Origin of the sequence: Mediterraneibacter sp. ICN-202921 (genome assembly GCF_037890075.1) — a bacterium.
Taxonomy (GTDB): domain Bacteria; phylum Bacillota; class Clostridia; order Lachnospirales; family Lachnospiraceae; genus Mediterraneibacter; species Mediterraneibacter massiliensis.
Genome location: NZ_JBBKBE010000001.1, coordinates 57,672 through 115,342, shown reverse-complemented (window position 1 = coordinate 115,342; position 57,671 = coordinate 57,672). Strand labels below are relative to the sequence as shown.

Annotated in this window: 54 protein-coding genes (2 of these 54 cut by a window edge); 5 read left to right on the top strand and 49 right to left on the bottom strand. The window is 42.3% G+C overall.

Going from position 1 to position 57,671, the window contains the following annotated elements; translation table 11 throughout:
• From mutL to WKT01_RS00395, 32 genes are all read right to left on the bottom strand, one after another.
• A protein-coding gene (gene mutL / locus WKT01_RS00550; RefSeq protein ID WP_117974236.1) for a DNA mismatch repair endonuclease MutL crosses the window boundary here: on the bottom strand, positions 1-642 show its start. The gene continues 1,356 nt to the left of window position 1, outside the view; 642 of the gene's 1,998 nt are visible here — the first part of the coding sequence; the start codon lies at positions 640-642; its stop codon lies off the left edge, out of view.
• 30 nt (positions 643-672) lie between these two features.
• Positions 673-3,324: a DNA mismatch repair protein MutS gene (mutS, locus tag WKT01_RS00545; protein ID WP_445299680.1), complete on the bottom strand. Its 2,652-nt coding sequence runs from the start codon at positions 3,322-3,324 to the stop codon at positions 673-675.
• A 148-nt stretch (positions 3,325-3,472) separates the two neighbouring features.
• Positions 3,473-3,889, bottom strand: coding sequence for a putative ABC transporter permease (locus WKT01_RS00540; RefSeq protein WP_059069462.1), 417 nt, complete (start codon positions 3,887-3,889; stop codon positions 3,473-3,475).
• Positions 3,890-3,966: 77 nt separating this feature from the next.
• Positions 3,967-5,412: a tRNA (N6-isopentenyl adenosine(37)-C2)-methylthiotransferase MiaB gene (miaB, locus tag WKT01_RS00535; RefSeq protein ID WP_340311299.1), complete on the bottom strand. Its 1,446-nt coding sequence runs from the start codon at positions 5,410-5,412 to the stop codon at positions 3,967-3,969.
• 18 nt (positions 5,413-5,430) lie between these two features.
• The gene (locus WKT01_RS00530) at positions 5,431-5,613 is read right to left on the bottom strand and encodes a DUF4250 domain-containing protein (protein WP_270394683.1); all 183 of its coding nucleotides are present in this window, start codon (positions 5,611-5,613) and stop codon (positions 5,431-5,433) included.
• Complete coding sequence (locus tag WKT01_RS00525) at positions 5,583-6,173, bottom strand: 5-formyltetrahydrofolate cyclo-ligase (protein ID WP_270394682.1); 591 nt, start codon at positions 6,171-6,173, stop codon at positions 5,583-5,585. The genes WKT01_RS00530 and WKT01_RS00525 overlap by 31 nt, the downstream gene beginning before the upstream one ends.
• A complete protein-coding gene (locus WKT01_RS00520) occupies positions 6,142-6,363 on the bottom strand; it encodes a DUF896 domain-containing protein (protein WP_059069454.1) in 222 nt (73 codons plus the stop codon). Before WKT01_RS00520 ends, WKT01_RS00525 begins: the two co-directional genes overlap by 32 nt.
• Before the next feature lie 74 nt (positions 6,364-6,437).
• Positions 6,438-6,797 carry a hypothetical protein gene (locus WKT01_RS00515; RefSeq protein ID WP_059069451.1) on the bottom strand — a complete coding sequence of 120 codons (360 nt, stop codon included), beginning with the start codon at positions 6,795-6,797 and terminating at the stop codon, positions 6,438-6,440.
• A 48-nt stretch (positions 6,798-6,845) separates the two neighbouring features.
• A complete protein-coding gene (locus WKT01_RS00510; protein ID WP_270394680.1) occupies positions 6,846-8,519 on the bottom strand; it encodes a putative polysaccharide biosynthesis protein in 1,674 nt (557 codons plus the stop codon).
• A gap of 16 nt (positions 8,520-8,535) precedes the next feature.
• The gene (gene ybeY / locus WKT01_RS00505; protein ID WP_059069448.1) at positions 8,536-9,033 is read right to left on the bottom strand and encodes an rRNA maturation RNase YbeY; all 498 of its coding nucleotides are present in this window, start codon (positions 9,031-9,033) and stop codon (positions 8,536-8,538) included.
• Positions 9,030-10,022: a PhoH family protein gene (locus WKT01_RS00500; protein WP_270394677.1), complete on the bottom strand. Its 993-nt coding sequence runs from the start codon at positions 10,020-10,022 to the stop codon at positions 9,030-9,032. Before WKT01_RS00500 ends, ybeY begins: the two co-directional genes overlap by 4 nt.
• A complete protein-coding gene (locus WKT01_RS00495) occupies positions 9,985-11,250 on the bottom strand; it encodes a sporulation protein YqfD (RefSeq protein ID WP_270394675.1) in 1,266 nt (421 codons plus the stop codon). The genes WKT01_RS00500 and WKT01_RS00495 overlap by 38 nt, the downstream gene beginning before the upstream one ends.
• Entirely contained in the window at positions 11,247-11,561 is a 315-nt protein-coding gene (locus WKT01_RS00490; RefSeq protein WP_059069444.1) for a YabP/YqfC family sporulation protein, read from the bottom strand. Before WKT01_RS00490 ends, WKT01_RS00495 begins: the two co-directional genes overlap by 4 nt.
• A 72-nt stretch (positions 11,562-11,633) precedes the next feature.
• Positions 11,634-12,110 (bottom strand): NADH-quinone oxidoreductase subunit NuoE family protein, encoded by a 477-nt coding sequence (locus tag WKT01_RS00485; protein ID WP_162858244.1) that lies wholly within the window; start codon positions 12,108-12,110, stop codon positions 11,634-11,636.
• A gap of 34 nt (positions 12,111-12,144) precedes the next feature.
• Positions 12,145-12,849 (bottom strand): 3'-5' exonuclease, encoded by a 705-nt coding sequence (locus tag WKT01_RS00480; protein WP_340311298.1) that lies wholly within the window; start codon positions 12,847-12,849, stop codon positions 12,145-12,147.
• A 117-nt stretch (positions 12,850-12,966) separates the two neighbouring features.
• On the bottom strand, positions 12,967-13,446 hold the full coding sequence (rlmH, locus tag WKT01_RS00475; protein ID WP_117974244.1) for a 23S rRNA (pseudouridine(1915)-N(3))-methyltransferase RlmH: 480 nt from the start codon (positions 13,444-13,446) through the stop codon (positions 12,967-12,969).
• Positions 13,447-13,481: 35 nt separating this feature from the next.
• Complete coding sequence (locus WKT01_RS00470) at positions 13,482-14,066, bottom strand: pyridoxamine 5'-phosphate oxidase family protein (RefSeq protein WP_242866633.1); 585 nt, start codon at positions 14,064-14,066, stop codon at positions 13,482-13,484.
• Between the two features lie 14 nt (positions 14,067-14,080).
• A complete protein-coding gene (gene gltA / locus WKT01_RS00465; protein WP_059069436.1) occupies positions 14,081-15,475 on the bottom strand; it encodes an NADPH-dependent glutamate synthase in 1,395 nt (464 codons plus the stop codon).
• Complete coding sequence (locus tag WKT01_RS00460; RefSeq protein WP_059069434.1) at positions 15,475-16,362, bottom strand: sulfide/dihydroorotate dehydrogenase-like FAD/NAD-binding protein; 888 nt, start codon at positions 16,360-16,362, stop codon at positions 15,475-15,477. Before WKT01_RS00460 ends, gltA begins: the two co-directional genes overlap by 1 nt.
• 141 nt (positions 16,363-16,503) lie before the next feature.
• Entirely contained in the window at positions 16,504-17,685 is a 1,182-nt protein-coding gene (locus WKT01_RS00455) for an iron-containing alcohol dehydrogenase (protein ID WP_059069432.1), read from the bottom strand.
• Between the two features lie 113 nt (positions 17,686-17,798).
• Positions 17,799-19,172: a chitobiase/beta-hexosaminidase C-terminal domain-containing protein gene (locus tag WKT01_RS00450; protein ID WP_117974246.1), complete on the bottom strand. Its 1,374-nt coding sequence runs from the start codon at positions 19,170-19,172 to the stop codon at positions 17,799-17,801.
• Positions 19,173-19,183: 11 nt separating this feature from the next.
• A complete protein-coding gene (gene folD / locus WKT01_RS00445; protein WP_117974247.1) occupies positions 19,184-20,023 on the bottom strand; it encodes a bifunctional methylenetetrahydrofolate dehydrogenase/methenyltetrahydrofolate cyclohydrolase FolD in 840 nt (279 codons plus the stop codon).
• Between the two features lie 12 nt (positions 20,024-20,035).
• Positions 20,036-21,706 carry a formate--tetrahydrofolate ligase gene (locus WKT01_RS00440; protein WP_059069426.1) on the bottom strand — a complete coding sequence of 557 codons (1,671 nt, stop codon included), beginning with the start codon at positions 21,704-21,706 and terminating at the stop codon, positions 20,036-20,038.
• A gap of 34 nt (positions 21,707-21,740) precedes the next feature.
• Positions 21,741-24,272 carry an FtsK/SpoIIIE family DNA translocase gene (locus WKT01_RS00435; RefSeq protein WP_117974248.1) on the bottom strand — a complete coding sequence of 844 codons (2,532 nt, stop codon included), beginning with the start codon at positions 24,270-24,272 and terminating at the stop codon, positions 21,741-21,743.
• A 68-nt stretch (positions 24,273-24,340) separates the two neighbouring features.
• Positions 24,341-25,063, bottom strand: coding sequence for a ClpP family protease (locus tag WKT01_RS00430; protein ID WP_059070443.1), 723 nt, complete (start codon positions 25,061-25,063; stop codon positions 24,341-24,343).
• A 154-nt stretch (positions 25,064-25,217) separates the two neighbouring features.
• Complete coding sequence (locus tag WKT01_RS00425) at positions 25,218-26,492, bottom strand: O-acetylhomoserine aminocarboxypropyltransferase/cysteine synthase family protein (protein ID WP_059069422.1); 1,275 nt, start codon at positions 26,490-26,492, stop codon at positions 25,218-25,220.
• 28 nt (positions 26,493-26,520) lie between these two features.
• Positions 26,521-27,273, bottom strand: a complete 753-nt coding sequence (locus WKT01_RS00420) for a CFI-box-CTERM domain-containing protein (RefSeq protein WP_117974250.1) — start codon at positions 27,271-27,273, stop codon at positions 26,521-26,523.
• Between the two features lie 11 nt (positions 27,274-27,284).
• Positions 27,285-28,016: a YebC/PmpR family DNA-binding transcriptional regulator gene (locus WKT01_RS00415; RefSeq protein WP_117974253.1), complete on the bottom strand. Its 732-nt coding sequence runs from the start codon at positions 28,014-28,016 to the stop codon at positions 27,285-27,287.
• A 145-nt stretch (positions 28,017-28,161) separates the two neighbouring features.
• The gene (locus WKT01_RS00410) at positions 28,162-28,509 is read right to left on the bottom strand and encodes a type II toxin-antitoxin system PemK/MazF family toxin (protein WP_059070441.1); all 348 of its coding nucleotides are present in this window, start codon (positions 28,507-28,509) and stop codon (positions 28,162-28,164) included.
• An 81-nt stretch (positions 28,510-28,590) separates the two neighbouring features.
• A complete protein-coding gene (alr, locus tag WKT01_RS00405; protein WP_117974256.1) occupies positions 28,591-29,754 on the bottom strand; it encodes an alanine racemase in 1,164 nt (387 codons plus the stop codon).
• Positions 29,751-31,256 carry an NAD(P)H-hydrate dehydratase gene (locus WKT01_RS00400; protein ID WP_117974259.1) on the bottom strand — a complete coding sequence of 502 codons (1,506 nt, stop codon included), beginning with the start codon at positions 31,254-31,256 and terminating at the stop codon, positions 29,751-29,753. Before WKT01_RS00400 ends, alr begins: the two co-directional genes overlap by 4 nt.
• Before the next feature lie 161 nt (positions 31,257-31,417).
• Positions 31,418-32,062: a redox-sensing transcriptional repressor Rex gene (locus WKT01_RS00395; protein ID WP_059070439.1), complete on the bottom strand. Its 645-nt coding sequence runs from the start codon at positions 32,060-32,062 to the stop codon at positions 31,418-31,420.
• Positions 32,063-32,230: 168 nt separating this feature from the next.
• Between WKT01_RS00395 and WKT01_RS00390 the strand changes: the two genes are divergently transcribed.
• Positions 32,231-34,165: an ABC-F family ATP-binding cassette domain-containing protein gene (locus WKT01_RS00390; RefSeq protein ID WP_340311297.1), complete on the top strand. Its 1,935-nt coding sequence runs from the start codon at positions 32,231-32,233 to the stop codon at positions 34,163-34,165.
• A 176-nt stretch (positions 34,166-34,341) separates the two neighbouring features.
• Here the strand turns inward: WKT01_RS00390 and WKT01_RS00385 are convergent, their stop codons facing one another.
• The 11 genes from WKT01_RS00385 to WKT01_RS00335 all read right to left on the bottom strand — a co-directional run bounded on the left by WKT01_RS00385 (position 34,342) and on the right by WKT01_RS00335 (position 48,146).
• Positions 34,342-35,538, bottom strand: coding sequence for an NADP-dependent isocitrate dehydrogenase (locus tag WKT01_RS00385; RefSeq protein ID WP_059069408.1), 1,197 nt, complete (start codon positions 35,536-35,538; stop codon positions 34,342-34,344).
• A gap of 11 nt (positions 35,539-35,549) precedes the next feature.
• Positions 35,550-36,215, bottom strand: coding sequence for a GntR family transcriptional regulator (locus tag WKT01_RS00380; RefSeq protein WP_059069406.1), 666 nt, complete (start codon positions 36,213-36,215; stop codon positions 35,550-35,552).
• 16 nt (positions 36,216-36,231) lie between these two features.
• Complete coding sequence (locus WKT01_RS00375; RefSeq protein ID WP_340311296.1) at positions 36,232-37,620, bottom strand: 2-isopropylmalate synthase; 1,389 nt, start codon at positions 37,618-37,620, stop codon at positions 36,232-36,234.
• Positions 37,621-37,832: 212 nt separating this feature from the next.
• Positions 37,833-38,996: a phosphoglycerate dehydrogenase gene (locus WKT01_RS00370; RefSeq protein WP_117974265.1), complete on the bottom strand. Its 1,164-nt coding sequence runs from the start codon at positions 38,994-38,996 to the stop codon at positions 37,833-37,835.
• A gap of 1 nt (position 38,997) precedes the next feature.
• Positions 38,998-40,080, bottom strand: coding sequence for a 3-phosphoserine/phosphohydroxythreonine transaminase (serC, locus tag WKT01_RS00365; protein ID WP_059069399.1), 1,083 nt, complete (start codon positions 40,078-40,080; stop codon positions 38,998-39,000).
• Between the two features lie 44 nt (positions 40,081-40,124).
• The gene (gene ilvB / locus WKT01_RS00360; RefSeq protein ID WP_117974268.1) at positions 40,125-41,801 is read right to left on the bottom strand and encodes a biosynthetic-type acetolactate synthase large subunit; all 1,677 of its coding nucleotides are present in this window, start codon (positions 41,799-41,801) and stop codon (positions 40,125-40,127) included.
• 12 nt (positions 41,802-41,813) lie between these two features.
• A complete protein-coding gene (gene ilvD, locus WKT01_RS00355; protein WP_117974271.1) occupies positions 41,814-43,487 on the bottom strand; it encodes a dihydroxy-acid dehydratase in 1,674 nt (557 codons plus the stop codon).
• 42 nt (positions 43,488-43,529) lie between these two features.
• Entirely contained in the window at positions 43,530-44,615 is a 1,086-nt protein-coding gene (gene leuB / locus WKT01_RS00350) for a 3-isopropylmalate dehydrogenase (RefSeq protein WP_117974274.1), read from the bottom strand.
• Positions 44,616-44,957: 342 nt separating this feature from the next.
• Positions 44,958-45,233 carry a preprotein translocase subunit YajC gene (gene yajC, locus WKT01_RS00345; RefSeq protein WP_330382204.1) on the bottom strand — a complete coding sequence of 92 codons (276 nt, stop codon included), beginning with the start codon at positions 45,231-45,233 and terminating at the stop codon, positions 44,958-44,960.
• A 128-nt stretch (positions 45,234-45,361) separates the two neighbouring features.
• Positions 45,362-46,492, bottom strand: coding sequence for a tRNA guanosine(34) transglycosylase Tgt (gene tgt / locus WKT01_RS00340; RefSeq protein ID WP_117974277.1), 1,131 nt, complete (start codon positions 46,490-46,492; stop codon positions 45,362-45,364).
• A gap of 16 nt (positions 46,493-46,508) precedes the next feature.
• The gene (locus tag WKT01_RS00335; RefSeq protein ID WP_340311295.1) at positions 46,509-48,146 is read right to left on the bottom strand and encodes a L,D-transpeptidase family protein; all 1,638 of its coding nucleotides are present in this window, start codon (positions 48,144-48,146) and stop codon (positions 46,509-46,511) included.
• Positions 48,147-48,416: 270 nt separating this feature from the next.
• Between WKT01_RS00335 and aroC the strand changes: the two genes are divergently transcribed.
• Genes aroC through WKT01_RS00315 form a run of 4 tightly spaced genes read left to right on the top strand, consistent with a single transcriptional unit; the run spans position 48,417 to position 53,289 of the window.
• Positions 48,417-49,532, top strand: coding sequence for a chorismate synthase (aroC, locus tag WKT01_RS00330; RefSeq protein WP_340311294.1), 1,116 nt, complete (start codon positions 48,417-48,419; stop codon positions 49,530-49,532).
• The gene (locus tag WKT01_RS00325; protein WP_059069389.1) at positions 49,522-50,595 is read left to right on the top strand and encodes an ABC transporter ATP-binding protein; all 1,074 of its coding nucleotides are present in this window, start codon (positions 49,522-49,524) and stop codon (positions 50,593-50,595) included. The genes aroC and WKT01_RS00325 overlap by 11 nt, the downstream gene beginning before the upstream one ends.
• Positions 50,585-51,400 carry an ABC transporter permease gene (locus WKT01_RS00320; RefSeq protein WP_059069386.1) on the top strand — a complete coding sequence of 272 codons (816 nt, stop codon included), beginning with the start codon at positions 50,585-50,587 and terminating at the stop codon, positions 51,398-51,400. The genes WKT01_RS00325 and WKT01_RS00320 overlap by 11 nt, the downstream gene beginning before the upstream one ends.
• Positions 51,400-53,289 (top strand): extracellular solute-binding protein, encoded by a 1,890-nt coding sequence (locus WKT01_RS00315; RefSeq protein ID WP_445299681.1) that lies wholly within the window; start codon positions 51,400-51,402, stop codon positions 53,287-53,289. The genes WKT01_RS00320 and WKT01_RS00315 overlap by 1 nt, the downstream gene beginning before the upstream one ends.
• A gap of 177 nt (positions 53,290-53,466) precedes the next feature.
• On the opposite strand, the gene WKT01_RS00310 is transcribed toward WKT01_RS00315, so the two are convergent.
• The 6 genes in view from WKT01_RS00310 to WKT01_RS00285 are tightly spaced (at most 47 nt apart) and all read right to left on the bottom strand, a layout consistent with a single transcriptional unit that may run on beyond the window.
• The gene (locus WKT01_RS00310; protein WP_340311292.1) at positions 53,467-53,793 is read right to left on the bottom strand and encodes a cupin domain-containing protein; all 327 of its coding nucleotides are present in this window, start codon (positions 53,791-53,793) and stop codon (positions 53,467-53,469) included.
• Between the two features lie 20 nt (positions 53,794-53,813).
• Positions 53,814-54,458, bottom strand: coding sequence for an ABC transporter ATP-binding protein (locus WKT01_RS00305; protein WP_340311291.1), 645 nt, complete (start codon positions 54,456-54,458; stop codon positions 53,814-53,816).
• Positions 54,455-55,411, bottom strand: coding sequence for an ABC transporter ATP-binding protein (locus WKT01_RS00300; RefSeq protein ID WP_340311290.1), 957 nt, complete (start codon positions 55,409-55,411; stop codon positions 54,455-54,457). The genes WKT01_RS00305 and WKT01_RS00300 overlap by 4 nt, the downstream gene beginning before the upstream one ends.
• 1 nt (position 55,412) lies before the next feature.
• Positions 55,413-56,228: an ABC transporter permease gene (locus WKT01_RS00295; protein ID WP_340311289.1), complete on the bottom strand. Its 816-nt coding sequence runs from the start codon at positions 56,226-56,228 to the stop codon at positions 55,413-55,415.
• Entirely contained in the window at positions 56,225-57,175 is a 951-nt protein-coding gene (locus WKT01_RS00290) for an ABC transporter permease (protein WP_340311364.1), read from the bottom strand. The genes WKT01_RS00295 and WKT01_RS00290 overlap by 4 nt, the downstream gene beginning before the upstream one ends.
• 47 nt (positions 57,176-57,222) lie before the next feature.
• Positions 57,223-57,671, bottom strand: the 3' end of a protein-coding gene (locus WKT01_RS00285) for an ABC transporter substrate-binding protein (RefSeq protein WP_445299679.1). It continues 1,183 nt past the right edge of the window; 449 of the gene's 1,632 nt are visible here — the last part of the coding sequence; its start codon lies off the right edge, out of view; its stop codon occupies positions 57,223-57,225.

The following is a 57,671-nucleotide window of genomic DNA, read 5'->3' as shown; positions in this document are numbered from 1 at the left end:
GCCATAGATCTGATAGATGACATCTTTTAATTTCCCATTTCCCGAGGTCCTTAATTTTTCCTGTCCGTTATTTAAAAATTGAAATCCGATCTCCGGATGAGAAAGTGAAAGATGCATAAGAAGATCCTGGATGTGTCCCGCTTCTGTCATAGGCGTCTTTAAAAACTTTCTTCTTGCCGGCACATTATAAAAGAGCTGACGGACAAGAAATGTGGTACCGTCAGGTGCGCCTGTATCTTCCAGCGTTTTTTCCTGTCCCCCTTCTATGACATAACGGGTTCCCATACTCTCCTGTTTCGTCTTCGTGATCAATTCTGTCTGCGTTACTGCGGCAATACTTGAAAGCGCCTCTCCTCGAAAGCCGAGAGAAGAAATATGTGCCAGATCCTCCACGCTTCGAATTTTACTTGTAGAATGACGCAGAAACGCATTCCTGACATCTTCCCTCTCAATGCCGCTTCCATTGTCTGTTATACGGATAAAAGAGATTCCTCCGTCTTTAATCTCAACTGTGATCAAAGACGCACCGGCATCGATCGCGTTTTCGACCAGTTCTTTTACGATAGAAGCAGGTCTTTCTATAACTTCCCCTGCAGCGATCTTATCGATCGTCAGCTGATTTAATACCTCTATATGCGGCATAGCATTCCTCCTGATCTTTATTTATGAGCATTACCAACGATTCTTCAGTTTATTCTGAAGTCGGTAGATCGTATTCAAAGCGTCAATCGGCGTTAGATTTGTAACATCAATACTCTTTAATTCCTCTATAACATCATCGTCTTTTACTGTATCAAAAAGAGACATCTGTGCAATATCCACTTCGTCGTATTTTTTTGTTTTTACTTTTTTCTTAGAAGTCTGTTCCTTGGAAGCGATCTCACTTACTCTTATCGTTATATCTTCATCGCTTAATTCCTCTACGATCTCTTTTGCCCGCTCTATCACCAGATCCGGAACTCCTGCTAATTTTGCCACTTGTATGCCATAGCTTTTGTCTGCGCCGCCTTTGACGATCTTGCGCAAAAATACAATGTCGTCCCCTTTTTCTTTGACAGCAATGCAGTAGTTATGTACGTTTTCAATCTTTCCTTCCAATTCTGTCAGTTCATGATAATGCGTGGCAAACAGAGTTTTTGCCCCCAACAGCTTCGTATCACTGATATATTCGATCACTGCCCAGGCAATAGAAAGCCCGTCAAAAGTACTCGTCCCTCTGCCAATCTCATCTAGGATCAATAGACTTTTGTTTGTTGCGTTGCGCAAGATATTTGCTACTTCCGTCATCTCTACCATAAAAGTACTCTGTCCGCTTGCCAGATCGTCAGAAGCCCCTACACGAGTAAAGATCCTATCCACTAAACCGATATCGGCTTTTGCAGCAGGGACGAAAGAGCCAATCTGCGCCATCAGAACAATCAGGGCGGTCTGTCTCATATAAGTAGATTTTCCTGCCATATTTGGCCCGGTAATGATGGAGATACGCTGTTTTTTATCATCCAGATAAGTATCATTGGAGATAAACATATCATTGGGGATCATCCTTTCTACGACCGGATGTCTGCCTTCCTGAATATCGATGATCCCTTTCTCATTGACAGAAGGACGTACATATTGATTTCTCTCGGCTACCAGAGCAAGCGAGGAAAATACATCTAATGCGGCGACTGCTTTTGCTGTTCTCTGTATGCGCTCCACTTCCGCTGCGATCGTATCTCTTACTGTACAGTATAATTCATACTCCAGCGCATATAGTTTATCCTCTGCACCCAGTATCGTATCCTCAAGTTCTTTTAATTCCGGAGTAATATAGCGCTCTGCATTGGCGAGTGTCTGTTTGCGTGTATAGTAATCCGGTACAAGTTCTTTATACGAATTGGTCACTTCCAGATAATATCCAAATACTTTATTGTAGCGTATACGTAAGTTTTTGATTCCTGTCTTTTCGCGTTCGCTGTTCTCCATTTTTGCCAGCCAGTCCTTGCCTTCCGACTTTGCTCGCCTCAGACTATCTACCTCATCGCTGTATCCGTCTCTGATGATGCCTCCTTCTTTCATAGCAAGAGGAGGTTCTTCTGCAATAGCAGATCTGATAAGTATACAGAGATCTTCCAACGTATCCATATCCTCACGGATACTTAAAAGAAGGGGCGATTCCATCTCCTCCAAGATATATTTTATGGAGGGCAGCATTTCCAAAGAACTCCGAAAAGCTGTCAAATCCCTTGGATTGGCAGTGCCATATGTAATTTTTGTGATCAACCGTTCCAGATCGTACACTGCGGACAGATATTCCCGTATTTCCTCTCTGGAAATAGTATGTTCTTTTAATTCTTCTACCGCATCTAGCCGTTTGACGATCTCTTTTTTGTCGATGAGGGGCTGTTCCACATATTTGCGCAGCATGCGTGCCCCCATTGCGGTTTTTGTTTTATCGAGCACCCACAAAAGAGAGCCCCTTTTTTGTTTCTCTCTAAGTGTCTCACAAAGTTCTAAGTTTCTTCTTGTAGAACTGTCCAGCATCATATATTTTCCTGTTGCATATGGGGTAATATGTGTCAGATGAGACAGAGAATTTTTCTGTGTTTCCAATAAATACAAGAGCAATGCTCCTGCACTGATGATGCCGCAGTCGTAATCCATAAGTCCCAGCCCGGCAAAGGAAGAAACTTTAAAATGTTCTAACAGCTTCTTTCTGCATATAGCATCATCAAAATACCAGGCATCCAACGCATAGATAGTGATTCCAAACCGTTCTCTTAAATCCTCCAGATCCATACCGCTCATATAAAATGACTCATTGCAAATGATCTCGGAAGGCATGAACTTGCAGATCTCATCAAACAGTTTACCGCTGTCCGACAATTCTGTCACAACATAGTCGCCTGTCGTGATATCCGCGATAGACAGGCCATAACGGTCCGCTATATATACGATACACATGATATAATTGTTCTTCGTCTCATCCAGTGCCTGTGTATCTAGATTTGTGCCGGGCGTAACGATGCGTACAACTTCACGCTTTACAATACCTTTAGCCTGTTTGGGATCCTCTACTTGCTCACAGATCGCCACTTTATAGCCTTTGGATACCAGCTTATTTAAATAACCTTCCACAGCATGATAAGGGACACCGCACATGGGTGCCCTTTCTTCTTGTCCACAGTTTTTGCCTGTCAAAGTGATCTCCAGTTCTTTCGATGCAGTCAGAGCATCTTCATAAAACATCTCATAAAAATCACCTAATCTATAAAATAAAATACAGTCTTTATAGTGAGATTTGGTCTCCATATACTGTTTCATCATTGGTGTAAGTTCAGCCACTTCTATTCTCCTTTTTGCAAAACTTTCCGGTATTTCATTAAAAAATAACAATCTTTCATGCTGTATAAAGTATCAGCAGTAGATTTCATTATAGCATTTTTATAAAATCAGTTCAATGAAGGGATTGAAAATTTCTATCATTTGCGCCTCACAGTACATGAAAACAAGGCTTTTTCTCTCCATAGAGCCAGTGCAGTAAGTAGCCGCTCAATAAAATCCCAAAAACGCATAGCGCCGAAAAAATAATCAGAAAAGGAAGGCAGATTTGTCCCATGATCTGAAAAGGCTGGTCTGTATAATCCCAAACCTGCCATCTCAGCCATTTATTCACGACAATCCCTGTGATAAATTCACATGCGCCTACAAACACAGCACACCAAAATACCTGCTGCACAAGAGGCGGCTCCCATCCAGTCCACATTCCCTGCTGTGCACAGAATACAAGGCAGACACCGCCAAGGACAAACATAGACCAGTGTGAAAATCCGCGAAACAACATTTCAAATGTATAATAAAGTGTCCCTCCAAGAGCCCACAAAAACAAATATTCGCTTACTTTTTTCACAAAAAACGTCCTCTCTATGTGTATAGTCTATACATAGTTTGGACGTTTTTCTTTAAAATTATAGTTGGAAGTTCTTGTTATACCAGTTCTCCAATATAATAAAATCCTTTGCATTCTGTAAGTTTTACTTCTTTTAATTGTCCGATGACAGAAGATGACGCCGGAAAATGTACAAGCAGATTATTACTTAAACGACCGGTCATCAGAGAAGGATCCTGTTCATTAACAGACTCTACCAGCACCGTCTGTACAGTTCCTTTATGTATAGAACACACTTCCTTTGCGATCTCCTGCACTTCTGTCAGAAGCCGATCAAAACGTTTTTTGACCGTATCTTCCGGAACCTGTTCCTTCATCACGGCAGCGGGTGTCCCGGTACGCTTTGAATAGATAAATGTAAAGGCACTGTCAAAACGAACCTTTCTGACAATATCTAATGTATCTGCAAAATCCTCTTCTGTTTCCCCCGGAAAACCTACAATGATATCTGTCGTAAGTGAAATATCCGGAATCGCAATCTTTAGTTTTTCTACAAGCGCAAGATACTGCTCCTTTGTATACCGTCGGTTCATCTTTTGCAGTATACGGCTGCTTCCCGACTGCACTGGGAGATGCAGATGACGGCAGATTTTTTTTGAATGTGCCATCACTTCGATCAATTCGTCAGATAGGTCTTTTGGATGAGAAGTCATAAAGCGGATCCTCTGCAAACCTTCGATCTGCTCAATCCTTTTTAATAATTGGGCGAAAGTGATAGGTGTGTCTAAAGTCTTCCCATATGAATTGACATTTTGTCCTAAAAGCATGACTTCTACTACTCCATCCGCCACCAGCTTTTCTATTTCCGCTATGATCGCTTCCGGGGTTCTGCTTCTTTCTCTCCCTCTTACATAAGGGACAATACAATAACTACAGAAATTATTACATCCGAACATAATATTTACGCCTGATTTAAATGGAAATTTCCGTTCACTTGGAAGATTCTCCACGATTTTGTCTGTATCTTTCCAAATATCGATCACCATACGTCCGGATTCTAAGCATACAACAGTAAGTTCGGCAAACTTAAAAATATTATGGGTTCCGAAAATCAGATCTACAAACCGGTAGCTTTGTTTTAATTTCTCTACGACTTCGGGTTCCTGCATCATACAGCCGCATAAGGCGATCAGCATATGGGGATTCTTTTTCTTGATCCTCTTAAGTTGACCGAGCCGTCCATAGACTCTCTGATTTGCATTTTCACGCACAGTGCATGTGTTAAAGACAACGAAATCTGCTTTTTCCTCATTCTCTTCCTCCACATATCCTATCTGTTCAAGTATGCCTGTCAGCTTTTCAGAATCTCTTGCATTCATCTGACAGCCAAAAGTAGTCACGCAGAACGTAAACTTGCGTCCTGCTTCTCGTTCTTTCTCGTGCAGAAGTTCTCTTGCTTTTGCGATAAAATAAAATTGTCTTTCCGGTTCACATTCCGGTGCTTCTTTTGACAGGTCAATCCCTGTTAAATCTAAAATATCCATATATGTAACACCCTATCATTAAATAAACTGGTTTCTTGTATCATCGTATTCATATGCAATTTCTTTTAATTTTTCTGAAAGTGCTTCTTTTGAGATCTGCATATCTTCACATAAGTCATCCAGACTTTTATAGAAATCCCGCAGTTTTGTATTTATCACACTCAAAAGAATCACAGGGTCATTTGGCAATTCTGACAACATGGCAGACATCCTTTCTCTGTAATGATCATTTGAAGTTGCTTATCCTGTGCCTCTACGGGGAGTTTTTCAGCCTGCTGTATAGAATAAAACAGCCCACAGCAGACCAGTTTAGGATGTGTACTTATATAGGCGTCATAAAAGCCCCCGCCATATCCCAATCGGTTTCCCTGCGGATCAAAGGCAAGCCCCGGAACAAAAAGCAGTCCTTTTTCTCCGTTTGCCAAAGGTGCCTTTTCTTCCGGCTCTAAGATTCCTTTGAATCCCGGCTTTAACATGTCCAAACTGCGAATATAATAAAACTCCATCTTATGGGGTCCGCTTACTTTGGGAACAGCGACCTTTTTTCCGTTTTCTAACGCATGTTGTATAATTCTGTGGGTACACACTTCTGTGCCAAAAGAGACATAGCAGTAAAGTTCTTCAGCCTTTAAAAAGTCTGGACAGGAATATACATATGACTCTATAGCTTTCTCCGCCTTTTTTCTTGAAACGGATGGATAAGAATTTCTACTCTCGGAAAAAGTATTCCTAATTTGCTTCTTTATTTCCAAATTTTTCACCTAGATTGATCACTTTCCCATCTTTTTCTTCTACATCTATGTGATCGAGCTGTGCTTTTAAATTTCTACGTATGGCGGCAATATATTCCATACGAAGAAGTTTCTGTTCTTCAGCCTCAGCAGGGCTTAGTCCTTCTGCTTTTGCTTTTTTGTATAAATCGTTGATCCTTTTTATCTTTTGTTCGTCCATATTTTTCCTTTCTGCTGTAGAGCAGCTTCAAAAATCCTTTCCTATCTTACACTATTTTAAGCTATTGGTCTACCTTAACTGGAATAATTTTCGAGAAATGCGTATAATTCTTTTTCTGTGTCTATGTGTTTTCCGGCACATATTTCCTGCTGCACTTCCTCAGGCAGATCTGTCAGCCGAATCTCCGTAAACTCATAGATCGTAGAACAGTCGCTTAAATATACAACAACAAATCCCTGCAGTTCACACAGATAATATCCTTCATTTTTCACCGCATCTCCTTTTGTGGATATACTTTTTGTTTCTTTTGTTTCTTCTAACTTTACCTCTCTTTTATCCAGCGTATACCGATAACTCAACTGATACCCAATCCCAAGCAGTGCAGCCAGAACCAGAAATGCCGACAAAAAGCCAATACAGAACTTTGTTTTCATAAGGAAAAGACTCCTTTTTTACATACAGTATTGGCTTTTTTCTTTAATTTATTCAGATGGAAACAAATGAAACTTTCTGCACAGCCTTACTATCTTTCTTCCTTGCGGAAAACTGATGATTTCTTTTGCTGTAAGCACACCTAATTTTAAAATCGCTGCCGCATATACAATCACAGCTATAAAAACGGAGATACAAGTCGGAATAAACCGTCCGCCGATCAAAAGATCCAGACACAGATACACAGCATATGTAACAACGCCCATTATGACCGCTGCAAGCAGCGGCCTGACAAATGTAAACAAAATCTCCTGATGATATCCACAAGCTTTATGGATCGCTCTTTCATTCAGCATGCACATGCAAACGCCAAATACAATGTTGCTGCCTACAAGGGCATAAATCCCCATTTTAAATACGACCAGCATGATCAGCAACGCTACAATGTGAAATAGTAGAGAGATTGCCGCGTTTTTGGCTGGTACAGACATTTTATCCAATCCTTGCAAAATAGAATTGCTTACAGTGGACCAAGAATACAAAATTACGGTAACCGCACCGGACGCAAGCAGTATAGCAGGTGTTTTACTGGAATCATTATAAAGCAAAACCATCAATGGGGAAGCTAACACGATAAAACCGACAAAGCAGGGAATTGCGATCAACATAGTAAAACGCATCGTCTGGCTGATCTTTTCATGTATCAAAGTTCTTTTTCTGCTTGCCAAAGCAACTGTAAGACTGGGAATCACTGAGGCCGCCAGTCCATTTGCCATAGCTAGAGGAACATTGATCAAAGTATTATATTTTCCTGTATAAATTCCCTGCAGTGCCATATATTCCTTCTCTACAAATCCTTGGGCGTCCATAATAAAATTAAAAATCGTCAGATCTAATATCTGGTTGATATTGTAAATCGCTGTACTGAAAACAACCGGCGCGATCGTAATAAGAAGAATTGTCAAAATATGTCCATATGACTCCTGCCTTTTTGCGCGATCAGAGCGAATCTGACGCCGGATGACGTGCCGGTATATCCAAAAGACAAACACAAGAAACAGCAAAGCGATCAGCGCACCGGCAACCGTTCCTATCGTGCCTCCTGCTGCTCCGTACGCAGGTCCGAGCAGTTCAATGCCTTTTTCTTTTCCGGCTTTTATACCTATCTTAAATAAAACAGCTGCACCGGCTATGCTGACAACTGCATTAATGATCTGCTCAAATACTTGAGAGAGCGCTGTAGGAACCATTGTCCCTAATCCCTGAAAATATCCTCTTAAAACACCCAAAACAGACACGATCAACAGTCCGGGAGCAAGGACTTTCAATGCATACGCACTTAAAGGCGATTTCATCATATTTGTAGAAATGGCATCGGCTCCTAAAAAAATAGCCAGGGCGGAAATAAAACCTACAATAAGTGAAAAAACAAGCGCACACAAAAAGACACGGAACGCATTTCTCCGCTGTCTCCTAGCCATCCTTGCAGATACCAACTTAGATACTGCGATCGGAAGACTAAAAGATGACAGCATTAGCACCATAGCATAGATCTCATAAGCATATCCGTAAAATCCATTTCCTTCATTTCCCAGTATATTCGTAAGGGGGATTCTGTATACGACCCCTATGATCTTTGTAATGACGGCGGCAATAGCTAAAATTGCGCCTTGAACCAAAAAGTCATCTTTTTTAGGGGGTCTGTTCTTTTGCATATCCGGCATAATGTTCCTCCATCATCTATCGTAAGATCGCGATTTTATCCATAATTTCATGCTGCTTGTGTTCCATAACAAAACGATCTTCTTCCTCTATATGATCATATCCGCATAAGTGCAGCATACTGTGCGCGATCAAAAAAGCATATTCTCTCTTGATGGAATGTCCATATGCTTCTGCCTGCAAGAGTACTTTTTCTTTTGATATAACAATATCCCCTAGGATAAGTTCGCCAGAATCCGGATCGAACAGCTCCGGTTGTTCTTCTGAAATATCAGAAAAATCTCCCGGACAGGAAAATTCCAGCATAGGAAAAGAAAGTACATCCGTCGGTTTGTCGATCTGCCGAAAGTCATGATTTAAATTTCGTATTTCCTCGTCTGTTGTAAGCAACAGATTGACCTCTGCCTCATATGGGCAGTTTACATCCTCCAGCACGGCACAGACAACACACCGCGCAATTTCTTCCGTGTCGACGGGCAATATGATTTCTCCTTCTTCTTCCAAATACAAACTCATGGTCTTCTCCTTTTCGCAGATTTTGGCTTACTATTTTTATTCTCGTATTCTTCATATGCTTTTACGATTTTCTGTACGAGAGGATGACGCACTACGTCCTTGCTCGTCAGAGTGCATACTGTAATGTCCTCAATATTTTTTACTACTTTGACTGCTACATCCAGTCCAGACACAGTTCCGGCTGGAAGGTCTTTCTGCGTGGAATCTCCCGTAATGACCACTTTGGAACCGAACCCTATCCGTGTCAGGAACATTTTCATCTGTGCAGGAGTAGTATTCTGTGCCTCATCCAATATGATAAATGCGTTATCCAGCGTCCGTCCTCTCATATAAGCCAGTGGCGCTACTTCGATCAATCCTTTTTCAGAATTTTTTATAAAGCTCTCTGCTCCCATGATCTGATACAGCGCATCATACAGAGGTCTTAAATATGGATCAATCTTACTCTGCAGATCTCCTGGAAGAAAGCCGAGCTTTTCTCCTGCTTCGATTGCCGGCCGTGTCAGGATAATCCTGCTCACTTCATTGCTTTTGAACGCTGTGATCGCCATTGCCATTGCCAAATATGTCTTTCCAGTTCCGGCCGGTCCTAAACCGAATGTGATCATCCCCTCTCGGATCGCATCTACATACCGTTTCTGTCCCAGTGTTTTAGGTTTGATCGGCTTTCCCTGCAATGTGTGACAAATCAATTCCTTATCAATTTCTACAATACCTTCCTCCTGATTTTCATATACAAGAGAGATTGCATAATCAACATTTTGTTCTGTAATCGTATTGCCCCGCCTGGAAAGTTCATAAAGCTGGTCAAGAATGCGTTTTACCTTTTCCGCCTGCGTATGTTCCCCTATAATCTTTGTTTTTCCGTCACGCACGATCAAAGTAGTATGGAAGGCTCTCTCTAATTTTTTTGCATATACATCAAACTGACCAAACACATTCTTTTCATGTTCAGCCGGTATCTCCATTATCAACTCTGCCAGACTCATCTTGTTCAACCCTTTCAATTGTTAATATCTCGGTATCTGCTTCTTCCGTAATACGCTGATTTAAATAAACCGTTCCGGAGGCTGCAGCAGTATTTTTGTCTATGTGTATTTTAACACTATTTTCCTTTATTTGAATACCTTTTTCCTCTAATTCCATACAAAACAAGCGAAAATTTTCACTAAGTTCTGCCTGCAGCTCTTTTTCTGTATAGTTTTTTTGTTGATAAGCATATGATTTTGCCTCTTTTCTTCCAAAAATGACAGGCAGATAAAAATTTTCACCCACTTTAATTTGATGTTCCTCCGTAGAAATTTCTGCATTTTCATATGCATTTTGAATCGTTCCTACAGATAAACGCCAACTACCAAATTGGAGATAATACTGTGATCTGTGTTTTTTATCATACTTTTTCTCCAAATATATAAGCGGCAGACTATCTGTATATTCCAAAGTAGTATCTGCATATATGTCTGCATCTGCTACCTGGTACTGATAGTCAGTCACCTCTCCATTATCGTTTAGGACATCAACCCTCCCAGATACAAGAATATCGCCCTTTGACACCGTATCTCCTATATGCACTTGTGGTACGCCAGAACGTGTCACTATTTTTGTTATGACGCCATCCTCTGTCGCGATCAGATCTTTCGGCGTCTTCTGTTCAGTTTTCATCTCTGCTTCCGGCAGATGATCTTCATTTTCTTTTATCTGAATATGCAGGCGCGTACCGTCTATAGAGGCAGATACCCATACAATATCCTTATATTCTCTGCGTATTTCTTTCGCAATCTGCGCGCAGTCGGTTTCACTTTTTCGCATAAATGGATATACATTTCTTGCAGCAAGAAATTCTATCAGTGTTTCATCCGTCCATCTTTCATTGCCTTCAAAATGAATATCCCAGATAAAGCCAGAGTATGCATACAGAAGGACCACACAAACAAAAAAACCTATAAAAAATACTTTACGCCTTCTGTATCTATGCATAAAAAAAGGAAAGCCATATCTTCCCGACACATTAACTTTTGTATGCGTCTTTTTTAGAACCGGCTTTAAATGTCGAAAGTCTTGCAGACTGATATACATTTCATACGCATCACCTGAAGGAGTAAGTCCCCATATATAAATTTGATGATGTCTGCACATATTCAGAAATCTTTCTGGAGAATATCCTTTCACACGTATTTTTACATACCCTTTGAAATATCGCAGCAATGTTCGGATCACAACGTTTCCCTCCTGTCTCCAAATTCGATCGTCTGGATCCGCCCTGTGATCTTCATCTCGTCATTTGTATAATATGCTATCTGCAGATGCTTGCCTGACAGTTTTATCCGTCTTTCTTTTGTCTGTACCCGTATCAGATTTTCTGTATATTCAAGGATACCCCGATAGTTTTCAATACATACCTCACTCGTTCCCAAAACCGTGATCACTGAAGCGCCCAGTACAACATCTTTGGGCATGCCTGCAGCAGATATCAGTTTTTCTCGAATGTGTTCATGTTCTTGTTCTCTTCCCATAAAAATGCCACACATACGCCTTTTATAGATAGTATATGTGCGGCGGCCGTACCATTAGTACTTTCTCATATACGCTTTTTAAGTTTCTTATTTTTTGCCGTACTGACTGAATATAGAATGTATATCCTCTGGCCTGACATTTTTATATATCTTTTTGTCTATCATAAAATTCGGAGAAGTTCTACATTGCTTTAAACAATTCTGTACCTTTAGATAATATTTCCCATCACAAGAAATATTATTTTTTCCGATCTGCAGTTCTTTACGTATCTGCGCGATCAGCTCCGCACCCTTTTTTCTGCCGCAGCGCTCACCTGAACAGACCGTGATCTCATGGGCACATGCGGACTTTTTCAGGCTCGGATACGTACGTATCAGCAGATCGATGAAGGACAAAGAAACGCCTGTTGCCTGTGCTGCTCTGCTTTTCAATTCTTCTGTCAAAACAGCGTTTACCTCCTTCAACTCCTGCAGCATCTGGACAATGACAGATTGTTCTGCTCTATCTTTTTGTGTACTGTAATAGGATAAAATTTCTTCTGTCTGTCTTTCCTGCTCACTCAACTCCATACCCTCCTATATCTTTTTATTTTCTTTTTTATTTTATACTTCCCGACAATATTTTTTCAATCAACTTTGAGGCTTCTGACTTTGTTATTTTTTCTACATCAAATTCTACTGGCAATCCTTTTTGCTTTATGAGACGTTTTAAAAAAGAGACTTGCTTTGCTGTAGCCGGCAAGCTGATCGCGGCAGGACTCTTTAGTGGTTCAGGGATGAATACAGACGGCATACTTTCTTCATAATAATGTGCCAGTGTCTGATAGAGTTTTGCGGTTGCAAGAGCATCATAATAAGCACGATGTGCCGCCGGATTCTGTATCTGATAATGTTCACATAAGGCACCTAATTTTTTCGAAGGTAAGGATGGATGAGCGGCTTTGGCAATTTTTAAAGTATCTATCCCTTTGTGTTCAAAAGCATAGCCATTTTTTTGTGCGTGATTCCAGACAAAACTGAAATCAAACTGTACATTATGACCGATCAGAATGTCCTCCTGACAGAAGTCTACAAAGTCAGCAAGCACTTCCCGACAGCTTCTGGCAGCCTCCACCATCTTATCACTGATTCCCGTAAGTTCGGTAATCTGAGCCGGAATAGCGCATTCTGGTTTGATAAATTCCATGAATCGCTGCGTCACTTTTCCTTGACGTACTTTTAGGGCTCCTATCTCAATGATCTCATGTTCCTGCGGATTTAATCCGGTTGTTTCTATATCAAAGGCAATGTATGATTTCTGCATGTGTACCTCTTTTGTTCCCCTTTTCTTATAACATTGGTTTACCCCGATTATAGCTTACTTTTTTCTTGTTGTATATCAAAATTTCCGTCAAAAAGAAAAGCAACTGTCCACAATTTTTTACTTATGATAGGGTTCTCTGTTTATGATCCGAAAGCTCCTGTAGATTTGTTCCAACAGAACTACCCGCATAAGTTGATGAGGAAAGGTCATTTTAGAAAAACTAAGCGCAAAATCCGCTCGTTTTAGTACTTCTTTGCTAAGTCCGATAGAGCCACCTATCACAAAGGCAATATTGCTTTTCCCCTGTATGCATAAATGCTCGATTTTTTCTGCCAGTTCCTCCGAGGTCAGCATGTTCCCCTTGATTTCTAATGTGATCACATACATATCGTCCTTGATATATTTTAATATGCGTTGTCCTTCTTTTCCACGTATGCCTTCTTCTGCGGCTGTACTGGCTGTATCCGGCGTTTTTTCATCTGCTACTTCGATGATCGTCAGTTTACAGTACTTGGATAATCGTTTCGTATATTCCGCAATCGCATCTTTTAAATATTTTTCTTTTATCTTTCCTACTGAAAGAAGGGTTATCTGCATGTTTTTCTCCTATCTGATACATAGTAAAGATCTGCTTATTTCGACTCTTTTTTCTTTCCAGTATACTGTGTTGCATCTATACGATATACTGTTGTCCTTTTCAACATATCCGACTGGAAAGGAGTTTCTAAATTTACTTGCAAATGCTCCAACAACAGCTTTAATCCCAGTATCTTTTCCTGTTCTTCCTCAACTTTGTGTATAACTCCAGTGCCCATAATACTACGATAGGCATAGGAATATTTGCACGCACACTCTCCTCGGATCAGCTCATGCGCACAGTCCATCTCGAAGGCAATCTCTTTGTTTTTTTTGAACGCCTCTGCTTTTCTGCCTTCACATGCGCTGTGCACATACAGTTTTAGACTTCCGTCCTGCATAGAAAGTACATAGCCAAAATTCATCGGTACGATAAAAAGTCCTTTTTCATCCATGGATCCAATACGTACCACCTTGCATTGTTCTATTACTTTCTTCTTTTCTTCTATCTCTTTAATTTCTCTTTTATACAGACGCATGATCTTCACTTTCTTTTTTTGTATTTTGTAATAGAAAATACTCCGCCTTCCTCCGCATCCGGTATATCCGGATACAGATTCATGCGGAGTTACATTTCTCATACTTCAGAATATTTTTATTTATCTTTATTTTTTAAATATTCATCAATCCCTTTTGCGCCGGCCTTTCCCGCTCCCATTGCCAAGATAACGGTCGCAGCTCCTGTCACAGCATCGCCGCCTGCAAAAACACCTTCTTTTGATGTCTGTCCGTTTTCTTCGTCTGCAACGATACATTTTCTACGATTTATATCCAATCCTTTTGTAGTGGACGAGATCAATGGATTAGGAGATGTTCCAAGAGACATGATCACAGTATCTACTTCAATATCGTACTCGGAGCCTGGAATCTCAACTGGACGTCTTCTTCCTGAAGCATCAGGCTCGCCTAATTCCATTTTAACAACTGTCATGCTTGTAATGTTTCCGTTGTCGTCTACATTGATCTTTTTCGGATTAGTAAGAAGATCAAAGATAACGCCTTCCTCTTTAGCATGATGAACTTCTTCTACTCGTGCCGGCAGTTCTGCCTCACTTCTTCTATAGACAACATGTACTTCCGCGCCAAGTCTTAATGCAGTTCTTGCGGCATCCATTGCCACATTGCCGCCTCCGACAACAGCGACCTTTTTGCCTGCTGCGATCGGTGTATCATAAGAATCATCGAATGCTTTCATCAAGTTGCTTCTTGTTAAATACTCATTTGCAGAAAATACTTCATTTGCATTTTCTCCAGGAATTCCCATAAACATTGGAAGACCTGCGCCAGAACCAATAAATACGGCTTCAAAACCTTCTTCCTCCATCAACTGATCGACCGTAGTGGATTTTCCTATGACTACATTCGTTTCAAATTTGACGCCTAGTTCTTTTACTTTCTCTATTTCTTTTGCTACGACTTTTTGTTTAGGAAGACGGAATTCCGGAATGCCATATACAAGAACTCCTCCTAACTCATGAAGAGCTTCAAATACTGTCACATCATACCCCAGTTTTGCCAAATCGCCTGCGCATGTCAGTCCGGAAGGACCTGAACCGATAACGGCTACTTTATGCCCATTCTTCTTGTCTGCTCCTACAGGTTTTATATCATGTTCCAAAGCATAGTCAGCGACAAATCTCTCCAGTTTACCGATCGAGACAGGTTCGCCCTTAATGCCGCGGATACATTTCCCTTCACACTGTGATTCTTGAGGACATACTCGTCCGCAGATTGCCGGCAGTGCTGAAGATTTCCCGATGACTTTGTAGGCTTCTTCAATGTTTCCCTCTTTGACTTCATGGATAAACCCGGGAATATCAATTGAAACCGGACATCCTTGTACACACTTTGCATTCTTACAATTTAAACATCTGGCAGCTTCTTCCATAGCCTCTTCCTGATTATAACCAAGGCATACTTCCTCGAAATTAGCTGCTCGTTTTTTCGGATCCTGCTCTCTTACAGGTACCTTCTTCATTACATTTCCCATTAGTCGTCACCTCCACAATGTCCGCATCCGCCGTGATGGGTATCACCTTCCTGAAGTTTCAGCATTGCGCGTCCTTCTTTTGTTTTATACATCTGACTTCTCTTCATCGCTTGATCAAAGTCTACCAAGTGTCCGTCAAATTCAGGACCGTCTACACAGGCAAATTTAATTTCATCGCCTACCTGAAGACGACAAGCGCCGCACATGCCCGTTCCATCGACCATGATCGGATTCATACTGACAATAGTAGGGATTTCTAATTTCTTCGTCAATAAACATACGAATTTCATCATGATCATCGGACCGATAGCAACACAGACATCGTATTGTTTTCCTTCGTTTACCAATTCTTCTACCATAGTCGTGACCATGCCTGCATGTCCATAGGAGCCGTCATCTGTACATGGATAATACTCCCCTGCAACGTCTTTCATCTCATCTTCTAAGATCAGCATATCTTTTGTCTTGGCTCCGACGATCACATCTGCATCAATCCCATGTTCATGGAGCCATTTTACCTGCGGATATACAGGAGCTGCTCCTACACCGCCTGCGACAAACAACATTTTCTTCTTTTTCAATGTCTCCATATCTTCATGAACAAATTCTGAAGCGCATCCCAATGGACCTGTAAAATCGCGGAAACTATCCCCTGCTTTTAATTCACCCATCTTCGTTGTAGACGCTCCAACCTCCTGCACAACAATCGTAATTGTGCCGGCTTCTCTGTCATAATCACAAATCGTAAGCGGAATACGTTCTCCTTTTTCATCCATCTTTACAATCACAAACTGGCCAGGCTGACAGTGACTAGCAACACGCGGTGCATGTACATCCATCAGAAAGATCTTATCAGCCAGTTTTTCAGCTTTTAATATCTTATACATGTTTTTCCTCCTTGTAAAAATCACCCTTTCCCTATAATACGCTATTTACAGCGGAAAGGCAAGTATTCTTTCCTGTCCGTATACACAATAGGGACAGGCACAATTTCTTTGCGCCTGTCCCTGCATGTATTCTTCCTCTTATTAGAAGTCAACTTCTGTTCCGTAATATGTACATGTAAACAGTTTTTCCATTGTTGCAGGATCGATTGCACGTGGATTAGAACCTGTACAGGCATCTCCTACTGCCAGCTCTGCAATGTTAGCAATTTTTTCTTTAAATTCTTCTTCATTGATTCCAAAATCTTTCAGAGTTTTTGGAATATTCAATTTTACATTGAAATCATCAATTTTCTCTACAAGACTGTTTATCAGAGCTTTTTCTGATGTTCCAGCAAGACCCATTCTGCGTGCGATCTCAGCATAACGTTTTGCAGCCACTGGATCTTTTGCATTATATTTAATAACATAAGGAAGGTAAATTGCATTTGCGCATCCATGTGGAATATGTCCTGTTGAGAATGCAGCTCCTGTCTTATGTGCCATAGAATGTACGATACCTAAAAGTGCATTAGAGAATGCCATTCCTGCCAAACACTGTGCATAATGCATCTGCTCTCTTGCAACCATATCACAATTGTAAGAAGCAGGAAGATAATCCAGAACCATCTCGATTGCCTGCAGTGCAAGAGGATCTGTAAATGGTCCATTCAATGTAGAAACATAAGCCTCAATTGCATGTGTAAGTGCATCCATGCCTGTATACGCAACCTGTTTTACAGGAAGTCCTGATACAAGATCTGGATCAACGATCGCTACATCTGGTGTAATATTGAAGTCTGCCAGAGGATATTTCACTCCTGTCTGGTAGTTTGTAATAACAGAAAATGCTGTTACTTCTGTTGCTGTTCCTGATGTAGAAGGAATCGCCGCAAATTTTGCTTTCTGTCTTAATTCTGGGAAACCAAATGGTACGCAAAGCTGTTCAAATGTTACATCCGGATATTCATAGAATGCCCACATTGCTTTTGCTGCATCGATCGGTGATCCGCCTCCCATAGAAACAATCCAGTCTGGTTCAAAAGCACGCATTGCTTCAGCGCCTTTCATAACTGTCTCCACAGATGGATCTGGCTCAACACCTTCAAATACCTGGACTTCCATTCCGGCTTCTTTCAAGTAATTTACAGCTCTGTCGAGAAATCCCTGGCGTTTCATAGATCCGCCGCCTACTACTAAGATCGCTTTTTTTCCTTTTAAATTTTTGAGTTCTTCCAGACATCCTTTTCCGTGGTAGATGTCTCTTGGTAAACAAAATCTGCTCATGATCTGCATCTCCTTTTGCTTATGTTATTTTTTTAACAAAACTATTATAACACTGCTGTTCTGGTTATGCAAGCCTTTTCCTATAATTTGTTCTAGAGAATTTTTGTTATTCTCTATTCTAAATTGAGACTATACCTTTTTGTCGTGACCTGGGTCATTTTTCCATTATTATTATTTACCAAAACCGCCTTAAACGTGGTCCATTCTCCTACTGCAACCGCAGGCATATCGACGGGTCCTGCATACTGCAAAGATGCTGTGGTAGGTTCGCTGCCGTCCAGCGTGTAATAGGCAGTATAGCCTTCCGGTACATGGACTGTTATTTGTGCAGCTTCACTATACGTTCCTGTAGACGGATTGACAGAGGGGGCGTTTGCAATCGGAATCTGTACCGTGTATGTCTTAGAGACAACAACACTTGGAATCCCCTTTTTATTCACCGCCAGTGCCTGTATCTGTGTTTCCCCTTCTTCCAATAGAATCGGCTCTGCATACTGTGTACTGGAAGTGGTCGGCTCGCTGCCGTCTGTCGTATAATAAATGGTACTGCCTTCCGCTTTAATAGTTACTTGCTGCACTTCGTCATAATTTCCTTCTTCTGGAGTAAACTCCGGCGCAGGTGAAACATATGCCTTTACTTTGGACAACACCTTTTGGTCTTCACATCCTTCCAGCAATTCGGATATTTTCCCCAGCTGATCGGTATCCTTATAAAACTGGATGGCTGCTTTATAGATTTCTGCGTTAGAAGGCTGGGTTTCCAACGCAGACAAAAATACTTCCTCCGCTGTGTCTAAATCTTCCTGCTGTATATATACCTTGGACAATCCGATATATGCTTCTGCTTTTCCAGAGCTTCTGCCGATCGCACGGCGGAACAGCTGTTCTGCAGAACTATATTCACTGGTCTGAAGTGCCTTATATCCTTGTTTTACAATGCCTACATAGGAATTGCGATAAAGTACAAAACCAGCTATGCCTAACAGAAGCAAAATCCCCAAAAGTACGATAAGCAATCTTTGCCGCCTCTTTTTTGCCGCCTGTTTTTTTCGAGTCATCTGCTGTCTTCGCCTCGCCTCGGGACTTTTAGACAATTTCCCTGTATTCGACGCATTCGTACGGATATTGGATGTCCCTTGTACTCTTCCGGTATTTTTGCTTCCTCGCATGTTTCCAGTCGTTTTTCTTTGTACGCCTTGTTCTTGTCGAGTCTGATACTGTGTCCTTCTGCTCCCCCTGATTCTGTCTAATTCTCCCTGACTTAGGACACGCGTAGAATTTCCATATTCTGTTGTATCTTCTCTTTGTATTCTGCGCAGATCACTTGTTCCTATCGGACGTGTTGCGTCTTCCACAGAGCCTTTCACTTGCTGTGTAAGAACGTCTTCCAAGGGATTATAATCTGGCACGATCTGGACTTGCATACCGCATTTAGGACAAATCAGTTCCTCATCCGAAAATACGGCCCCACAATGCCTGCATCTCATAGTATTTCCCCCTACCTGCGCACTGTCTCTACACAGTTATTCATCAACATTGCGATCGTCATCGGTCCTACTCCCCCCGGAACCGGTGTGATCGCGGATACGTTTGGTTCTACATCGGCAAAATCTACATCTCCACAGAGATGACCTTCCTCATCTCTGTGCATGCCGACATCGATCACGACTGCACCGTCTTTCACATATTCGGATGTGATAAACTGTCTTTTCCCTATCGCCACGATCAAAATATCCGCTCTTTTTGTGATCTCTTTCAGATTTTTGGTACGGGAATGGGCTACTGTCACTGTGCCATTTTCTCTTAAAAGCAATGCGGCCATTGGTTTGCCGACAATATTGCTTCTCCCGACAATGACACATTCTTTTCCTTCGATAGAAATATCAGATCGTTTTAAAAGCTGTATGATTCCCGCCGGTGTACAGGACAAAAATCCTTTTTCTCCGATCCACAGCCTTCCCACACTTGTCGGATGAAAACCGTCAACATCTTTTTCCGGCGAAATCGTTCGGATGATCCGATCTTCATTTATATGTTTAGGAAGCGGCAGCTGTACAAGTATTCCATTTACATTTGATGAGTTATTCAGACTTTTTACAAGATCGACGAGTTCTTCCTCTGTTGTACTTTCTAACAATTCATAAGACTGTGATTCGATCCCGATATATGCACATGCCTTTTTCTTATTATTGACGTATACGGTAGAAGCCGGATCCTCTCCTACCTGTATAACCGCAAGGCATATATGTTTTCCTTTTTCTTTAAACTGTTTTACTTCCTCTTTTAATTCTTCTTTTATCTCTTTAGAAATTCTCTTTCCGTCAATTCGTACTGCCATGTATCTCTCCTCTTAAAATAATCCTGTTATTTTTCCATCCTCAGAAACATCGATCCCATTTGCAGCCGGTACTTTCGGCAATCCCGGCATCGTCATGATCGCTCCTGTCAGGGCAACGACAAAACCGGCTCCTGCACTGACATACACTTCCCGGATATGAATAGCAAAGTTTTCAGGACGTCCAAGTTTCTTTGCGTCATCCGACAAAGAATATTGATTCTTTGCCATACAGACAGGAAAATTTCCAAATCCCATGGCAGTGATTTTGTCTAACTGCCTCTTAGCTGCCGGTTCATAAATAACCTCATTTGCTCCGTAAATTTCCTTTGCTATCGTTTCGATTTTCTTTTCCAGAGACATGTCATCCGGATAGAGGGTATGAAAATCACTTTCTTTATTTTCCAATGTATCCAACACTTTTTCAGCCAGTGCAATACCGCCTTCTCCGCCTTTTTCCCACACTTCTGAAAGCGCAAACTGACATCCTCTCTGCTCACAGAATTTGCGTATATACGCATTTTCCGCCTCTGTATCTGTAATAAAAGAATTCAGTGTAACAATTACTGGAACTCCATATTTTTGTATATTTTCAATATGCTTTTCCAGATTTGAAATTCCTTTTTCCAACGCTTCCAAATTCTCTTCAGCCAGATTCTCTTTTTTTACACCCCCATTATACTTGAGCGCCCGAACAGTTGCAACTAAAACAACAGCGTCTGGATGCAGCCCAGCCATACGGCATTTGATATCCATAAATTTTTCTGCGCCCAGATCTGCGCCGAAACCAGCCTCCGTGATTGTAATATCGCTTAGCTTCATAGCCATTCTCGTTGCCCGCACACTATTGCATCCATGTGCAATATTTGCAAACGGTCCCCCATGTACAAGAGCTGGCGTATGTTCCAGCGTCTGGATGAGATTCGGTTTGATCGCATCTTTTAACAGAGCCGTCATTGCCCCGGTCGCCTGCAGATCATCCGCTGTAACAGGGACCCCGTCGAAAGTATATGCCACAATGATCCTTCCCAGACGCTCTTTTAAATCTTGCAGATCCTCTGCCAGACACAGGATTGCCATGATCTCGGAAGCAACGGTGATCACAAAATGATCTTCTCTTACCATACCGTCCATTTTATTGCCAAGCCCAACGACGATATTCCGCAATACACGATCATTCATGTCCAGACAGCGTTTCCAGACAACTTGTCTTGGGTCGATCTTCAGTGCGTTTCCCTGCTGTATATGATTGTCCAGCATTGCAGCCAACAGATTATTTGCCGATGTGATCGCATGAAAATCGCCTGTGAAATGGAGATTAAGATCTTCCATAGGTACGACCTGTGCATAACCGCCCCCTGCAGCGCCTCCTTTAATACCAAAACATGGACCAAGTGAAGGCTCCCGCAGTGCGATCAGTGCTTTCTTTCCTAACTTTGCCATCGCCTGTCCAAGTCCTACGGTGGTAGTTGTCTTTCCCTCGCCAGCGGGAGTTGGATTGATCGCAGTTACAAGTATAAGTTTTCCATCAGGGTTTTCTTTGATTTTGTCCCAGAGTTCTTCTGATAATTTAGCTTTATGTTTTCCGTAAAATTCTAGTTCATCTTCTTCGATACCAATTTGCTGTGCTACTTCTTTAATGGGCTTTAGTTCTGCCTCCTGTGCGATCTGGATATCTGTTTTCATTTGTGTCGTCCTCCTATCTTTCTTTGTGACTTATTTATATATTTTCTTCTATAAACTGTTCAAATTCTTCCTTGGACATTAAGACTTTTCTGGGTTTTGTTCCCTCTTCCGGTCCGACCACTCCAGCCTCACAAAGCTGATCCATGATACGGGCAGCTCTGTTAAACCCAATCTTAAACATCCGCTGCAGCATACCGATAGAAGCCTTTTCTTTATCTACGATCAGGCGACCGGCTTCCGTAAAATAAGCATCTCTGTCATTTTCATTATCCTGCCCTGTTCCAGGCAGTCCATCACCTGTTCCCGCGGCATTTAGGCTTACATGTTCTTCTATTTCATCACTGTAACAAGCATTTCCGTTTTGTTCGATGAGATGATCCACTACTTTTTGTACCTCTTTATCTGATACAAAAGAACCTTGCACACGTACCGGCTTCGGATATCCTACAGGATAAAAGAGCATATCTCCTTTGCCCAAAAGTTTTTCTGCACCGTTCATATCTATGATCGTTCTGGAATCCACGCCGGAAGAAACAGAGAACGCAATCCTAGACGGCATATTTGCTTTGATCAGCCCAGTGATGACGTTCACAGAAGGCCGCTGCGTCGCAAGGATCAAATGGAGTCCCGCCGCTCTTGCAAGCTGCGCCAACCGGCAGATCGCGCTTTCCACTTCCCCAGGCGCTACCATCATCAGATCCGCAAGCTCATCTACAATAATAACGATCTGCGGCATTGGTTTGGGACTCTCCTCTTCTTTCATTTGTCCTACTTTTTCATTAAAACCTTTTAAATCTCGGACATTGTACTCTGCGAAAAGCTGATACCGCTTCATCATCTCCGCAACCGCCCAGTTCAAAGCTCCCGCCGCCTTTTTGGGATCGGTCACGACAGGAATCAAAAGATGAGGGATTCCATTATACACGCTTAACTCTACAACTTTCGGATCGACCATGATCAATTTCACATCTTCCGGACTGGATTTATAAATAATGCTCATGATCAGTGTGTTGATACATACCGATTTTCCAGATCCCGTTGCTCCTGCCACAAGTAAATGCGGCATCTTCGCAATATCTGCCACAACGACTTTTCCTGCGATATCTTTTCCTACTGCAAAAGAAAGCCCCGACTTACTTGTCTTAAACTCGTCAGATTCCAAAAGATCTCTTAACATGACTGCTGTATTCTCATTGTTGGGAACCTCGATCCCAACAGCGGCCTTTCCGGGGATCGGGGCCTCAATACGCAGATCTGCTACAGCAAGATTTAATTTGATATCGTCCGCAAGCCCAACGATCTTACTTACTTTTACTCCTTGTTCCGGCTGCAGTTCATATCTTGTAACAGAAGGACCGCAACTTGCATTGGTTACGTGTACTCTGACACCGAAATTTTGAAATGTCTGCTCTAGCTTCATTGCCGTAGCGCGCAAATGCGCATCAGAATCTCCGTTTCCCTTTTTTCCTTTTTTTAATAATGACAACGGAGGAATCTCATATTTTTTTGCATGTTCTGCCTCCTGTGTCTGAATCGCACGGGCTACATTCTGTACCTGCTCTGCTGCTTCTTCCGGACTTTGTTGTATTTTCTTCTGTCTCGGCTTTTTCGGAAGTTCATCTAGTTCTTCATAAGTACCTCCGCCTGCCGTATTGTCTGACACAGCCTCTTCTGGCGCTTCCGGCTGTTCAGCACGTGTAATGACAAATGCATCCATAAATGCCGCATTATTTTTAGGCTCTTCTGCAATTTCTCCTATTTCTTCTCCTGCTGTATCTGCAGAAAGTTCTTTTAGCTCCGGTGACTTTCTCTTCTTTCTTCCTTTTCCTTTCGCAGTCTTTTCCTCTGCCATCTCTGAAGGAAGCTGCTCTGTCAAGGTAGTCGCAAAAGATACGCCGGAAACCTTTCTATCGCTGCGCTTTTCCTGCTTTGTCTCATTTCTAGCCTGCCGTTTCTCTTGGCGTAAGATCTGTGTCTGTTCATGTTTTCTTTTTGCACCTTCATACGCTTTTTTCCCGTGGCTGCCAAGTGGTGCCAGAAGAGATTTTTCCGTGATTAAGATCACACAGATGACAGCAAGAACGATCGTTACAACATATGTACCTGCCACACCGATCAGCGGACAGAGAAGATTCAGCACCGCGCCGCCTACAAGTCCGCCGGCATTTTTGTGAAGTCCTGCTTGATGATAATAGTCGAGCAAAGCTGTGCCGGCCTGATATTTATTGATAACCAGTTCTAAAAATACTGTAATAAGAATAAAAAGCAAAACTCCTGCCGTAATTTTTATGTAAGCCCGCGTATTGCCTTTGTTCAGCACGCCAAAAGCAATACCGGCAAATAAGACAAATGGCAGGACATACGCCATATATCCAAACAATCCGAACATAACGGAAGAAGCAGCCTCCCCGACCATTCCTCCAATGCCGAAATTACTGATCACCATAAGAATACAAACTGCCAGAGAGAGCAGGATCCAAATTTCTTCTTTTAAAGCTGTATTTTCCTTTGCTTTGTTTGGTCTGCGTTTTGTGCTTTTTTTTCTTTTTGTAGATTTTGCAGACATATAACTCCCCCTTTGGTAAATAAACATACTATATCAAGTATAACATTATTTAAAAACGGTGTCATTATTTATTTTTTACAATCTTCTTTCCTGCTTTGCTCCTGTCTTTCATCTATCAGTTCATGAAGCTTTGCAAAGGCCTGGCTTATTCCTCCCACTTCGTCTATCATCCCTTCTTCGACTGCTTCTTTTCCCTCCAACATCGTCCCCACATCTTTGACAAGCTGTGTAGAGTCCAACATCAATTCTAATAGTCTCTCCTGTGAAATGTGGGAATGTTCTGCAATAAATTGAGTAATACGCTCCTGAGTACGCTCCATATTGCGATAACTTTGTATTACTCCGATGAACATTCCCGTAGAGCGTACCGGATGAACGATCATCGTACCGGTCGGTACGATAAAAGAGTAATCCGCTGATACCGCAAGCGGCCCTCCGATTGAATGACTTCCCCCTAACACTAAGGATACTGTCGGTTTACTTAAAGAAGCAATCATCTCTGCGATCGCCAGTCCGGCCTCCACATCTCCCCCCAGCGTATTGAGCAGGATTAAAATGCCATCTGTCTCATCTTCTTCTGCCTGTGCCAGCCTTGGGAGAAGATGTTCATACTTCGTTGCTTTTGTATTGCCGGACACCGCCTCATGTCCCTCTATTTCTCCAATGATCGTTAATAGCTGGATTTTATGTTCACTTCTGCTCTCTGTAAATTTCAATGCGCCCATTTCTTTTATGGCTTCATTTTCTTTTTTCTCTTCTTCTCTTGTATCTTCTGTCTTTTTTGTATCCATCCGGTTATTTTTCATATACGGTTTCCTCCTGCCATTTCCTCTGATTTTTTCCTTTTGCGTTTTCTTTAGTATCTGGCTTCCGGACAGATTTTATTCTGCTATTATATAGAAAAATGGTATGGATGCAAATTGTATACATCCATACCATTTTAAATTATTCCAATGCTTGTGCTAAATCTGCAATGATATCATCAATATTCTCGATTCCCACACTAAAACGGATCAGATCCGGCTGAACACCTGCATCTCTTAATTCCTGCTCATTCATCTGACGATGTGTATGGCTCGCCGGATGGAGCACACAGCTTCTCGCGTCTGCCACATGTGTTACGATTGCGATCATCTTTAATTTATCCATCATTTGGACCGCCGCTTCTCTTCCGCCTTTTAGTCCGAAAGTAAGAACGCCGCATGTACCTTCCGGCATATATTTTTGTGCCAGATCATAATATTTGTCACCTGAAAGAGATGGATAGGAAACCCAAGCCACTTTTTCATGTGCCTGAAGATATTTTGCCGCTTTCAGCGCATTTTCACAGTGACGTGGTACTCTCAAATGCAGTGTCTCCAGTCCGATATTTAAAAGGAATGCATTCTGCGGTGCCTGGATAGACCCCAGATCCCGCATCAACTGAGCTGTCGCTTTCGTAATATATGCTCCTTTGCCAAATTTCTGTGTATAGACAATCCCATGATATGTCTCATCCGGCGTAGTAAGTCCCGGAAACTTATCTTTATGTGCCTCCCAGTCAAAATTCCCGCTATCTACGATAGCTCCGCCCACGCAGGAAGCATGCCCGTCCATATATTTCGTCGTAGAATGTGTCACAATATCTGCGCCCCATTCAATTGGACGGCAGTTAATAGGCGTTGCAAATGTATTATCTACAATAAAGGGAACTCCATGACTATGAGCTGCCTTTGCAAATTTCTCTATATCCAAAACGACCAGAGCAGGATTAGCAATCGTTTCACCAAATACAGCTTTTGTATTTTCCTGAAAAGCAGCATTTAATTCTTCCTCTGTGCAGTCAGGATCCACAAAAGTTGCTTCTACCCCCATTTTACGGATCGTATGGGCATAAAGATTATATGTGCCTCCATAAAGAGCAGACGCACAGACAATATGGTCTCCGGCTTCCACTATATTCATGATCGCATAGAAATTTGCAGCCTGTCCTGAAGAAGTCAGCATCGCTGCCGCTCCGCCTTCTAAGTCGCAGATTTTGGCAGCAACTGCATCATTTGTAGGATTTTGAAGTCTTGTATAGAAATATCCGGCTTCTTCCAGATCAAAAAGTCGTCCCATCTGTTCACTGCTTGTATAACGAAAAGTCGTACTCTGATAGATCGGAAGAACTCTGGGTTCTCCGTTTCCAGGTTCATAACCAGATTGTATACATTTTGTTTCTATTTTATATTTGCTCATTTGTTCTCCTTATACACTACACATTTTCTTAAGAATACAGATATTTTGTTTCTAGTGTTCTGACCATATCAGTATAAAGTTCTTTGCATTCCTCTTTTTTATCACATTCGATCAAGTGAATGCATGGGTTTATATAATTTTTCCAAATATTGCTGTAAATCTCTTTTGCCGTTTGCTCTTTATCAATCCTTTTTACAATGGTCGGGGCGATATCATAATATTCATTTACCAGCGTTTTTCCCTCTGGAGTACCGAGCAGATAGGTATCTCTGTATTCTCTAAGCGTTGTCAATTCATAACAATCATCAGCCTTGCCCAGGCTTTGGCATACGGCTGTTGTAATATAACAAAAAATCCCTTTTTTAAATCCGCCCTGTATACCTGCAACAGTAGAATGCCCGATTTTAAACTCCGGCATTTTTTCATTCCAGATCTCTACCATTTTCTGTGTCATCTCTTTTGCCCTTAAAGAAGGCGCTTCGCCCATCAGAGGAACAAAATAGGAAACCATATTCATATTGTAATCCAGAGCAGCTATTTCTCTTTTTCTTTTGCTTGTAATAGCAGCAAGTTCTCCGGCCACGTATTCTGGCACAAAGGATGCCGCCTCTGCTAGTTCCTCATCTGTACCTTCACACGCCGCAGCTGCAGCTCTAAGGACATGGGCATATGTATCCTTTAGTTCATTGATATCTGACTCATATGTTTTTTTCTGGAATTTATAATCAAATGTCTTTTTATATAATTCGATCATATCTTCTCTGAGAGTATCCTGAATCATACTTCCTCCTTCTATTCACTCCAGTTGTGGTATACATCCTGGACATCGTCATCTTCTTCTAACAGATCCAATGTTTTCTGGATATTTTTTATATCCTCCTCGCTTGTAAGTTCTACATAAGTCTGCGGGATCATTGTCACTTCCGCGTCTGCCATTATGACCCCAGCTTCTTCTAACTTCAAACGAACCTCGCTAAAGTCTTCTGGCGCCGTCAAGATTTCAAAGCTTTCATCTTCCTCTGCAAAATCTTCTGCGCCCGCATCTAAAGCCAACATCATCAATTCGTCAGCATCCATTTCACAATCTTCTTTTGCCACAAAAATCTGCCCTTTTTCATCAAACATAAAGGAGACGCATCCCGGCGTACCAACATTTCCATTTCCTTTTGTAAATGCATTTCTTACATTAGATGCTGTCCGGTTTTTATTATCTGTCAGCGTTTTTACAATGATCGCTGTTCCACTGGGACCGTACCCTTCATATGTAATATGTTCATAATTGTCTGCCGAACCCTCTCCGGCTGCTTTTTTTATATTTCGTTCAATCGTATCATTTGGCATATTGTTTGACTTCGCCTTCGCGATCACATCGCGCAGGCGGCTGTTATTTGCCGGATCTGGGCCTCCGCCTTCTTTTACCGCAACCGCAAGTTCCCTTCCGATTTTTGTAAAGATTTTTCCTTTTGCAGCATCATTTTTTTCCTTCTTATGTTTAATATTTGCAAATTTAGAATGTCCTGACATCTCTTTTCTTAATCTCCTCTTCTATCTTCGTATATTGCTGCCGGACCTGTCATATCCGGTACTGTATGCAAACTGCAGAAAGCAGCAGCAAAACCTTACTCACGCCTTACAATTTTAGCACTCTTTTCTCTTTCTGTAAAGCACTCTATGTAGGAAGCTCCAGACTGACTCTGATCGCTTCCTCTACCTTTTTCATCTTCCCACTATCAATATGGCAGACAAATTCTTTCAATCGTTGTTTATCGATCGTACGTATCTGCTCTAATAAAATGACAGAATTTTTTACGATCTGATAGTCCTTTGTACTAAGTTCAATGTGCGTAGGAAGTTTTGCTTTATTCATTTTTGACGTGATTGCCGCACATATAACCGTCGGGCTATGACGATTCCCTACGTTATTCTGTATAATAAGTACCGGACGTATTCCTCCCTGCTCTGAACCGACTACAGGGCTTAAGTCCGCATAATAGATATCGCCTCTTCTGATGATCAATTTTTTCACACTCCGATTTTTTACTTTCTCATTTAAAGCCTTACCATTTTTCTCGGAGGTATTCAAAAAAGGATCGCATTTCTAAAAAGAATCTATCTGCCGCACTACTTTGCCGTCTGCCCAGTAATTTCTTGGAATTCTTTTACCCAGACAGCAGATAAATTCATAAGGAAACCTGCCGCTTAACTCACTTAATTCTTCTACCGTGATCTCCTCTGTGCCGTCTTTGCCAACCAGAACGACTGGATCCATAAAGCCAGCTCCTTCTATATCTGTCACATCTGCCATGAGTTGATCCATACAGATCCTGCCAAGAATCTTCGCTCTTTTGCCGCGTATCAATACTTCTCCTTTATTTGAAAGAGAACGGGGATATCCATCTCCATATCCCACCGGGATGGTTGCAACTTTCATTTTTTTGGGAGAAATAAAAGTACCGCCATAACTGATCGAAGTACCTGCCTCTATTTCTTTTACATAAATAATATGGCTTGTAAGCGCAAGAGCCGGTTTTAGTTTCACAGCGTCCTTTTTTACTTCCTGTGAAGGATACAGGCCATACATGGCGATCCCCGCCCGTGCCAGATCATGACGCATAGCAGGCAGATCTATGATCCCTGCGCTGTTGTCGCAGTCATAGTAACGTATGTGGATATGATTTTCTTCCATTTTCCTCTTCATCCACTGAAACTTCTCATGCTGTTCTAATGTATACGTCTTATCTGTTTCATCTGCTTTCGCAAAATGTGTAAACATTCCTTCCATGCACACATGTTCAAATTTACTAATACGTCGGAGACAGTCTACACTTTCTGTGCAGACCGGAAAGCCTATCCGTCCCATTCCTGTGTCAATTTTGATGTGGAAATACGCCGTCTTTCCCATCTGTTTTGCCGTCTCCGCCATCAGCACCGCGCTTTCTTCCGTATAGACAGCAGTGCGTATTTCATATTGTATCATTTCCTCATATTGCTCCGGGAAAATACAGCCCAGAACAAGCACTGGCTTTTTCATCCCCGCCTTTTTCAGAAGCACAGCTTCTTCTAATGAAGCTGTCGCATACCCCCATACATACTCTGTCTCTTCAAACATTTCCGCGATCGGAACAGCTCCATGTCCATAGCCATCTGTTTTCAATACAGCCACAAGGCGTCCTTCTTTTCCAATCCTATTTTTTAGCTGTTCCATATTATAAGCGATCGCATCCAAGTTAATTTCTGCGCACACTCTGCTGTATGATTTCATAATACTTCCCTCTCCTTTGTATTATACAGGCATGTTTGTATGCCCCAGATCAAATCTTCCGCAAGTACACTGTACTCGCCTTTTTCCTTTCTTGCCTCATCGCCTGCGCAGGCATGCAGATAAACCCCCAGGACACATCCCTCATAAGGGGACATCTTCTGGGCAATAAGCCCTGTGATCGTCCCGGCAAGCACATCTCCCGCACCTGCCTTCGCCATTGCGCTGTTTCCCGCAGTATTTACAAAGATCTGACGCTCTCTTGCTGACACGATCGTCCTGCTGTCTTTTAAAGCACACACAACATCGTATTTTGCTGTAAAATCTAATAGCCTTTCCCTTCGTTTTTCTTTCATTTCTTCCATACTGCATCCCAATAATCTCGTCATTTCTTTCATATGCGGCGTTAAGATCAAAGGTGCTTTCACATCTTCTAGTATGTCCATATGCCTGCTTGCCAGGTTTAAGCCATCCGCGTCCAAAACTACAGGAACTTTTGCTCGTTTCAATGTTTCTGCCAGTATTTTTTCTGCTGTTTCCGACATACCTAACCCGCATCCGATACACACTACGTCCGCCCACTCAAGAAGACTTGCAAGCTGTACTTCCTCATACTCTGTATACACAGAAATAATTGCTTCCGGAAGAAGCTGCTGTAAGATCGTTCGATTCTCTTTAACCGTATAGATCTGTACAAGTCCAGCACCGGCTGTATAAGCCGCTTTCGCAGACAGATAAGCCGCACCGGCCATACCGCAGCTTCCTGTGATCATCAGCACCTTTCCATAAGTCCCCTTATGAGAATCTGCCTTTCTTTTGGGAAGATATCGTCCTATATCTTTCTGCTCATACGTATAGCAAACACCTAATTCTTCTTTAAAGATTGCCAGATCGATCCCTATTTCTACAGGGAGCACTTTTCCGGAATATTCTTTTCCTGGGTATAATACGCAGCCTAACTTTTCACAGGCAAAGGCAACTGTCAAGTCTGCTTTAAATGCATTTCCCATCACACATCCCTTCTCTGCATGAATACCGGAAGGAATATCAACAGCAACCTTCTTAGCTGATATCTGATTCATCTGCGCTATTATATCCACATAGTGTCCTTGTATATCCCTGTTTAATCCCACACCGAAAAGTGCGTCTATTACAACAGTATATTCTTTGGACGGAATCTCTGTGCATGACATAAGCCCTAACCTTTCCAGAACTTCCTTCTGTGTACGGCATTCCATGCTTAAAGACTGTTCACGTCCCGCAAATACAACCGTCGGAAGATACCCTTTCTCTTTCATAAGGCGTGCTATGGCAAAGCCATCGCCACCGTTATTTCCACTTCCACAGACGATCAGCGCCTTATCCAGCCTGATCTGTTCTGTCTCCATGACTTCTACTGTCTTTAGAGCCGCTCGTTCCATCAATACCATAGAAGAGATCCCTATTTTTTCTATCGTATGTTTGTCTGCTTTCTGCATCCATACTCCGTCTGGAAGATATCGCATATAACTCCCCCGCCTTTCCTAAAAAATAAAAATCAGCAGAATCATTTCTTGTCTTTCACATCTTAAAATGAAAGAACGTGTAAAAAGGAAAACCTGATTACACGTTTCTGCCTGCATATTCCTGTAAATGTATACACTGCTGCATACTATACACAGCGTCACTAGTTTTTATGTTCTTCATTATAACGGCTGATATTATAAGAAAGCTTCATCAGACTGTCCGAAAGGTGTACATTTTCGACAATTATATCCTCCGGAAGATTCAAATCCGTGTGTGCAAAATTCCATATTGCCTTTATTCCATTCTCGATTACAAGTTCTGCCACTTCGATTGCTTTAGATTTAGGCAATGTGAGGATTGCGATCTCAATATCGTTTTTTTGAAGAAATTCTTCCAGATCATCCATCATACGGATCGGGATCCCACGGATAGAAACCCCTTCCAGGCGCGGGTTTACATCGAACAATCCTTTTAAAATGAAACCGCTTTTCTCAAAAGAAGCATAATTTGCCAGTGCCTGCCCTAAATTTCCCGCTCCTATGATAATAATAGGATGTTCTCTGTTCATCCCTAATATTTTTCCGATCTCTGTATATAGATATTTCACATTATATCCATATCCTTGTTGTCCAAATCCACCAAAATTGTTCAAATCTTGTCTTATCTGCGATGCCGTTACACGCATCTTCTTGCTCAGATCACTGGAAGAGATTCTTTCCACTCCTGCCTCCAGCAATTCTCCTAAATATCTGTAATATCTTGGCAGCCTTCCTATTACTGCACGTGATATTTCTCTTTGTTCCACAGTCATCGCCCTCCAAACTTAAATCTACGCTTTATTATATAAAATTGTTAATATGATGTCAAATTATAGTTGTATTTTCTTCGGTTTTCGTTATAATTGATTACATATGCAGCGTCAGACAACGCAACGGATACATAAATATACACCTATACTTTCAGGAGGAGTTTCATGATACTCGCATGTCATAATATTCATAAATCTTTTGGAGAACATCTGATCGTAAAAGAGGGCTCTTTTCATATTGAAGAACGGGAAAAAGCGGCGTTCGTCGGTATCAACGGAGCCGGCAAGTCTACTATTTTCAAAATGATCATGGGAGAGGAACCGGCTGATAGCGGGGAGGTAGTCCTTGCCAAAGGAAAAACGATCGGTTATCTCGCGCAGCATCAGACGCTTTCTTCCGGAAACACGATTTATGAAGAAGTCAAAACAGCCAAAGCGCATCTGATCCAAATGGAACACCAGATCCGTTCTATCGAATTAGAACTTAAAACACTGTCCGGAGATGCTTTAAATGCCAGGCTGGAAACTTATAACCGGCTTGTCTCCACATTCGAGTCCATGAACGGATACGCCTATGAAAGTGAGATTGCGGGAGTTCTCAAAGGGCTTGGTTTTCAGGAAGCAGATTTTTCTAAACAGACCGATACCCTGTCCGGAGGACAAAAAACCCGTGTTGCGTTGGGAAAACTGCTTCTTACCCAGCCGGACATTCTTTTGCTGGATGAGCCCACCAATCACCTGGATCTAAATTCGATCTCCTGGCTAGAGACATATCTTTTAAACTATACCGGCGCTGTTTTTATCATCTCGCATGACCGGTATTTTTTGAACCGCGTCGTAACAAAAGTCGTAGAGATCGAACAGGGAACGATCCGGACGTATGTCGGAAATTATAAGGCTTACGCAGAGAAGAAACAGCAGATCCGGGATGCACAATTAAAAGAATACCTGAATCAGCAAAGAGAGATCAAACATCAACAGGCTGTCATAGAAAAGCTTCGTTCTTTTAATCGTGAAAAATCCATCAAGCGCGCAGAAAGCCGTGAGAAACTGCTGGAAAAGATCACACCAGCAGAAAAGCCTGTCCAGACAGCCACACAGATGCATCTTACATTAGAGCCGTCCTGTATCAGCGGCAACGACGTACTCTCCGTTGCACAATTATCGAAGAGCTTTGATTCACAGACACTGTTTCATAAAGTCGATCTCGAAATAAAGCGCGGGGAACATGTTGCCGTGATTGGAGATAACGGTACCGGCAAGACGACTTTATTAAAAATACTTAACCAGGTCATTCCTGCCGACGAAGGTTCTTTTACTCTCGGTTCCAAAGTAAAAATCGGTTATTATGATCAGGAACATCATGTACTGCATGATGAGAAAACCATATTTGATGAAATATCCGATGCCTATCCAGCGCTTACAAACACACAGATACGAAATACACTGGCTGCTTTTCAGTTTACAGGCGATGAAGTTTTCCACCTCATTGGAAATCTATCCGGAGGCGAAAAAGGCCGTGTTTCATTGGCAAAACTTATGCTGTCAGAAGCAAATTTCCTGATTCTTGACGAACCGACCAATCACTTAGATATTACCTCTAAAGAAATATTAGAGCATGCACTCAACGACTATACCGGCACCGTACTCTATGTATCTCATGACCGCTATTTTATCAATCAGACAGCGACCCGCATTTTGGAATTGGTCAATCAGACTTTTGTGAATTATATAGGAAATTATGATTATTATTTAGAAAAAAAAGAAGAACTCACTGCTGCTTATGCTCCGACTTCTAACGCTGCGGGCGGAGAAGATTCGCAAAGCACAGCCTCTGATGCAAAACTAAACTGGCAAGAGCAAAAAGAATTGCAGGCAAAAGAACGAAAAAGGAAAAATGATCTGAAGAAAACAGAAGAACAGATCACATGTCTGGAACAACGGAACCAAATAATCGATCAGCTCATGACGCAGGAAGATGTCTATTCCAATTCCATCCGCTGTCAGGAACTCGCTGAAGAAAAGCATAAAAATGACTGTACATTAGAAGAACTATATGAACAGTGGGAAACTCTTGCAGAAGGCGGATCCCTCAATTAGATTTGAAAAAAGACGACTTCACGCTATTGTACATCTCCAATTGGAAGAAAATAAATCTCTTTATTTGGAAGTGCGCAGCAGTGTGAAGTCGATTTTTTTAACAGAAATATGAATTTAAGCGGCAAAAGTGTATGCATGAAATATGTGTTTTATGTGAGCAAAAAATTTCGGCAACTTTATAATCTTTCAGCGATTGCTTTTATGAATTCTTCGCTGTTTAGCACATTTGGATTTTCAATCGTTGTGATCAAGGCTAGATCTTTTGTCATGGAGCCGGATTCGATCGTGTCAATAGTTGCCTTCTCCAGTCTGTCGGCAAATTCCATAAGTTCTTTATTGCCATCCAATTCGCCGCGTTTTCTTAAAGCTCCGCTCCAAGCAAAAATGGTTGCCACAGAGTTAGTGGAAGTCTCCTCTCCTTTTAGATGTTTATAATAATGGCGCTGTACAGTTCCATGGGCAGCCTCGTATTCATAATATCCTTCCGGAGATACAAGGACCGACGTCATCATGGCGAGTGAGCCAAATGCAGAAGATACCATATCACTCATTACATCTCCGTCATAATTTTTACATGCCCATATGTATCCGCCTTCTGACTTCATGACTCTTGCCACTGCGTCATCGATCAAAGTATAGAAGTACACAATCCCTGCTTTTTTAAATTTTTCATCATACTCTGCGTCATAAATCTCCTGGAAAATATCTTTGAATGTATGGTCATATTTCTTAGAAATCGTATCTTTTGTTGCAAACCAAAGATCCTGTTTTGTATCCAAAGCATAATTAAAGCAGCTTCTTGCAAAACTTGCGATTGATTTACTGATGTTATGCATCCCCTGTATGATCCCAGGTCCGTCAAATTCATGGATCAGTTCTTTTTGCTGTGTGCCGTCTTCTGCCGTATATACCAATTCTGCCTTTCCAGCTCCTGGGATCTTCATTTCTGTTCCTTTATATACATCTCCATAAGCATGTCTGGCAATCGTGATCGGTTTCTTCCAATTCTTTACACATGGTTCAATCCCTTTCACCACGATCGGTGCACGGAAAACAGTTCCATCCAGAATCGCACGGATTGTTCCATTTGGACTTTTCCACATTTCCTTTAGATCATACTCATCCATCCTTGCCGCATTCGGGGTAATAGTTGCACATTTAACAGCAACCTTATATTTTTTTGTTGCATTTGCTGAATCTATCGTAACCTGATCATTTGTCTCATTTCTGTGCTGTAATCCTAGATCATAATATTCTGTTTTTAAATCTATATAAGGTTCAAGCAAATTGTCTTTGATCATTTTCCAGAGGATCCTGGTCATTTCATCCCCATCCATTTCTACTAACGGTGTCGTCATTTTGATTTTTTCCATTTTTTCTCCTCCTAAATATCTTCATATCCTTGTTTTTTCAGATTCTGCATCACATGCAGGATATGTTCATTAGCCAGCTGTTCTGCCATATTTGCATCTTTATCACGTATAGCCCGCAAGATCTGCTTATGTTCTCGTATAGATTTTCTTGCTCTTTCTTCTGAAACAACGGAAAATTTTCTCGCAGGCTGCACGTATTTATGAAAATCCATAAGAACATGACTCAATATCCTACTGTTTGAAGCCTCATATAAAATCGTATGGAATCGTCCGTCTAACAGCGTGATCTGTTCTACATTATATGTTCCCTCCCGTTTCATATGGAATTCAGACAGCAGAATTGTTTCATCCAGCGCCTCCATCTGTTCTTCTGTAATATTTTCAGTTGCCCATCTGGCACAAAGTCCCTCAAGCATGGAACGTATCATGTAAATATCCTTTACGTCTTTTGAAGAAATCCCTGTCACATATGCCCCCTTATTGGGAATAATCGTCACAAGTCCTTCCAGTTCCAATTGTCTGAGTGCCTCCCGTACAGGGGTACGGCTTACGCCTAATTCTTTTCCGATCGTATTCTCCCGCAGTTCCTCATGTTCTTTATACTTCCCTTTCAGAATATCCTCACGGATTTTCTGAAAGACTCTTCCGCCAAGAGAATACTCCTGATATTCCTCCATTTCGAAAGCCTCCTGCTTACAGTGTTATATGCAATTCTTCGCATATAGTATTTATTTTCTCAATTAATTCTTCATCTGTCAAGACCGTGACTCTTCCTTCTTCATATTCTTTGTCTACCCAGTCTTTTACCTTGCATACTAATTGGGAATTCTTATCTACCTGTCGTTCTTTCGGCAATTTATAAAAAGCGTTTATCCAGTAAGCAATTCCCGCAGCCCCCGATGTATTCGATACAGATACGAGCGCCGGGCGGTCTAAGAATTTTTCTGTATCAAAGATATTGTATATTTCCTCATTTTTCAGCATGCCGTCCGCATGAATCCCCGCCTTTGTCACATTGAAGTTTTTTCCTACAAACGGCGTCCTGGATGGAATATGGTATCCAATCTCTTTTTCATAGTATTCCGCAAGTTCTGTGATTACTCTGGTATCCATTCCATCCAGCGTTCCTTTCAACTGCGCATATTCAAAGACCATGGCCTCCAAAGGAGTATTACCTGTCCGTTCCCCAATACCAAATAGAGAACAATTTACGCCGGATGCGCCATACAGCCATGCAGTTGTTGAATTATTGACAGCCTTATAAAAATCATTATGTCCGTGAAATTCGATCAGTGAGCTTGGAACCCCTGCATGTGTCATCAGTCCGTAAATGATACCCGGAATAGAACGTGGAATCACTGCTCCTGGAAAATTCACCCCATATCCCATTGTATCACAGACACGTACTTTTATTGGTATTTTATATTCTTCCATTAATTTCATCAGTTCTACACAAAACGGAATCACAAATCCATAAATATCTGAACGAGTGATGTCTTCTAAATGACATCTTGGACGTACGCCTATCTCCAGACAGTCTCTGATAACCGACAGATAATGCTCCATTGCTTCACGTCGTGTCATTTTCAGCTTGTAAAATATATGATAGTCAGAACAACTCACCAGTACACCTGTTTCTTTTAAACCGATTTCTTTGACAAGCTGAAAGTCCTTTTTGCTGGCGCGTATCCAACTTGTAACTTCCGGAAATTCGTAACCCCTTTCCATACATTTGTATACAGCGTCTCTGTCTTTTTTGCTGTAAAGAAAAAATTCACTTTGACGGATTTTTCCTTTTGGACCTCCAAGACGATGCAGATAATCAAATATCGTGACAATCTGCTCCGTCGTATATGGAGCACGGGATTGCTGCCCATCACGGAAGGTCGTATCTGTGATCCATATCTCATCTGGCATATGATGGGGCACGATACGATCATTGAATGCAATCTTTGGAATCTCATCATATCGGAATAAATTCCGAAACACATTTGGTGTTTCTACATCTACCAGAGGATACATATATTCCTCCAGCTCTAAAAGATTTGTATGTTGATTCATAAATACCTTTCTGTCTTCCACTTTTTACCTCCTGCACACAGAGCATATCCGCCCCTTTTATCTTGTATAATTGTATACAATTATACATTTTTTGTCAACTACAATATAACTCCCTTTTATATCCTCTTTCTGACCAACTCCAGTATATTGTACAGACACTTTTTGCCGTTATATAAAACAGACCGCACCGGCAGTGAGATCACTGTCCGGTACGGTCGCCTTTATTCTTTCTTCTAATGGATCATACGTACTTTCAATACTCCGTCTATACTGTTAAATTTTTTTATCAGATCAGCCGGCACTTCTGCTTCTACATCCATCATTGTATATGCATATTCTTTTTTGCTCTTATTTGTCATAAGCGTAATATTTAGATTTTCCCCAGCAAGCAATGCCGTAAACTGTCCAAGCATATTGGGAATATTATGATGTAGCACTGTGATACGTGTTCCGTCTCCTTTTGTTCCCATATTACAATCCGGATAATTTACAGAATGCGCAATATTTCCATTTTCCAAAAAATCGATTACTTCTGCAACTGCCATCCGTGCACAATTATCTTCGGATTCTTCTGTAGAGGCTCCAAGATGCGGAATAACAATCGCGCCTTTTACTCCGGCTATTTCCGGTGTAGGGAAATCTGTGACATAGCATTTTACAGCGCCGGACACAAGAGCGTCTACCATATCCTCACTATTTACAAGAACATCTCTTGCAAAATTTAAGATGACTACATTTTCCTTCATCAAACTGATAGCGCCTTTATCGATCATACCTTTTGTATCTGGCGTAGCCGGAACATGAATCGTGATATAGTCGCATTCTTTATACAATTCATCCACTGTCTTTGCATGATGGATATTTCTGGACAGCTTCCATGCTGTATCTACAGAAATATATGGATCATATCCGTATACATCCATTCCCAAATGGGTAGCTGTATTCGCAACCAGTACCCCGATAGCTCCCAGGCCGATCACACCAAGCTTCTTTCCTTCAAGTTCTGTACCTGCAAAGACCTTTTTCTTTTTCTCTGTCATCTTGGCCAGATCTCCGTCTTCTTCATGTTCTTCAACCCAATTGATCCCGCCGATGATATCCCTAGCAGAAAGCAGCATGCCTGCAAACACTAGTTCTTTCACACCATTTGCGTTTGCTCCAGGTGTATTAAATACAACGATTCCCTTTTCTGCACATTTATCCAAAGGAATGTTATTCACTCCTGCGCCTGCACGAGCGATTACTTTTAGATGATCGCTGAATTCCATGTCATGCATAGCAGCGCTTCGTACCAGTACCGCATCTGCTTCGTCCATATTTTCTGTTTTTACATATTTTTCCCCAAACTGTTCCAAGCCGATCTCTGCGATCGGATTCAGGCAATGATATTCATACATTTTACAGATTCTCCTCCTCAAACTTTTTCATAAATGCTACGAGAGCCTCTACGCCTTCGTACGGCATAGCGTTATATATGCTGGCACGCATACCGCCTACAGTCCTGTGTCCTTTTAAATTCTCAAGACCTGCCGCCTTTGCTTCCTTTACGAATTTTGCATCCAGATCAGGATTACCTGTAACAAATGGTACATTCATCAAAGAACGATCCTTCTTTTCCACAGTGCCTTTAAATAACTTACTCTGATCCAGAAAATCATAGAGCAGCTTTGCTTTCTTTTCATTGTGCTCTTTCATCACAGAAAGTCCGCCCATTGATTTCAGCCATTTAAACACTTTCCCACAGATATAGATTCCATATGCCGGAGGTGTGTTATACAAAGAATCGGCATCTGCATGTGTTTTATATGTAAGCATCGTCGGTGTTCCAGGTAAGACTTCCTCTGTGATCAAATCTTCCCGTATGATCACGATGACAACGCCAGCGGGTCCGATATTTTTCTGTACGCCACCGTAAATGACTCCATATTTTTCCACATCAATTGGCTCTGAAAGAAAACAGGAGGATACATCTGACACCAGTATTTTTCCTTTTGTATTTGGCAGTTCTTTATACTTTGTCCCATAGATTGTATTATTTTCGCATATATATACATAGTCTGCATCTTCAGAAACCGGAAGATCAGAACAGTCCGGGATATATGAAAAAGTTTTGTCCTCTGAGGAGGCAATCCGATTTACTTTTCCATATTTTTCAGCTTCTTTGGCAGCTTTTTTTGCCCACTGACCTGTTATGATATAATCTGCCACACGATTTTTCATTAGATTCATCGGAATCATCGCAAACTGCTGGGACGCTCCACCCTGCAAAAACAACACCTTATAATTATCCGGAATACCCATAAGATCACGCAGATCTCGCTCTGCTGTCTGAATAATTTCTTCAAACGCTTTAGATCTGTGACTCATCTCCATAACAGACATGCCTGTTCCCTGATAATCCAGCATTTCTGCCGCAGCTTCCTTTAAGACTTCTTCCGGCAGCACTGCTGGTCCTGCCGAAAAGTTATACACTCTACCCATTTTCTTTTCCTCCTGCACTTATAATTTATTTTATGATAATGGAATTACTCCTCCATATCTTCTTCATCAAATGCATCGCTGATAGCCGCACCAGGAGCCACCATCGGCCATACTTTGTCATCTGCGTCGATCTGACAGTCTATAACGACCGGACTATTCATACTAAGCGCTGTCGCAAATGCCTCTGCAAACTCCTCCTTAGTCTGTACCCCGATCCCCTTTGCACCCATCGCCTCTGCAAGCTTTACAAAATCGACACCATCCCTGAGCACAGTTGCCGAATATCTTTCATCATAAAATAGATCCTGCCACTGACGTACCATTCCGAGTACATGGTTATTTACAACCACTTGAATGATCGGAATATGGTGCCGTACCGCTGTCGCAATCTCATTCATATTCATGCGGAAACAGCCATCCCCGGCAATATTAACGACCGTTTTATCTGGACAGCCGCATTTTGCGCCCAAAGATGCGCCTAATCCATATCCCATTGTTCCAAGACCTCCGGATGTCAAAAATGTTCTCGGCTCCGTATATTTATAATACTGTGCCGCCCACATCTGATGCTGTCCGACTTCGGTTACGATCAATGCCTCACCCTTTGTCTGTCTGTAGATTTCCTCCACGATAAATGGACCTGTCAATGTATCATGATGGTATTTCAAAGGATACTTTTCTTTATATTCCTGTATCTGCGCAAGCCATTGAGAATGCGCCTGCTGCGGAAGCTTTTCATTGATTCTTTTCAGGGTTTCTTTGAGATCCCCTGTTACCCCCTGGGTAATGACTACATTTTTATTCATCTCTGCCGCATCAATATCCAACTGCAAGATTTTTGCTTTCCGCGCAAATTTCTTTGTATTTCCCGTCACGCGATCACTGAACCTGGCTCCTGCCACGATCAGCAGATCGCATCCGCTTACTCCATAGTTGGAAGTCTTCGTTCCATGCATACCAAGCATACCTGTATACCTGGGATCTGTACCTGGAAATGCCCCTTTTCCCATCAGAGAATCTGTAACCGGTGCATCTACTTTCTCAGCAAATTCCCGCAATTCCTCTGAAGCGTCGGAAAGTACCGCGCCGCCGCCTACAAAGATATATGGCCGTTTTGACGCTTTGATCATGCGGACAGCTGCATCGATTTCTTGTTCCGAGGCAGGAGTTGTTTTTTTTCCTTCTGCATTTACAGTCATCGGTATATATTCTGTCTGATTCGCCGTAATATCTTTTGGAATATCGATCAGTACAGGCCCCGGTCTGCCAGATTTGGCGATCAGAAAGGCTTTGCGGATTGTGTCAGCCAGTTTTGTAATATCCTTTACAATATAATTATGCTTGGTGATAGGCATGGTGACCCCTGCAATGTCAATCTCCTGAAAGCTATCCTTTCCAAGCAAAGCGACCCCTACATTACATGTGATCGCCACCACAGGGATTGAATCCATATAAGCGGTCGCGATTCCTGTTACCAAGTTCGTAGCCCCCGGGCCGCTTGTTGCCAGACATACGCCGACCTTTCCTGTTGCACGGGCATATCCGTCTGCCGCATGTGCCGCTCCCTGTTCATGAGAAGTCAATACGTGACGGATTTCATCTCTGTGTTTATATAACGCATCATACACATTTAAAATGGCTCCGCCCGGATACCCAAATACTGTATCGACTCCCTGCTCTTTTAAACATGCGATTACTATTTCCGCTCCATTTAATAACATGGCGCTTCCCTCCTAGTTGTTCTTCGGTATTTCCAGAATTGCTCCTCGGTTTCCTGAGGTGACCATGGATGCATATCTTGCAAGGTACCCCGTCTTGACTTTCGGTTCTCTTGGCATCCATTTTTCCTTTCTGCGTGCCATTTCCTCGTCCGAAATATCTACTTCCAATTTCAGTTCCGGTATATTTATCTTGATCAGATCTCCTTCCTCAAGAAGTGCGATCGGACCGCCTACGGCTGCTTCCGGAGAAACATGTCCGATAGAAGCTCCTCTGGAGGCGCCACTAAATCTCCCGTCTGTGATCAGAGCGACACTCGATCCCAATCCATAACCTGCGATCGCAGAAGTAGGGTTTAACATCTCCCGCATGCCCGGACCGCCTTTAGGGCCTTCATAGCGGATGACGATTACATCCCCGGGATGGATCTTTCCGTTTTTAATTGCTGCCGTAGCCTCCTCATCGCTTTCGAAGATTCTTGCCGGTCCTTCGTGTACAAGCATCTCCTCCACTACTGCGGAACGTTTTACTACACTTCCGTCCGGAGCTAAATTCCCTTTCAACACAGCAAGTCCGCCGGTCTCGCTGTAGGGATGTTCTATCGGACGGATAACTTCCGGATCCTTATTGATGCATCCCTCGATATTCTCTCCGATCGTCTTTCCTGTCACTGTCATACAATCTGTATGCAGCAGCCCCTTCTTATTTAATTCATTCATAACTGCGTAGACGCCGCCTGCTTCATTCAAATCTTCAATATATGTATGCCCTGCCGGAGCCAGATGACAGAGATTTGGGGTTTTTTCGCTAATACTGTTGGCAAAATCAATCTCAAAATCCATACCGATCTCATGTGCGATTGCCGGAATATGCAGCATACTGTTTGTAGAACATCCCAATGCCATATCTACCGTCAATGCATTTAAAATCGCTTCTTCTGTCATAATATCACGAGGACGGATATTTTTTCGTACCAGTTCCATCACCTGCATCCCTGCATGTTTTGCAAGCTGCAGCCTTGCAGAATATACGGCTGGGATCGTACCGTTTCCTTTTAGTCCCATCCCCAAAGCCTCTGTCAGACAGTTCATACTGTTTGCTGTATACATGCCTGAACAGGAACCACAGGTAGGACATGCTTTATTTTCAAATTCACAGACATCTGCTTCTGTCATTGTTCCCGCCGCATAGCTTCCCACTGCTTCAAACATACTGGAAAGACTTGTCTTGGAACCTTTTACATGTCCAGCGAGCATCGGCCCTCCACTGACGAAAATGGTCGGAATATTTACACGTGCCGCGGCCATCAACAGTCCCGGTACATTTTTATCACAATTTGGTATCATGACCAGTCCGTCAAATTGGTGTGCCATCGCCAGTGCTTCTGTAGAATCCGCGATCAAATCCCTTGTGACAAGGGAATATTTCATTCCAATATGCCCCATCGCTATTCCATCGCAGACGGCGATCGCCGGAACCATGATCGGCGTTCCTCCTGCCATTGCGACTCCCATTTTTACCGCTTCTGTGATCTTATCCAAATTCATATGTCCGGGGACGATCTCATTATAGGAACTTACGACCCCGATCAACGGTCTGTCCAATTCTTCTTGTGTCATTCCCAGCGCATTGAAAAGGGAACGATGCGGTGCTTGCTGCACTCCTTTTGTAACAGTATCACTTCTCATCTTGCCTTCCTCCTGTTCTTTCGTTTTTTGCCTCTTTCATCTCTATTCAACATAGGAACAAATCTTGTCTCCCATTTGGGAAGTTCCAATCTGCTTCTTGCCTTCTGACATAATATCGATCGTACGGTAACCTTCTTTGAGCGTTTTCTCCACAGCTGCCTCAATTGCGTCAGCAGCTTTGTCTAAATCAAATGAAAAGCGCAGCATCATCGCCGCAGAAAGTATCGTTGCGATCGGATTGGCAATCCCTTTACCTGCAATATCCGGAGCCGAACCGCCACTGGGCTCATACAAGCCGAATTTTGTCTCATTTAAACTTGCGGAAGCAAGCATTCCGATAGATCCAGTCACCATACTAGCTTCATCAGAAAGAATATCTCCAAACATATTCTCTGTCAGGATCACATCAAACTGCGCAGGATCTTTTACAAGCTGCATAGCACAATTATCAACCAGCATATGTTCCAACGTCACATCTGGATAGGAAGCGGCGACTTCCTCTACGATTTTTCTCCAAAGCCTGGAGGAATCCAAAACATTTGCCTTGTCGACGCTAGTCACCTTTTTTCTCCGTTTTCTGGCAATATCAAATCCTCTTCTTGCTATTCTTCTGATTTCTTCTTCATTATATGTAAGCTCATCCTTTGCCGTCAATACTCCGTTTTCTTCCTGTGTGCTACGTTTACCGAAATACAGACCGCCTGTCAATTCCCGCATGATCATCATATCAAACCCATTTTTTGTAATTTCTTCCTTTAAAGGGCATGCCTCTTTTAATTCTTCATATAGAACGGCAGGCCGCAGATTCGCGAATAGGTTCAACTCTTTTCTTATACGCAGAAGTCCTGCTTCCGGCCGCTTTGCAGGCTCTAACTTGTACCAGGGTGAAACTTTTGCATCTCCACCAATAGAACCCATCAGAACAGCCTGACTTTCTTTTGCCGCCAGGATCGTCTCCTCTGTCAATGGAATACCATGAACATCAATCGAAGCTCCTCCCATCAAAAGCTGTGTATACTGACAGGTAAATCCATACTGCTTTCCTGTCCTGTCTAGCACCTTCATTGCCTCTTCGACGATTTCTGGTCCAATCCCGTCACCTTTGATTACGCCTATCTTTAATTCCATCTGTCTTCATCCTTCCAACCATAAAAATACTAATTTTAATCATACTCCATTTCTACTGGTGTTTCAAGTATTTCATCCGAAAAAACAGAGCACTCTCCATTTTTTTATTTTCCCAGAAATCGAGTCAAAACAGCCACTTTGATTTCTTCAAGGCTTAGCTTAATAGATTTAGTATTGCGCCTTTTGTATTTCTGTTAGATCGATAGCCTCAGCCACTGTATCCCCCTAAAAAAGCGTGCGTCGTTAGGCACACAAGCAGAAAGGGCGCTGATATTTCCCAAAATCAGCGCCCTTTCCTTATATATAGCAGGAATTCTATTCCTTTTGATACTCACTCTATACTTATTCCGCACTTGGCTTTTCAATCTGTGCGATCGCAGCTTTCTGCATAGGAATACGGCAGTTTTTATTATTGCCGAATTCTACGATAACGTCATCATCTGTGATGTCAATGATAACACCATAGAAGCCGCTTGTCGTCAATGCAGTATCTCCGACCTCCATTGTAGCGAGCATTGCCTGGATTCTCTTCTGCTCCTTTTTCTGCGGACGCATAAGAAGAAACCACATACCTCCTAATACTACAGCATAGATGAGAATAATACCTATCATATTCATCTTGTTTCTTTCCTCCTAACTCTATGTTCAAACCAATAAGACTACTATACACAATATTCAAATAATCTTCAAGTCTGTTTTTCATTTTCTGTCGGTTTTTAAGACAATTTTTATATTCTGAGGAAAACTTAAGACTTTTGTCCCATTCCTGCGAGCTTTCTTTCCTTATATTCTTTATATGTTCCTCCTTCTATCGCTTCTCGTATCTCTTCCATCATCGTATTATAAAAATACAAGTTATGCAGCACGCAAAGCCTCATCCCCAGCATCTCTTTCGCCTTTAATAAATGGCGGATATATGCTCTGCTGTAACTTCTGCATGCAGGACACTGACAATTTTCTTCGATTGGTCTGTCATCCAACTCATATTTTGCATTGAACAGATTTAATTTTCCACGGTTTGTGTATACATGTCCATGACGCCCATTTCGGCTTGGATATACACAGTCAAAGAAATCTACTCCTCTATCTACTGCTTCCAATATATTCGCCGGTGTGCCCACTCCCATCAGATATGTAGGCTTATTCTGGGGAAGATATGGAACGACTGCATCCAAGATCCGATACATATCCTCATGGCTTTCTCCCACTGCCAGCCCGCCGACCGCATAGCCGTCCAGATTTAGTTCCGTGATCTGCTGTGCATGCGAGATACGAATGTCTTCGTAGATTCCACCTTGATTAATACCAAACAGCAGCTGCTGTGGATTCAAAGTTCCCGAGAGAGAATTCAGCCTATCCATCTCCTTTTTGCAGCGTTTCAGCCATCTTGTTGTCCGTGCCACAGACTTTTCCATATACGATCTGTCCGCCACACTGGAAGGACATTCGTCAAATGCCATAGCGATGGTAGATGCCAAATTAGACTGGATCTGCATGCTCTCTTCCGGTCCCATAAAGATTTTTTTTCCATCAATATGAGAGTGAAAGTGTACCCCTTCTTCTTTGATCTTCCTCAACCCTGCAAGAGAAAACACTTGAAATCCCCCGGAATCTGTCAGTATCGGCTTGTCCCAGTTCATAAATTTATGAAGTCCGCCTAATTTTCTGACGATCTCATCCCCTGGCCTTACATGGAGATGATACGTATTGGACAATTCTACCTGCGTCTTTATTGCACGCAGATCATCTGTCGATACCGCTCCTTTGATCGCAGCCGCAGTGCCTACATTCATAAATACCGGGGTCTCTATCGTACCGTGCACTGTGACAAGTCTTCCCCTCTTTGCTTTACCGTCTGTTTTTATCAGTTCATACATCTGTCATTTACTCCTGTTAATTGTGGATGATAACCGGGGTTCCCGTGGACAACATGCTGTACAGGGATGCCGCCTGGTCAAGAGGCATATTGATACAGCCGTGAGAGCCCAGACCGTCCTGATACAAACTCCCGCCAAAAGCTGGCTGCCAGGTTGCGTCATGGAAACCAATGCCGCTCCATGTCACTCGCATCCAATATGCTACAGGTGTCCTATATTCCGGCTCACCTGTAGAAGGATCGATCTCACCTACCAGCGTCTCATTCTGGCTCATTTCTAAAATCGAATAAACTCCTGTAGGTGTAATCTTCGCCGGAATTGGTTCGCCTGTTACTACATCTGTCTCAAGCGCAACACCTCCATCTATGATATACCACATATGCTGCGCAGATAAGTCCACTTCCAGATAGGTCGTTCCCCAGTCCTGTGCGCCATGAACTGCCGCCGTCTGATAATACGCCGGCTCTTTTGTCACAGTTTCTCCATTTTTAATACTGTTTGTCAATGCCTCAAATTCTGCGTCTTCATCTATAGACCATCCATAATCCCCACCGGAAACTTCGGTCGTTTTCCCCGTCGGAGTCGTGATCGTCCGGGTTGTGCCTTGTGTATCATAGGTATCTCCAAATTCTGTCAGCCATGTCCGCACTGCATCTGTATTAAATGTCACATTCATGTCTTCATCAACTGAAAGCCACTCAGATATCAACGTCTTGTCTACAACGACATTCTCGCCCATTGTATAGGTAATACTCGCCTTGCAGTAGGTATTCATTGTATCACATGCAGCCTGCACTTCTTTGGAGTCTGCTGTATATTTAGGTTCTGCATAGCAGCCTTCCTTCTGCATATTTAATGCAGGCTTAAACTCTGTGATATACTCATGTATCTTCTCTGTCAGGATTTCCATATTCACGGCAGTTCCATAAACTTCCGGTTCTACAGTAAACTTCTCCCCATCAAATTTCGGCATAGCAGATATCGGCTGTGTCTGTTCTACTGTCACCGGTTTCAAATCGGCGATCAATGTATTCAGTGCATCTGTGTCATAGGATACATTGACAGTTACTTTCTGGGAATTTTTATCAAAAAATGCCTTCGGCCACAAAAAACCATTCTGCTTTTTTACCGCTTCTTTTATTTCATTACTTTTTTTATACGTCAAGGAAATAGCATCTCCGTCGATCAGATCTGACTGATCGTCCTTCTCTAAAATTTCAAGCTGGTAGTCCTTTACCTGTTCTTTCATATAGTCTTCTACTGCTGATACAGACTTTCCTGAAAAATCATGTCCGTTAATTTCTGTATTGATAAAGAAATGTTGCATAAAAAAGACAGAAACACCTATATAAACTACTGCCAGTACGCCAATTATACTGCTGCAGATAATAAAAATCTTTTTCCCGGATCTTCTGACCTTTTTTTCTTTGTTTTTTCTTCTTTTCCGTCTCCTGTTTTTCTCTGTCGGAACGTCATCTTCCAAATCTTCTTCTCGTAAAATTTCTATATCATCATATCCACTTTCATCGTGTTCGTCATATTCACTATCTGTCTGCGCAGACGGAGCTTCTTCTTCAAATTCCTCCTCATCCAGATAGTACGTATCCTCTTCCGACGTAAGTACATTTCTCTTTTTTATGTCCTTATCGTTCATATAGTATAGCTCCTTCTCTTTTTCTCAACATCTGGACCCATTATATTACGAAACGGCAAAAAAGTACAGTATTATCTGCTTTCTTAAAACATTCTTAAAACATTTCCTCGCTCTTTGCCGACAAAGCTGCATGTTTAAAAAACATACATGACAGGCTGCCTCACAGACGTATATTTTTCAATCATTTTATGTACTTGTCAACAAAGGGTCTTTTCCTATATAATAAGTCTGTATGTCTATATAATACTATGAACAGAAAGGAGTTTTTCCATGAGTGGTTCTACATTTGGCAAACTATTTCGCATTACAACCTGGGGAGAATCCCACGGTCCCGCCGTTGGAGTCACAGTAGACGGCTGTCCTGCGGGACTTGCTCTTACAGAAAACGATATACAGGTATTTCTGGACAGGCGTAAGCCCGGACAAAATAAATATACAACAAGAAGAAGTGAGGAGGATACGGTAGAAATCCTCTCCGGCGTCTTTGAAGGGTACACGACAGGTACTCCTATCTCTCTTCTCATACATAATAAGGATCAGCGTTCCCGTGATTATGGGAATATAGCAGAAGTGTACCGTCCCGGTCATGCTGACTATCCGTTTCAGAAAAAATATGGTTTTCGGGACTACAGAGGCGGAGGACGTTCTTCCGGGCGAGAAACGATTGGAAGAGTCGCTGCCGGCGCTGTTGCTTCTCTTCTGTTAAAAGAGCTTGGAATTACTGTAACAGCATATACAAAATCAATCGGACCTTATACCGTAAAGGCAGACGCATACCATTTATCAGAAATCTCAGAAAATCCTCTTTTTATGCCTAGCAACGAAGTCGCCAAAAAGGCAGGCAGCTATCTGGATACCTTGATAAAGGAATTAAATTCCAGCGGAGGGACGATAGAATGTATCGCGCAGGGACTTCCTGTTGGAATCGGAGAACCTGTTTTTGACAAATTAGACGCTCTGCTCGCCCAAGCAATCATGTCTGTGGGCGCTGTAAAAGCGGTGGAAATTGGAGATGGTATTGCTGTATCCAACGCGATCGGCAGTGAAAATAATGATTCCTTTTTCATGGAAGGCGAGAAAATTGCCAAACGAACCAATCATTCCGGTGGAACTTTGGGCGGAATGAGTGACGGTTCTTGTTTGATCCTGCGCGCCAGTATAAAGCCTACTTCCTCTATCTCCCGGCAGCAACATACTGTTACTGTGGAAGGGCAGGATACGGAAATCTCCATACATGGCAGGCACGATCCGGTCATCGTTCCACGCGCCGTTGTTGTCATAGAATCTATGACAGCGATCACCCTGGCTGATCTGCTCCTGCAAAATATGGCCAGCAAGATGGAACACGTAAAAAAAATTTATGCGGAGGATAAAAATGTCGAATAAACTGATCGATATTGTCGATATTACAAAATCTTTTGACGGCAATCTGGTTCTGGACCAGTTAAATCTTTATATACGGGAAAATGAATTTCTTACCCTCCTTGGTCCAAGCGGATGCGGAAAAACCACTCTGCTACGTATTTTAGGCGGCTTTGAAACTCCTGATCACGGCGATATTATTTTCAATGGGAAAAATATCAATCATCTGCCGCCCAACCGAAGACAATTAAATACTGTCTTCCAAAAATATGCGCTTTTTTCTCATATGTCCATCGCCGAAAATATCGCGTTCGGACTAAAGATCAAGAAGAAATCAAAATCTTATATCCAGGATAAAATACGCTATGCACTCAAACTTGTCAATCTGGAAGGTTATGATGATCGTTCTGTCGATTCTTTAAGCGGAGGTCAGCAGCAGCGTATCGCGATCGCACGTGCGATCGTCAATGAGCCTAAGGTACTGCTTCTGGATGAACCTCTTGGCGCTTTGGATTTAAAACTACGCCAGGACATGCAGTATGAACTGATCCGTCTGAAAAACGAACTGGGGATCACTTTCATTTATGTTACCCATGACCAGGAAGAAGCGCTGACTATGTCGGATACGATCGTTGTCATGAACCAGGGATATATCCAACAGATCGGCACACCTGAAGATATTTACAATGAACCGCAGAACGCCTTTGTTGCCGATTTTATCGGTGACAGTAATATTCTTCCTGCCACCATGGTACAAGATAAAGTTGTCAAAATGCTGGGAGCTGTCTGGCAGTGTGTGGATATTGGTTTCGGACATAATACACCTGTGGACGCTGTTATCCGCCCGGAGGATATTGATCTTGTAAAACCCGGAGAAGGTACGATCGACGGCGTTGTCACACATTTGATCTTCAAAGGTGTCCATTATGAGATGGAAGTTCTCGCTAATAACTATGAACTTCTTGTCCACAGCACGGACATGTTTCCTGTGGGAACGGAAGTTGGGATCAAAGTCGATCCTTTTGATATTCAGATCATGAAAAAACCAGAATCCGAAGATGAGGAGGCAGTTGGAATTGAAGAGTAGGAAATGGCTCGCAGGCCCGTATCTATTCTGGTCTGTATCTTTTATTATCATCCCTCTTTTTATGATCGTCTATTATGGACTTACAGATAAAGAAGGCAGATTTACATTGTTAAACTTAGCACAGATCACGACCCCTGAGAATTTAAAAGCGCTGGGGCTTTCTTTGCTGCTCTCTTTTATCAGTACTTTCATCTGCCTGCTCCTTGCCTATCCCCTTGCTATGATACTGGCGGAAAAAAAGGTACGCCAATCCAGCTTTATCGTGCTCATCTTCATCCTCCCTATGTGGATGAACTTTCTTTTGCGTACTCTTGCCTGGCAAAATCTCCTGGAAAAAAATGGTATCATTAACAGTGTTTTGCAATTTTTCCATCTTCCTTCCCTGGAGATTATCAACACGCCTTATGCAATCGTGCTTGGAATGGTTTATAACTTTCTGCCTTTTATGGTGCTTCCTATATATAATGTTCTTGTAAAGATTGACAAGGATATTCTTTTTGCTGCCAGAGACTTGGGGGCTAATGCAGTACAGACATTTATGAAGATCATACTACCCCTTAGCATTCCCGGCATCATCAGCGGGATTACTATGGTATTTGTACCTTCTCTTACTACATTCGTCATTTCAGATCTGCTGGGAGGAAGCAAGATTTTGCTGATCGGAAATGTCATTGAACAAGAATTTAAACAAGGAAGCAACTGGAATGTCGGTTCCGGTCTTTCTCTTGTTCTGATGATTTTTATCATTGCCAGTATGGCTTTGATCGCAAAATATGATAAAAACGGGGAGGGAAATACATTTTGATGAAAAATATAATGAAAAAAATCTATCTGCTGCTTATCTTTTTTTTGCTGTATTCCCCTATTGCGACTTTGATCGTTCTGTCTTTTAACAATACAAAAACACGTTCCAAATGGGGCGGTTTCACAGGGAAATGGTATGTCTCTTTATTTCAGAATCAGGATATCATGAACGCTCTGTATACTACTTTGATCATCGCACTGCTATCTGCTCTGATAGCCACTTTATTAGGGACAGCAGCCGCTGTCGGCATACAGGTCATGCAGCCGAGAATACGTACGCTTCTTTTAGGGATCACCAATATTCCTATGCTCAATGCAGACATCGTAACTGGAATTTCCCTTATGCTTTTATTTATCGCTATGCGTTTCACTCTCGGGTTTTCTACAATTTTACTTGCACATATAACTTTTAATATTCCGTATGTTATATTGAGTGTCCTGCCTAAATTAAAACAAACAAATAAAAATACCTATGAAGCGGCGCTTGATCTGGGGGCTTCTCCTACTTATGCATTTTACAAAGTCGTATTTCCGGACATACTCCCTGGCATCTTCTCCGGTTTTCTTCTTGCTTTTACCATGTCCCTGGATGATTTCATCATTACACATTTTACAAAAGGTCCCGGTATCGATACTCTGTCCACGAAGATCTACAGCGAGGTCAGAAAAGGCATCAAACCTGAGATGTACGCACTATCTACAATTATGTTCCTTACCGTGCTGCTTCTTTTGTTCCTCGTCAATTTCACGCCGGAGCATAAGGATACCAAAAGACCTTCCCACATAAATACAGGAGTTTTCCTCTGGTTTAGTAAGAGTTTTAAATTCCTGTGCCGAAAAGTGGTCCCTGTTTTTATGATCCTTATGATCATCGTCGGCGGTGTTTTCTATCTTTCCAAAAACCCGGTGTCTACTTCCAATCAGGTGATCGTCTATAACTGGGGAGAATATCTGGATCCTAAAGTCATCTCTATGTTTGAAGAAGAAACGGGTATTCATGTCGTCTACGAAGAATTTGAAACAAATGAAATCATGTACCCTAAAGTCCAATCCGGTGCCATCGCTTATGATGTAGTCTGCCCGTCCGATTATATGGTACAGCGTATGATTGAAAATGACCTGCTTGCCGAAATCAACTATGACAACATTCCCAACCTACAGTATATTGGGGATGTCTATATGGAGCAGTCCAGGCAATTCGATCCAGATAACGCCTACTCCGTCCCCTATTTATGGGGAACTGTCGGTATTCTTTACAACAAAACAATGGTAGACGGTCCCGTCGATAGTTGGGGGATTCTGTGGGATAAAACATATAAAGACAATATTCTCATGCAAGACAGTGTACGGGATGCGTTTGCTGTTGCACTAAAATACTTAGGTTACTCTCTGAATTCTACTGATTTGGATGAATTAGAAGCCGCAAAAAAATTGCTTATCGAACAAAAACCACTCGTCCAGGCTTACGTGATCGATCAGGTACGTGATAAAATGATTGGAAATGAAGCGGCGCTTGGTGTGATTTATTCTGGAGAAGCGCTCTATTGTCAGAAAGAAAATAAAGACTTGGAATATGTCATTCCAAAAGAAGGATCTAATCTTTGGATTGATTCCTGGGTGATTCCCAAAAATGCACAGCACAAAGAAAATGCAGAAAAATTTATCAACTTTCTCTGCCGCCCGGATATTGCTAAAATGAATTTTGACTACATTACATACTCTATCCCCAATACAGCAGGACGAGAATTGATTGAAGATCCCGCCATCCGCAACAGTACGATCGCCTTTCCAGATGCATCTCAGCTTACAAACTGTGAAACCTTCCAGTTTCTGGGCGACGAAAACGATGTGATCTATAACCAATTATGGAGAGAAGTAAAATCTCAATAATATAAATTTAATGAAGCAACAAGCAGCGAAAAAAACAGATCATACCATGTGTCATGCTTACATGTAAACAGGGTACGATCTGTTTCTTTTTATTCGGCGATCGCCGATAGCGAAATGAAACGTAAGAGGAATTGAACTAGCACTGCGGATGCGCTCGAAAGAATGTAAGTCTATATTTTATTCATTGATGATCAGCGCCATGAATTTTAATGGTTCTATCCCTATATTTTTGAGTGCATGTCCTTTTCCATCTGGAGTATAGGTCACATCGCCCGGTTTTACGCCGCGAATGCTGCCATTGTCATTATATTCGCCTTCTCCCGACAAAATATAATATGTCTCGCTATTCTGGTGATGTTCATGATATCCAAGACTGCATCCATGTTCCAATGTGACTTCTGCATACATCTTGCATTTTCCATTTAATTCCTTATCTCCCAACAGACGTTTAATGATCACATGCCCCTCTCCGCCGCACATATTTTCTACTCTTTCTATTTTCATGTCTGAGCCCTCTTTTCTCTTTATTTTTTCCAAATGCTGGAATATTTATTTTCGACTGTCTCTAATTGTATCACCTTTGTACATACTCTGTCCAGCAGTTCTCTGCTGTGGCTCGCCGCCAGTATCCCAATCTTTCTTTTGCTGCATTCATTCAGCAAAAACTCCCATATCTGGCACTGTGTCACTGCATCCATCATTGTGCTGATTTCGTCTGCCACCAGATATTTGGTCCTCTGTCCTAGTGCTCTTGCAATACAAAAACGCTGGAGTTCTCCGCCAGAAAGTTCCTGGGGAAAGCGTTCCAACCATGTATCCTCGATACCTAGTTTCTCGATCACTTGTCTTTCTATCCTATCCCCTTCTGCTAAAACAGATTTCATTTTCAACCGTGGATTTACACACATTTCCGGATGCTGCCAGATCATTTGCACCGGGCAATACTTCTGTTTGCCTATTGGTTCTCCGTCAATGAATATCTGACCGCTATCTGGTTTCAAATAACCACTCAAAATTTTCATCAGTGTCGTCTTTCCTGTTCCGCTAGGCGCCTGGATACCAATTCGCTCTCCTTCTCTGATTTCCAGACTGATGTCCCTTATGATCGTTTTTCTTGTTGTTTGATTTTCTTTATAAGAAAATGTGATATGCTCTGCATTTAGACTCATGCAAGCGTACTCCTTTCGTTATATCCTAGGTTTTTCACACACCGCACCTTACCGCCATCTATCGATCTAAAGGGAATCTTTCCTTCACATCTTGCATCTGCAAATGGACAACGAGACCGATAGACACAACCTTCTCCTACAGAAACAGCCAAAGGCTGTCTGCCGGGCACGGATACAAAAGCATTGCCAGGCAATGCCTGCCATAGTGCCCGTGTATAAGGATGGCGCAGTTTTTCTTCTTTAAAATCACGGGCATTTGCCTCTTCCAGCGTCGTTCCCGCATAAAAAACGACGATCCGATCCGCTGTCTTAACCGCTATATCTAAATCATGCGTGATGAAAAGCACGCCATTTCCTTCCTTTGCAAATGCTCTGAAATCCTGCATAGCCTGCACAGCAAGTGCCTGCTCTACCCCTGTTGTCGGTTCGTCTGCGATCAAAAGACGAGGCCGTTCGATCAATGCGGTACACAAAAGGACCCTTCGCAACATCCCGCCTGAACATTCATGTGGATACAAATCTTCCACTTCTTCTGGAAGTCCATATTTTAAAAATAATTTTCTTTGCATATCTTTTCGTTCGGTACTGTTCTTCTGCGCTCGCACCTGTCTTCCTACTTTCATAAGAGGATCTAGATATGTGACATTCTGCGGCACCAGAGCAATTTTCTTTCCTCTGTACTGTTCTGTATTTTTCTCCGTCAGACATTCCCCGCCAAAAAAGATCGTTCCTTCTTTTCTGGAATTTTCCGGTAATATTCCTAATATTGCGTGTGCAAGAAGACTTTTCCCAGAGCCACTTGAACCAACAACTGCTACGATCTCTCCTGCATGCACGGCCACGCTTAGATCAGTGATCGCAGGTATCCACTGCTGTGAAAATGTTTCTGCATACTGCCGAAATTTCACGGACAAATGTTGTATTTCTACTATCGGATGTTTTACTTCACACATTCTATTCTCTGGCTCCTCTCGGATCTTGCAGGCGTTTGACGGAATTTCCCATGCGGTCAAATAAAAATACGGTGCATACAAGCATCATCCCCGGGAATAAAGCCAACCACCATTTTCCTGTTATCAAATACTGCATACTTTCTGATAAGATCACCCCAATGGCAGGCTCCTTCGCAGAAAGTCCAAAACCTAAAAATGTAATACTTGCTTCATGCAATATAGCATGGGGAAACAGTAAGATCAACCCTGTTAAAAATTGTGGTATGAGCTGGGGCAATATATGCCGCACCGCTGTTTTAAGCTTTCCGTGTCCAAGTTTTAAAGAAATCTGCACATACTGGCTTTCCTTGATCTGTAATACTTCCCCTCTGATCACACGCGCCAAAGAAGGCCAATGCGTCAGAGCAACCGCAAGCACAACTCCTTTGAAACCTTTACCAAAAGCAAAGGAGACAAGAAGCAAAAGCAAAATATGTGGGATTCCCATGATCATATCAATAAGAAAGGAGATCACACTGTCCACTGCTCTCCCCATGATCGCTGCTGCAATCCCCAGAAATAACGCAATACAAGCACTGACTGCGGCAGACACCGTCCCTATACATATACTTAAAGAAAGCCCTGCCAATGTCCGCGCCCACATATCCCGCCCCATCCAGTCTGTTCCAAATAGGAAAGAAAAAGAAGGCGCTTGATTCTTCCTTGTAAAATCTGTCAAAAACGCAGTTTCTCTTAGTGCGTTCCCCAATATTGCAACTGCAGCTAAAAAAACAAGGCAGAGACTAAATGTGAGTGCTGTTTTTTTTCTTAGATTCATCTTGTTCTCCCCCTTCTCCTCATGCGGGGGTCTATCAGTGGATAGAGTATATCCGCGATCAGATTCCCGATAAAAACAATGGCGGCAGTTACAAGCGTAATGCCTAGCAAAAGAGGAACATCGCTTCCTGTCCCAGCAGTCACTGCCGCCTGTCCAAGTCCGGGATAAGAAAATACTTGTTCTACCAGAACAGAACCGCCGATGATCTCACTGACAGAAGCGAATTGCAGCGTTAATGCCGGAAACAGCATGTTTCTCAAACCATGTCGTAGAATACGGCTCTTTTTCTTTTCTCCCCGTGCCATGGCAAAAAGCATATACTCGCTTTCCATCACCTCTACCATTTTCTCTCTTGTATGAAGGGCTATATTTGCGATCCCGGTAATGCTTAAGGTCAATGCCGGAAGGATGGCGTGTAGGATTCGCTCCTTAAGTGTCACATCCGAAGCTGCCGTTCCGATCGGTATGCTAAAACCTACCGGAAGTATTTGCAGCCAGACGGCAAAGATCAAAAGCAGCAAAAGCGCCAGCCAAAACACAGGTGTGCTGGAAATCAAAAGACAGTATCGTCTTACAAGTTTATCCAGCCAAGAGCCACGATAACTTCCCGCCAATATGCCGAGTGCCAGACCAATCGTCCCGGAAAGTATCCAGGAGATCAGAAGCAGTAAGAAAGAATTCGACAGCTTTTCTGCGATTACTTTTGTCACGGGTCTTCTGTACAGCAAAGAGGTCCCCATATCCCCTCTGAGCAGATCCCCTGCCCAGTTTACATAACGTTCTACAGGTTTCTCATCCGTTCCCCAATAAGACTGCAGCTTTTCGATCTGTTCCCTGCTCATGCTTCCCATTGCAGCCTGCCCTACATTTGCCTGCAAAGGATCCACAGGGGAAGCGCTTACAAGCGCAAAGGCGGCAATACTAACTGCCGCCAACAATAAAAACATTCTTATACATTTTTTTACGATCAAACAAACGATTTCCCTTGCCAATTTTACTCATTCCATTCCCATTTATCTACATTATTTACGATCGACCACCCATGTCCATGTGGATGGATCTTCTGTTCTGTCACCTGCAGACCATCCCGTACGAAATAGAGATGTTCTACATTACACAGCCATATCCAAGGAATATCTCCCGCCTGTACAACACCTGTCGTCCCATCCCACTGTGCCTGTTTCCACAATTCATAGGACGCTTCCAGTGTATCTGCTTTCAAGGCCTCTTCCATATACGTATCCACAGCTGCATTGGCATAAGGCGAATACTGTGCAGATTTTTCACCGGGCGCTGTGTGGTAAATATTATATACTTCCATCGGAGTATGTGCTCCCCATCCCCAGACCAATGCATCTGCCTGTGCCCTGTCATAAGCGGTATCCCATCCCACACTCTCTGTTTCTACAGCAATGCCGATTTCTTTTAACTGATTCGCCGTGT

Bases quoted from the DNA above. Each gene is read 5' to 3' on its own strand.
- miaB (WP_340311299.1), bottom strand. From the start codon at position 5,412: ATGGATATTTTAGATTTAACAGGGATTGACCTGTCAAAAGAAGCACCG.
- WKT01_RS00530 (WP_270394683.1), bottom strand. From the start codon at position 5,613: ATGTTGTCAGAATTGCCAAATGACCCTGTGATTCTTTTGAGTGTGATA.
- WKT01_RS00520 (WP_059069454.1), bottom strand. From the start codon at position 6,363: ATGGACGAACAAAAGATAAAAAGGATCAACGATTTATACAAAAAAGCA.
- WKT01_RS00515 (WP_059069451.1), bottom strand. From the start codon at position 6,797: ATGAAAACAAAGTTCTGTATTGGCTTTTTGTCGGCATTTCTGGTTCTG.
- WKT01_RS00510 (WP_270394680.1), bottom strand. From the start codon at position 8,519: ATGCCGGATATGCAAAAGAACAGACCCCCTAAAAAAGATGACTTTTTG.
- ybeY (WP_059069448.1), bottom strand. From the start codon at position 9,033: ATGAGTTTGTATTTGGAAGAAGAAGGAGAAATCATATTGCCCGTCGAC.
- WKT01_RS00500 (WP_270394677.1), bottom strand. From the start codon at position 10,022: ATGAGTCTGGCAGAGTTGATAATGGAGATACCGGCTGAACATGAAAAG.
- WKT01_RS00490 (WP_059069444.1), bottom strand. From the start codon at position 11,561: ATGTGTGGCATTTTTATGGGAAGAGAACAAGAACATGAACACATTCGA.
- WKT01_RS00480 (WP_340311298.1), bottom strand. From the start codon at position 12,849: ATGCAGAAATCATACATTGCCTTTGATATAGAAACAACCGGATTAAAT.
- rlmH (WP_117974244.1), bottom strand. From the start codon at position 13,446: ATGCAGATAACCCTTCTTTCAGTAGGAAAGATAAAAGAAAAATATTTA.
- WKT01_RS00470 (WP_242866633.1), bottom strand. From the start codon at position 14,066: ATGAGAAATGTAACTCCGCATGAATCTGTATCCGGATATACCGGATGC.
- gltA (WP_059069436.1), bottom strand. From the start codon at position 15,475: ATGGGAAATGTAATGAAGAAGGTACCTGTAAGAGAGCAGGATCCGAAA.
- WKT01_RS00460 (WP_059069434.1), bottom strand. From the start codon at position 16,362: ATGTATAAGATATTAAAAGCTGAAAAACTGGCTGATAAGATCTTTCTG.
- WKT01_RS00455 (WP_059069432.1), bottom strand. From the start codon at position 17,685: ATGAGCAGATTTTGTTTACCAAGAGACATCTACCACGGAAAAGGATGT.
- WKT01_RS00450 (WP_117974246.1), bottom strand. From the start codon at position 19,172: ATGAGATGCAGGCATTGTGGGGCCGTATTTTCGGATGAGGAACTGATT.
- folD (WP_117974247.1), bottom strand. From the start codon at position 20,023: ATGGCAGTACGAATTGACGGAAAGAGAATTTCTAAAGAGATAAAAGAA.
- WKT01_RS00440 (WP_059069426.1), bottom strand. From the start codon at position 21,706: ATGAAAACAGATATCCAGATCGCACAGGAGGCAGAACTAAAGCCCATT.
- WKT01_RS00435 (WP_117974248.1), bottom strand. From the start codon at position 24,272: ATGTCTGCAAAATCTACAAAAAGAAAAAAAAGCACAAAACGCAGACCA.
- WKT01_RS00430 (WP_059070443.1), bottom strand. From the start codon at position 25,063: ATGGATACAAAAAAGACAGAAGATACAAGAGAAGAAGAGAAAAAAGAA.
- WKT01_RS00425 (WP_059069422.1), bottom strand. From the start codon at position 26,492: ATGAGCAAATATAAAATAGAAACAAAATGTATACAATCTGGTTATGAA.
- WKT01_RS00420 (WP_117974250.1), bottom strand. From the start codon at position 27,273: ATGATTCAGGATACTCTCAGAGAAGATATGATCGAATTATATAAAAAG.
- WKT01_RS00415 (WP_117974253.1), bottom strand. From the start codon at position 28,016: ATGTCAGGACATTCTAAATTTGCAAATATTAAACATAAGAAGGAAAAA.
- alr (WP_117974256.1), bottom strand. From the start codon at position 29,754: ATGAAATCATACAGCAGAGTGTGCGCAGAAATTAACTTGGATGCGATC.
- WKT01_RS00400 (WP_117974259.1), bottom strand. From the start codon at position 31,256: ATGCGATATCTTCCAGACGGAGTATGGATGCAGAAAGCAGACAAACAT.
- WKT01_RS00390 (WP_340311297.1), top strand. From the start codon at position 32,231: ATGATACTCGCATGTCATAATATTCATAAATCTTTTGGAGAACATCTG.
- WKT01_RS00385 (WP_059069408.1), bottom strand. From the start codon at position 35,538: ATGGAAAAAATCAAAATGACGACACCGTTAGTAGAAATGGATGGGGAT.
- WKT01_RS00380 (WP_059069406.1), bottom strand. From the start codon at position 36,215: ATGGAGGAATATCAGGAGTATTCTCTTGGCGGAAGAGTCTTTCAGAAA.
- WKT01_RS00370 (WP_117974265.1), bottom strand. From the start codon at position 38,996: ATGTATGAATATCATTGCCTGAATCCGATCGCAGAGATCGGCTTGGAA.
- serC (WP_059069399.1), bottom strand. From the start codon at position 40,080: ATGGGTAGAGTGTATAACTTTTCGGCAGGACCAGCAGTGCTGCCGGAA.
- ilvB (WP_117974268.1), bottom strand. From the start codon at position 41,801: ATGTTATTAAATGGAGCGGAAATAGTAATCGCATGTTTAAAAGAGCAG.
- ilvD (WP_117974271.1), bottom strand. From the start codon at position 43,487: ATGAGAAGTGATACTGTTACAAAAGGAGTGCAGCAAGCACCGCATCGT.
- leuB (WP_117974274.1), bottom strand. From the start codon at position 44,615: ATGGAATTAAAGATAGGCGTAATCAAAGGTGACGGGATTGGACCAGAA.
- yajC (WP_330382204.1), bottom strand. From the start codon at position 45,233: ATGAATATGATAGGTATTATTCTCATCTATGCTGTAGTATTAGGAGGT.
- tgt (WP_117974277.1), bottom strand. From the start codon at position 46,492: ATGTATGAACTGATAAAAACAGACGGTAAAGCAAAGAGGGGAAGACTT.
- WKT01_RS00335 (WP_340311295.1), bottom strand. From the start codon at position 48,146: ATGAACGATAAGGACATAAAAAAGAGAAATGTACTTACGTCGGAAGAG.
- aroC (WP_340311294.1), top strand. From the start codon at position 48,417: ATGAGTGGTTCTACATTTGGCAAACTATTTCGCATTACAACCTGGGGA.
- WKT01_RS00325 (WP_059069389.1), top strand. From the start codon at position 49,522: ATGTCGAATAAACTGATCGATATTGTCGATATTACAAAATCTTTTGAC.
- WKT01_RS00315 (WP_445299681.1), top strand. From the start codon at position 51,400: ATGAAAAATATAATGAAAAAAATCTATCTGCTGCTTATCTTTTTTTTG.
- WKT01_RS00310 (WP_340311292.1), bottom strand. From the start codon at position 53,793: ATGAAAATAGAAAGAGTAGAAAATATGTGCGGCGGAGAGGGGCATGTG.
- WKT01_RS00305 (WP_340311291.1), bottom strand. From the start codon at position 54,458: ATGAGTCTAAATGCAGAGCATATCACATTTTCTTATAAAGAAAATCAA.
- WKT01_RS00300 (WP_340311290.1), bottom strand. From the start codon at position 55,411: ATGTGTGAAGTAAAACATCCGATAGTAGAAATACAACATTTGTCCGTG.
- WKT01_RS00295 (WP_340311289.1), bottom strand. From the start codon at position 56,228: ATGAATCTAAGAAAAAAAACAGCACTCACATTTAGTCTCTGCCTTGTT.
- WKT01_RS00290 (WP_340311364.1), bottom strand. From the start codon at position 57,175: ATGTTTTTATTGTTGGCGGCAGTTAGTATTGCCGCCTTTGCGCTTGTA.